Origin of the sequence: Levilactobacillus hammesii DSM 16381 (genome assembly GCF_001434395.1) — a bacterium.
GTDB classification, from domain to species: Bacteria; Bacillota; Bacilli; order Lactobacillales; family Lactobacillaceae; genus Levilactobacillus; species Levilactobacillus hammesii.
Genome location: NZ_AZFS01000050.1, coordinates 865 through 43383 on the forward strand (window position 1 = coordinate 865; position 42519 = coordinate 43383).

General features: G+C 49.7%; 33 protein-coding genes and 1 tRNA gene. 9 read left to right on the forward strand and 25 right to left on the reverse strand.

What is annotated here, in order from left to right:
• The 9 genes from FD28_RS05655 to yjbM form a co-directional block, all read right to left on the reverse strand.
• Positions 1-5952, reverse strand: a 5952-nt coding sequence (locus tag FD28_RS05655) for a KxYKxGKxW signal peptide domain-containing protein (protein WP_275452877.1), incomplete at its 3' end; no start/stop codon positions are given.
• A gap of 905 nt (positions 5953-6857) precedes the next feature.
• Positions 6858-7736 (reverse strand): hypothetical protein, encoded by an 879-nt coding sequence (locus FD28_RS05660; RefSeq protein ID WP_057733475.1) that lies wholly within the window; start codon positions 7734-7736, stop codon positions 6858-6860.
• A gap of 13 nt (positions 7737-7749) precedes the next feature.
• Entirely contained in the window at positions 7750-8619 is an 870-nt protein-coding gene (locus FD28_RS05665; RefSeq protein WP_057733477.1) for a zinc metalloprotease, read from the reverse strand.
• A 74-nt stretch (positions 8620-8693) separates the two neighbouring features.
• On the reverse strand, positions 8694-10226 hold the full coding sequence (locus FD28_RS05670) for a glycosyltransferase family 4 protein (protein ID WP_057733479.1): 1533 nt from the start codon (positions 10224-10226) through the stop codon (positions 8694-8696).
• A gap of 17 nt (positions 10227-10243) precedes the next feature.
• Positions 10244-11770 (reverse strand): accessory Sec system glycosyltransferase Asp1, encoded by a 1527-nt coding sequence (gene asp1 / locus FD28_RS05675; protein WP_057733482.1) that lies wholly within the window; start codon positions 11768-11770, stop codon positions 10244-10246.
• Positions 11771-11917: 147 nt separating this feature from the next.
• Positions 11918-13429: a glycosyltransferase gene (locus tag FD28_RS05680; RefSeq protein WP_057733484.1), complete on the reverse strand. Its 1512-nt coding sequence runs from the start codon at positions 13427-13429 to the stop codon at positions 11918-11920.
• Between the two features lie 293 nt (positions 13430-13722).
• On the reverse strand, positions 13723-14640 hold the full coding sequence (locus FD28_RS05685) for an RluA family pseudouridine synthase (RefSeq protein ID WP_057733487.1): 918 nt from the start codon (positions 14638-14640) through the stop codon (positions 13723-13725).
• Complete coding sequence (locus FD28_RS05690; protein WP_057733489.1) at positions 14637-15440, reverse strand: NAD kinase; 804 nt, start codon at positions 15438-15440, stop codon at positions 14637-14639. The genes FD28_RS05685 and FD28_RS05690 overlap by 4 nt, the downstream gene beginning before the upstream one ends.
• Positions 15441-15444: 4 nt before the next feature.
• Entirely contained in the window at positions 15445-16104 is a 660-nt protein-coding gene (gene yjbM / locus FD28_RS05695; protein ID WP_057733491.1) for a GTP diphosphokinase, read from the reverse strand.
• A gap of 314 nt (positions 16105-16418) precedes the next feature.
• Here yjbM and FD28_RS05700 point away from each other — a divergent pair, with 314 nt between their 5' ends.
• Positions 16419-17069 (forward strand): DsbA family protein, encoded by a 651-nt coding sequence (locus FD28_RS05700; RefSeq protein WP_057733493.1) that lies wholly within the window; start codon positions 16419-16421, stop codon positions 17067-17069.
• Positions 17070-17227: 158 nt separating this feature from the next.
• Positions 17228-18094: a DegV family protein gene (locus FD28_RS05705; RefSeq protein ID WP_057733495.1), complete on the forward strand. Its 867-nt coding sequence runs from the start codon at positions 17228-17230 to the stop codon at positions 18092-18094.
• A gap of 77 nt (positions 18095-18171) precedes the next feature.
• Here FD28_RS05705 and pepF read toward each other — a convergent pair whose 3' ends face one another.
• The 6 genes from pepF to FD28_RS05735 form a co-directional block, all read right to left on the reverse strand.
• On the reverse strand, positions 18172-19980 hold the full coding sequence (gene pepF / locus FD28_RS05710) for an oligoendopeptidase F (protein ID WP_157059857.1): 1809 nt from the start codon (positions 19978-19980) through the stop codon (positions 18172-18174).
• A 97-nt stretch (positions 19981-20077) separates the two neighbouring features.
• Positions 20078-21148, reverse strand: a complete 1071-nt coding sequence (locus tag FD28_RS05715) for a competence protein CoiA (protein WP_057733539.1) — start codon at positions 21146-21148, stop codon at positions 20078-20080.
• 199 nt (positions 21149-21347) lie between these two features.
• Positions 21348-22007: a tRNA (guanosine(46)-N7)-methyltransferase TrmB gene (trmB, locus tag FD28_RS05720; RefSeq protein ID WP_057733499.1), complete on the reverse strand. Its 660-nt coding sequence runs from the start codon at positions 22005-22007 to the stop codon at positions 21348-21350.
• 62 nt (positions 22008-22069) lie between these two features.
• Entirely contained in the window at positions 22070-22861 is a 792-nt protein-coding gene (locus tag FD28_RS05725; protein ID WP_057733501.1) for a phosphotransferase family protein, read from the reverse strand.
• A gap of 58 nt (positions 22862-22919) precedes the next feature.
• Positions 22920-24146, reverse strand: coding sequence for an ABC transporter permease (locus tag FD28_RS05730; RefSeq protein ID WP_057733503.1), 1227 nt, complete (start codon positions 24144-24146; stop codon positions 22920-22922).
• Entirely contained in the window at positions 24143-24877 is a 735-nt protein-coding gene (locus tag FD28_RS05735) for an ABC transporter ATP-binding protein (protein WP_057733505.1), read from the reverse strand. The genes FD28_RS05730 and FD28_RS05735 overlap by 4 nt, the downstream gene beginning before the upstream one ends.
• Before the next feature lie 208 nt (positions 24878-25085).
• Here FD28_RS05735 and FD28_RS05740 point away from each other — a divergent pair, with 208 nt between their 5' ends.
• The 3 genes from FD28_RS05740 (at position 25086) to FD28_RS05750 (ending at position 26900) form a co-directional block, all read left to right on the forward strand.
• A complete protein-coding gene (locus FD28_RS05740; protein WP_420806196.1) occupies positions 25086-25544 on the forward strand; it encodes an HIT family protein in 459 nt (152 codons plus the stop codon).
• A 2-nt stretch (positions 25545-25546) separates the two neighbouring features.
• Positions 25547-25867, forward strand: coding sequence for a hypothetical protein (locus FD28_RS05745; RefSeq protein ID WP_057733508.1), 321 nt, complete (start codon positions 25547-25549; stop codon positions 25865-25867).
• Between the two features lie 112 nt (positions 25868-25979).
• The gene (locus FD28_RS05750) at positions 25980-26900 is read left to right on the forward strand and encodes a peptidylprolyl isomerase PrsA (protein WP_057733510.1); all 921 of its coding nucleotides are present in this window, start codon (positions 25980-25982) and stop codon (positions 26898-26900) included.
• Positions 26901-27557: 657 nt separating this feature from the next.
• Here the strand turns inward: FD28_RS05750 and FD28_RS05755 are convergent.
• The 7 genes from FD28_RS05755 to FD28_RS05785 all read right to left on the reverse strand — a co-directional run bounded on the left by FD28_RS05755 (position 27558) and on the right by FD28_RS05785 (position 36743).
• Entirely contained in the window at positions 27558-28538 is a 981-nt protein-coding gene (locus FD28_RS05755; protein ID WP_057733512.1) for a 3'-5' exoribonuclease YhaM family protein, read from the reverse strand.
• Positions 28539-28549: 11 nt separating this feature from the next.
• Entirely contained in the window at positions 28550-31174 is a 2625-nt protein-coding gene (locus tag FD28_RS05760) for an ATP-binding protein (protein WP_057733514.1), read from the reverse strand.
• A complete protein-coding gene (locus FD28_RS05765) occupies positions 31164-32381 on the reverse strand; it encodes a DNA repair exonuclease (RefSeq protein WP_057733517.1) in 1218 nt (405 codons plus the stop codon). Before FD28_RS05765 ends, FD28_RS05760 begins: the two co-directional genes overlap by 11 nt.
• A gap of 122 nt (positions 32382-32503) precedes the next feature.
• Positions 32504-32845: a YlbF family regulator gene (locus tag FD28_RS05770; RefSeq protein WP_057733519.1), complete on the reverse strand. Its 342-nt coding sequence runs from the start codon at positions 32843-32845 to the stop codon at positions 32504-32506.
• Between the two features lie 92 nt (positions 32846-32937).
• Positions 32938-35037, reverse strand: a complete 2100-nt coding sequence (locus FD28_RS05775; protein ID WP_057733521.1) for a PBP1A family penicillin-binding protein — start codon at positions 35035-35037, stop codon at positions 32938-32940.
• A gap of 312 nt (positions 35038-35349) precedes the next feature.
• Positions 35350-35817 carry an arginine repressor gene (locus tag FD28_RS05780; RefSeq protein ID WP_057733523.1) on the reverse strand — a complete coding sequence of 156 codons (468 nt, stop codon included), beginning with the start codon at positions 35815-35817 and terminating at the stop codon, positions 35350-35352.
• A gap of 188 nt (positions 35818-36005) precedes the next feature.
• Entirely contained in the window at positions 36006-36743 is a 738-nt protein-coding gene (locus tag FD28_RS05785) for an SDR family oxidoreductase (RefSeq protein WP_057733524.1), read from the reverse strand.
• 107 nt (positions 36744-36850) lie between these two features.
• Here FD28_RS05785 and FD28_RS05790 point away from each other — a divergent pair, with 107 nt between their 5' ends.
• Positions 36851-37330, forward strand: a complete 480-nt coding sequence (locus FD28_RS05790; protein ID WP_057733526.1) for a MerR family transcriptional regulator — start codon at positions 36851-36853, stop codon at positions 37328-37330.
• Positions 37331-37439: 109 nt separating this feature from the next.
• Here the strand turns inward: FD28_RS05790 and argS are convergent, their stop codons facing one another.
• The 3 genes from argS to FD28_RS05805 all read right to left on the reverse strand — a co-directional run bounded on the left by argS (position 37440) and on the right by FD28_RS05805 (position 39823).
• Positions 37440-39131, reverse strand: coding sequence for an arginine--tRNA ligase (argS, locus tag FD28_RS05795; protein WP_057733528.1), 1692 nt, complete (start codon positions 39129-39131; stop codon positions 37440-37442).
• Positions 39132-39442: 311 nt separating this feature from the next.
• Positions 39443-39513, reverse strand: a tRNA-Gly gene (locus FD28_RS05800).
• Between the two features lie 79 nt (positions 39514-39592).
• A complete protein-coding gene (locus tag FD28_RS05805; RefSeq protein WP_057733531.1) occupies positions 39593-39823 on the reverse strand; it encodes a DUF2187 domain-containing protein in 231 nt (76 codons plus the stop codon).
• Positions 39824-40161: 338 nt separating this feature from the next.
• Here FD28_RS05805 and FD28_RS05810 point away from each other — a divergent pair, with 338 nt between their 5' ends.
• From FD28_RS05810 to FD28_RS05820, 3 genes are all read left to right on the forward strand, one after another.
• On the forward strand, positions 40162-41406 hold the full coding sequence (locus tag FD28_RS05810) for a peptidoglycan recognition protein family protein (protein WP_057733532.1): 1245 nt from the start codon (positions 40162-40164) through the stop codon (positions 41404-41406).
• A 65-nt stretch (positions 41407-41471) separates the two neighbouring features.
• A complete protein-coding gene (locus FD28_RS05815) occupies positions 41472-41999 on the forward strand; it encodes a dihydrofolate reductase family protein (protein ID WP_057733534.1) in 528 nt (175 codons plus the stop codon).
• 62 nt (positions 42000-42061) lie between these two features.
• Entirely contained in the window at positions 42062-42403 is a 342-nt protein-coding gene (locus FD28_RS05820; RefSeq protein ID WP_057733536.1) for a YisL family protein, read from the forward strand.
• Positions 42404-42519 lie beyond the last annotated feature (116 nt).

The window sequence follows — 42519 nt, forward strand, 5'->3', positions numbered from 1 at the left end:
GGAGTCGCTATCTGAGTCTGAGTCGCTGTCGGAATCTGAGTCACTATCTGAGTCTGAATCACTATCCGAATCGGAATCACTATCTGAGTCGGAGTCACTATCGGAATCGGAGTCGCTGTCTGAATCAGAATCACTATCTGAGTCTGAATCACTATCTGAGTCTGAATCACTATCTGAATCGGAATCGCTATCAGAATCGGAATCGCTGTCTGAATCAGAATCACTGTCAGAGTCGGAATCACTATCTGAGTCCGAGTCACTGTCTGAATCGGAGTCGCTATCAGAATCAGAATCGCTATCAGAATCAGAATCGCTATCTGAGTCCGAGTCACTATCGGAATCGCTATCGGAATCTGAGTCACTGTCTGAATCCGAGTCACTGTCGGAGTCCGAGTCGCTGTCTGAGTCGGAATCACTGTCGGAGTCTGAGTCACTGTCTGAATCGGAATCACTGTCTGAGTCGGAATCGCTGTCCGAGTCTGAATCACTGTCGGAATCCGAGTCACTATCTGAGTCGGAATCGCTGTCTGAATCACTGTCTGAGTCTGAGTCACTGTCGGAATCCGAGTCACTGTCGGAGTCGGAATCACTATCTGAGTCGGAATCGCTATCTGAGTCTGAGTCACTGTCTGAGTCAGAGTCACTATCGGAATCGGAATCACTGTCTGAATCTGAGTCACTATCGGAATCCGAGTCGCTATCTGAGTCGGAGTCGCTGTCGGAATCTGAGTCACTATCTGAGTCTGAATCACTATCTGAGTCTGAATCACTATCTGAATCGGAATCGCTATCAGAATCGGAATCGCTGTCTGAATCAGAATCACTGTCAGAGTCGGAATCACTGTCTGAGTCGGAATCACTGTCTGAGTCGGAATCACTGTCTGAGTCGGAATCGCTATCCGAGTCCGAATCGCTGTCTGAATCAGAATCACTGTCAGAGTCGGAATCACTGTCTGAGTCGGAATCACTGTCTGAGTCGGAATCACTGTCTGAGTCGGAATCACTGTCTGAGTCGGAATCTGAGTCACTATCTGAGTCCGAATCGCTGTCTGAATCCGAGTCACTATCTGAGTCTGAATCACTGTCTGAATCAGAATCACTGTCTGAATCCGAGTCACTGTCGGAGTCGGAATCACTGTCTGAGTCGGAATCGCTATCAGAATCGGAATCACTGTCAGAGTCTGAATCACTATCTGAGTCCGAATCGCTGTCGGAGTCTGAATCACTGTCGGAATCGGAGTCACTGTCGGAGTCCGAATCACTGTCGGAGTCTGAATCACTATCTGAATCAGAGTCGCTATCTGAATCTGAATCGGAGTCACTATCGGAATCAGAGTTGTCTTCCGCAGCAATTGCCAGTTCGGCATAACTCAATGCATCATTGGCAGCGTTTGAAGCCTTATCTTTAGCGTCCTTAGCAGCCGATGCCGCTGATTGTGCTTGTGAAGCATATTCCTTAGCCGCTGCGTTATCACCAGCCGCTTCGGCTGATTTGGCATTATTGTAATTTTCTGCTGCAGTTGACGCTGCTGCAGATGCTTCAGTAGCCGCAGATGAAGCTGCTGTTGCTGCTGATTGTGCCAGATTTGCGTATGATGCAGCATCAGAATTATTTCCTGCATATTGATCGGCAACGTTGGCATACGAACTGGCAACCGTCGCATAGTGATCCGCTTCAGCTGCTGCAGATGCTGCTTCGGAAGCTGCTGATTCTGCATCCTCAGACGTTGTGCCATTCACCGTCAATAGACCGGCACCCAAAGTAGTTGTCGTTCCACCAGAAGTAATCTTCAGGAAATAGTATCCGGCTTGATTGGTCTTAACGTCTGATAATGACAGCGTTGCACTTGTTGCGCCCGCAATAGCCGTTTGTGTGCCATTTTCGGTGCTAGCAAAGTACCACTGATACGTTGCTGAGTCAGAGCCAGTCCCGGCATCCGTTGCAGGTGTCCATTCCAAATCATCACCGGCGTTAACCTTCTGATCATTCAAACCACTACCAACCGTAATTAACTTACTTGCAGTGTAAGTTGTTCCATCCGCATTGGTAATTGTTGCGGTAATCGTCGTTGTTCCTTTAGCACCAGATACCGTCGTTAGCACACCTGAATCGTTAATTGTCGCCACGGAAGTATTACTACTCGTCCAGGTGACATTTCCAGTCGCATTACCCGGATTCGTGTTGGCGACGTAGTTGGTCACATCATTAGTAAAGACATAACTATCACCAATAATGTCGATCCCTGTAGCTGGAATTTCACTGTCATAGATGTCAACTTCGGCCACATTACTGTAAAGCGTATCACCGATAATACCATAGGAAGATTTAACTTGGAAAAGTAACGTTCCTGTATAAGTTGCACTTGTCTTAACCGTCAGTGTTGAACTCAACGTTGACGTTGTAATAAATCCACCCGTCTTATCATCAGGATCTTGTGCTGATTCCAAATATCCAGCCGAAACAGCTTTATCAATGGTCATCCACTTGCCGTTAGCTTGAACATACCAAGTTCCTGATGCACCAAAAATATTTCCAAGTCCAGAAACCTTTGATGTCGCCGTTAAGGAAATTGTGCTTCCGGCAACCGTAGTCGTTAATGCTGCTGGCTGTTGTGTATAGCCAGAACTCATGGTAATTCCCCAAAGTGTTGAGGCATTTCCACTCGGCTTACCTTGATACGTACTCTTGTTGTTTGAGTAGTTAACGGCGTAACTGGCCGCAACCGTCGCGTTGGATGCCGCTGCCGTCGCAGTCACCGCATATGAACTTGCATCAGCCATGGCTGAATCAGCTGAGGCCGCAAATTGACTTGCCTCCACAAAGTTGCCGGCGCTAACTGCTGAGGATGCTAACGTCATGTAACTCGTTGCGGTAGAAGCTGCATCAGCGCCATAAGCCACATCCAATAATGCAGATTGCGCATAGTAGGCAGCCTGAGCGACATATGAAGCGCCCAAACTCGTGTTGTTTGGCATTGCTGATGCCAATGAATTGGCAACGGATGATGCCGCACTTGCTGAAGTTGCTGCCTGAGAAATAACAGCCTCCGCCGAAGTTGCCAATGTCGTTGTATTGTCTAATTGCGCGTCAACAATGGCTTTTGTCGCTGAACTGGCTGCCACTGAAGCTGCGCGCAATTCATCATTAGCATAGGCTAAATAGGTCACGGCATTTTCATACATCATCTTAGCCGTATTGGCATCGCCCGTAGCCGCTGCTGAGGCTGCGTTTGCCGCTTCACTTGAAGCCGCATTAGCATTGCTCAATGCCGCTGAGGCTGCTGAATTAGCATCTTCGTAGAACTGAGTGGCTCCAGAGTTGAAGTCGGCTGCTGAGGAATACGCATTGGTTGCATCGTTAGCGTGAGACCCCGCGATCGTTGCCAAACCAGCGGCTTCGCTAGCCACACTCGACGCCATTTCAGCGTAACTTGAAGCTAAATAGTCATTGGCTTGAACCCGTTCCAAAGCCGTATTAACGTAGTCTAATGCCGCACTTGCTGCAGAACTGGCATTAACATTGTAAGAACTGGCCGTAGAAGCTGATGCGGCCGCTTCTAATGCATAAGAACTGGCAGCTGAATAATTCTTTGCTGCTTCAAAAGCTTCTGCATTACTGTATGCTAAGCTAGCTGCCGTTGCGGCACTTGCTGCGCTCGAAGCCATTTTGGCAGCATTATCAGCTTGAGATTGCGCCAACTTCGCGTAGGACTGTGCTGAAACATTGCTGTTGATGTCGGCAACTTCATACGCATTTGCGATAGCACTATTGGCTGTCGATGTGGATGCGCTAGCCGCATTGGCATAACCAGCCGCTAGACTCGCCGAACTTGAAGCTTGTTCCGTGTAGTCACCATTGGCATCCGTAACGACCAACGTTAAGACGTTAGATGCTGCCTTAAACGAGGTGCTCCCAATCTGACCGAGGTAACTTTTCTTCCCACTGACAACGGCTTGGAAATAATACGTTCCAGCTGTTGGTAGTGTGAAGGTATTCGTCGTTGTATTATTCTTGCCAGTCGTTTGCTTTAGGACATCCCAATTCTGACCATCAGTGGAGTAGTACCAAGTGTACGTTTGCGTTCCAGTTAATGTGTACAAAAAGATCCCACTGACCAAGTTTGAGATATTGGTCGTGACCGTAATGGCATCCCCTACCGCAACCGTATCCGTATTCATAGAGGTTGTCAGCGTGGCACCATCTGCAGATGTATCGGCATTTGAAACATGCGTATCAAATTCCTTAGCCAACGTTGCCGCAACTTCTGCCTCACTGGCAGCTGTCGATGCAACTACGGCTGAACTGGCGGCTGCTTTAGCATATGACGTTGCGTCCTTAGCCGTTGACGCCTGGGCCGCATTGATTGCTGCGGTTGAAGCGGCTGCGGCGGCTGCGGCGGCAGTTGCCGCTGCACTTGAAGCCGTGGCTGCATATTGAACGGATTGATCCCCTTCATACTGGCTGGCTTCGCTGGCAAAACTACTTGCATCGGTGGCATCGCTAGCAGCGTTGCTGGCATTGACAGCTGCGGCACTGGCAATGTTAGCAATTGCCAAAGTTGACGCTTGTGTTGCCATGTCTTCTGCCGTGCTCTTAGCATCAGAAGCTGCGGCTAATGTCGTCACAGCCTCACTTGCTAAACTATTAGCCGTCGACAATGCGCCCATTGCTGCGGTGTATTCCGTGTCATCCGTGGCAGTGGCAGCCGCGGCTGCGGCACTGCTAGCAACCGTCCAAGCTTGAGCGGCCTTAGTCGCGGCCTCATTCAATGCTGCGGCTGCGCTTGAAGCTTCAGCAGCGGCACTATTTGCAGAAGAATATGCCGCTAATGCAGCCGAGTTATTTTTATCATATTGTGTTGCCGTGTAAGCACTGCTTGCAGCTGTGGCGGCAGCAGAAGCCAAGTCAGTGGCGACACTGGCAGCAGAGTTCACGTTAACATTTGCACTGCTAACCAAATTAACAATTTGTGCCGTGGCTGCATTTCGCGTGGCCGTTGCGGCTGACGTGGCCAATGAAGCGTAAGAGCTCACGTCACCAGAGTAGGAACTTGCCATTGATAAGGCATTCACATAAGCCATGGTGTTGTTTCCAACATCCCCTGCGGCACTCCCTGCGGCGATATCGATCGACGCCTGAGAATACATGGCGGCCAGACTATTGTAGTGTTTGACAAAGTCATATGCCTTTTCAGCCTGTTGGTACGCACTTTGAGCAGCGCTATTAGCGGCCTGAACGTCCAACGCATTTTGCGTTTCCACAACAGCGGCATAACTGCTGGCTGCACTGGCAGCAGATGCGGCCGTCGCAACGTCAGCAGCAGCTGATGCATTTTCAGCTGAGGTGCTCCCGTTGCTAGCTGCACTTGATCCAACCGTAGCGCTTTCATAAACAGGCATTGCGACGGCTTTTTTAGTCGTTGCGACCTTAGTGACGACTTTATTAACATTAGCAGTTAACGTCACGTCCACGTTGGCAGATGATGCCAGACTAGCAGCGGCTGTGGCCGTATCCGCAGCACTGGTCGCGCTGGTGGCTTCAGCCGATGTCGTTGTTGCGCTAGTAGAACTAGCCGCACTTGATGGTGTTGTTTCTGAATAACTACTGGTAGAAACCTTTTCGTCCTCTTGTACTGCCGTTGCAGCAGAAGATGCTGCGCTAGAAGTCGCTGTAGATTCTGCGTGGCTAGCTGACGTACTGCCCGCACTCGATGCAGCTTCTGATGGACCTGATTCTAACTCATCCGCGGCCGAACTTACCGAACTTGCTGCCGATGAAACGACTTTCACATTACTACTGGTATCAGCTTGACTGGATGTATCAGCACTCGCAGTCAGTGATCCCGCCCCCAAAAGCGAAAATGATGCTAACGCAGCGAAGACCCAGGTCTTCCCTACCTTATACATCTTGTAACGTAGCTTGGGGTCGCCATTAAAAGCTTTATTCCGCATGAATTTCACTTTTAATCGTCCTCCTTAAGTTGTCTGTGATTCATTTCGTTGTGGGCAAGCCTCCCAATTACACCATGCCCACAATTTAAGATCGCGTATAAAATCGGTCTATACACTTTTCTACAATGAAGAGTCGCTCGTATAAATGTATTCCCCTATAAACGAACCCTTCAACACTGATTATTCTATCATAACTTTAGTATACATACTATTTTAAAGATAAAATTATTATTGGTCTATCTAAGAAAACGGTGAAAAACCGATATTTTTTAATTTATTATCAGGACATTTTAATTTTAAGCTCAACTGATTAACTAATGAGCCTTAATTTCCTAGAAAGCTTTTAAACTACGTCAATCAGTTTAAGATTGCCTTTATAGCAGAGTTTGTAGTTGCTTTATGTATTGTTAATTTTATATTTAATTTTTGTTCAGGGCCATTACCATTAACTACTCGTGATCCGTTAGTTTGCTTTTTTACGATTATTTATTACATTTTGATTAAAAAATATGTATGGTTGCCGTTTTTCTTCTCCTCATTGCCCTTCATAGCACCTGTAAAAAAGCAAGAATATCGTCTTCAACTTGGCCGATTATCTAAACCTTTTTCGGTTAAGTTCGAACACTTTACTCACATATACGTATAAGTGTAACACTAGTTTTTTTCGCAATTAATTTCAAATTTGGGCCTACCAAAATAATTCATGTCCTATAAACGCCGATTTGACCTGTTTTCTTCGAAAATGTTTCATTTTCTATTTTTTGTAACCATTAATTAGTCACTGCCAAAAAAATTATCGCCCTTTGCCACATTGCCCGCCACCTAATCGGTTAAGTCGTCGAGCAAACAAAAAAGGCCTATTGATCGCCATTAATTGATCAATAGACCTTACCTTAATTTGCGTTTTACCTTTGTGACCTGACCGTTAACCGACCCGCATTATAGGTGACGATCGATTGCTTATTCGTCAGTACCTTCGTTGCTAATCGTCGGGGGCGTTGCCAACTGATCCCCGCCAGAGCCACAGCGGCGGCATCCATCTGGGAACTGCGAATTCCCTTTTGATTTGCTGGCAAGCGATTGGGCCCACTTTCCCAGACCCCCATCACTTCTGTGGTGATGTACCCCACTGCGCTGGCATTTTCGCCCAGACGACCACCGCCCAAGGTAGGAATCCCCAGGGCGTGACCAATCTCACGGATTAACACCGCTTCTTGGTTATTCAGATTCTCTCGTGCCGTAAACCCTTTGGTCTGCCAGTTTGCTGGAAAGAATTGAATCCCCGTGCCATCATACTGCTGACCACCCACGGACTTACCCTTCGTTTGCCCATCGTGAATAACCTCATCACTAGCTTTGGCCGAGTCCACGACCTGTACAATTCGATAACCCGCGACCTGATTCCAGAACGTGGCCGCATCTTTAACCATGGCTGGCCGCATCATCTTCGATTCACTATAGAGTTGCAGCACCCCGTCACTGCCCATAAAGTTACGAATACTTTTCCCAGATTGGCGATACACGTAGCGTGTTGCAACGTCATCTAGTCCCGTATTGCCCGTGTACGTCGTGCCATGTGTCAGAGTCGTCAATTGCAGCAACTGTGACCGAGAAAATAGTTTACGGTTCACTAAGCCATCGGTGGTGCTATCCGGCTTCGTCCGCTGATAGTACTGCCGATTTCCATACATTAAAATGTGCAGTCGATTCATGCCACCAAAGACACCCGCAATCACTAACGCCAGGCCCGCTAACCAGCCAAGACGTCGCCAAAATTTTGTCATAAACGTCCCCCCCCTAAGGAATGGTTGACGTAATCCGTCCATTATTGTAGGTAACGCCGCGTGTTGGGGACGTCAGCACCCAACTGGCAAGTCGCTGTGGTTTCTGCCAGCTTGCCCCAGCCAATGCCAGGGCTGCCGCATCCACTGCGGTGCTACGCACACCATATTCATTTTGAATCGGCGTATGTGTCCCGCCAACCGCCCAGGGTCCCATGAAGTCTGTGATAGAAACGCCCGCATTAGCCGCGTTGCTTCCCAATAGACCACCGCCCAAATGCGGAATGCCCAAAGCATGCCCAATTTCGTGGATTAAAGCAGCTTCCTTCCAATTTTTCTGATTCTTAGCCGAAAGCGCCGAAATCTGCCAGTTATCCGGATAGAACTTGATCCCCTGACCATTGTAGGTCTGTCCACCTAAAACGTGCCGATCATGCTGCCCATCATGAATCACTTCGTCACTTTGATACTGCTGATTAACCACCACGACAATCCGTTTACCCGCCAATTTATTCCAATACGTGGCCGCATCTTGCACCATTTCCGGTGTCATAAATGTTGATTTAGTATATAGCTTTAACACCCCATCTGGTCCTACAATATTGGGCAGGTTATGTCCATTCAGCTGGTAAACGTGTTGGGTTGCCGCCGTATCCAGACTGGTATTCCCCCCATAACGACCGCCGTGGGTGATCATCGTCAATTTCTCTAACTGTGACTGCGTGTAAATTCCACGGTCGATCCGTCCGCGACGATCCGTCTTCGTTCGTTGGTAATACTGCTGATTAGGCCCCTTAACCACATGGTGGGTCACACGATACCCCAGAAAGCCCATTAAAATGACCGCTAGGATAGCTGCCAGCCAGATTCCCCCTGTTCGATGCATCTTTCGTCCCCCCTAAAGAAAAGCCGCCCAAACTAAATAGTCTTTGGCGGCTTCGATTCATCCTTCATCTACTTTTATTCAGCAACCCTAGCTGCAATTAAACTTTCAAAATAATCCAATAATTTTTGCCATTGTTCAAAAACAGCGTCTTCAGAATAGCGCTTGGCATTCTCATAAGCGGCTTCACTGTATCCCTGCAGCGTTTGGCGATCGCCTAGCAGCTTAATCAAGGCATCCGCCAATTGTTGAGGCCGTCCGTTTTCGGTCAAAATCCCCGTTTGGCCATCTTGGATAATATCACTGGGACCATACTTCACATCGTTAGCCACCATGGGCACGCCATGTGATTGAGCCTCCAATAGAGTCAGTGAGAAACCTTCCGCCCGACTCGGCAGTACGCCCACCTGGGCCCGATCATAAACCGCACCAATGTCGTGGGTATACCCCTTAAAGCTCACCACATCCGTCAAACCGGCATCGACGACTTGCTGTTTGAATTTTTTCTCAATATCCCCGTTTGCATAGCCCCACAGTTCCAGGCGTGCATCCGGAAACTTCTGATGAACCTGAGCGAAGGCTTCAATCGAATGATTCTGTTGTTTTTCCGGTGCCAACCGCGCAACGTGAACAATAAGATTCTTTTGCCGTTGATCGAAGGCCTGGTGCTGGGCCGCGATCCGCTCGTCGGTGACATAGCCCACTGGAATCGTGAATGCTGGAATGGCCGTACCAAAGCGATCAATGATGTCCTGTGATTGGTCTGGCGTAGCGGAAATGACCGCATCCCACTTGTTCCAATTGTTTAGCGCATTCGTATAGTTATTGTTAAGCGGCGAATGTAACATATCACTCGGGTCACTGACATGGTCGTTATGCAAGTGTAACACCTTAAAAGCAGGCGTTTCCATGTGGAACAGACCCCAGTCACATTCTACCGTCCGATCACAGATAAAGACGTTTCCGATCGTTTGGCGGTTTAACTCATCGTAAAAGAAACGCGTCAGCTCATTCATTCCCGTGAAGACCCATTCACTCTGCTTATAATTAAAGACGCGCCATGACAGGCACTCCTTACCCGCGCGATTCAGGTAATGATTTTTCTCAATGTGTGCCTGACCATCCGGTCCAAAGTACTGTTCTTGGGTAATCTTCCCTTCCCAATCAAAGAACTGCTCCAGACTCTTGAACCCCCGGACATCCCACCAAACCATCTTAATCGTGCGGCCATTCACATCGAAGTACTGCACGTTGCTAATCTCATCGCTATCCTTGCGGAAATAAATGATCATCATCATTTTGCCTTGCGCAAAGACCTGTAGCTGATTATCTTTACGCGTTGACGTGGTATTGGCTGGTAACGAAAATTCATTGAGCGTAAATGGTTGCCCGACAACGTCACCACTGTCACAGAAGAATTCAAACAAGTTCACAAAATTCTGGCGGGGAATTCCAGCCTGCTTCAAAATGTTAGTCAATTCCATTGAGAAGACCCGGGTCACAATTTTAGCCGGGACCTGGTGCTTATTGAACAGCCGCAGCCGATTAATCTCAGCTTGTTCAATCCCTGATTTCGAATATTGCATATTGTCATTTAAGAAATAATACATACTGCCACCATCCCTCTCTAAACAGTCACGTTAGTTTCAAGTTCTTTTTGCCACCGATTCCAGACTTTCCGTCGCGTCCATTGCGTGTGAGCAGCAACGTAAGCCGCATCACTAAATGCCGCCAGCTGAGACTCATCGGTAAACAAAGCCACGATCTTTTCCGCCATAGCCAGTGTCTGGCCTGGATCAATCAAGTAGCCGTCCTTACCGTCCGCAATCAACTCTGCTGGACCATAGTTGAACTTGTAGCTGACGACTGGCAGGCCGTGCATCAAAGCTTCCATCATGGCTAACGGACTGCCGTCTGCCAGTGACGTATTAATGAGGACTTGATACTGATCATACGCATCTTGTAAATTCGGCACATAGTCCTTAAAGGTCACGCTATCAGCTAATTTTAGACTATCCGCCAGCTGCTTCATTTCAGTAACGTACTTAGGATCACCATAACCGTATAGTGTGAAGGTCGCATCTGGAACCCGATCCTTAACTAGCGCGAACAGCCGTAATTGCTGATCAATCTGCTTATCCTGACCAACACGACCAACGTAAAGGAGACTATGTGGCCGTCGTTGACTAGGCGCCACCTTTTCCGTTTGTTCTTTAGTCAAGGGAATCGTCGTCACTGCTGGCATCGCAAAAATTCTAGCTTTAGGGAAGCGCGTTGCCAGATGATCTGCCTGTTGCTGGGTAGCCGTAATAAACCCATCGAAGTGGCTAAAATGCGCAAAGGCTGGTTCCAAGAAACCGTCGAGATTTGCATGAACCGGATCATTCGGGTTAACGGCATGGTTAATCGGAATGTAGAGATACTTGCGGGACGCATCGTTCAAGGCTAGCAACGGTTTAACCCCAGTACCCGGCCGATCCACAATAAACGTGGTCGTCTCCGTATCGCGATTGCTCAACTCATTCAAGAAGAATGTGAAGAGATCATCCGTGTTCTGGAAGAAACGGTCGCCTTCGCCCCGATAATCCTTCAAAATAATCCGCGACAGCAATGGGTTGCCTGCCGTGTCTTGGGCGTAATATTCTTCCAAGACGGTTCGTCCAGTTGGCGTGTAGTAGCGCTGTGCAATCAGCTTGCCATTCTGACCAAAGTATTGGGTAGCGGATCTAAAACCACGCCAATCCCAAAGATCAGTCCCAATCCGATTCCCCTGTTGATCAAAGAATTCTTGATAGAAGACGCGTCCGATCGTTCCCGGAATAAATCCCACATTTTCAATCAGCCGGTCACCATTCGCCACGCCGCTAAAGTTCGCGCCCACCGTAATTTCGTATTCAATCGGAATGTTTAGATCCTCCGTCTTTACCGTAACGGCTGGCAGATCCGTGGCTTCTTGAAAATAATCAAACATATTGATAACCTGACCGTCCGTCACGCCAAAGTCCGTGATGGTTCGATGTAACAATCTATCATAAATCTTGGTTACAATTTTGGCAGGTGTCTTATAATGGTTGAACAATTTTACCCGGTTCATCGCTGTATGCTCAACACTCGAGTTCTTCTGTAGAATATATTCGTTAATAAAATAATACACAGCGCAGCACTCCCATTCCTCTGGTTGAATTCATTATTCTTTCTATATAAATGTGATCACCTGTTAAAAAGTGATCACATATCAGCATTCTTTAATTATACCCATTTTCTTTTATAATTAAAACTACTTGCTCCCATAAATAAAAAATTACTCCACCGGATTATTTAGACTTTGAACCAAACTCTCCCATTTTTGCATGGTTTTGACCGGTGAATAGGCCTGAACTAATCGCTGGGCGTTTCCCATGAACGTGTACTGTAAGTTCACGTCTGACAAGTATTCCCGGATTTTTTGATAGAGCTGTTCCTGGTCATTCACGGGTACCAAAAAGCCATTCTCTCCATCATGAATCATTTCGTTTGGTCCGTACCGAATGTCATACCCAATAACTGGAACACCATAACTCAATTCCTCGACCGTCGACAGTGAGAAGCCTTCTTCCACACTCGTCATCAGTGCCAATGAGGCCCGTTGGTACTCATGCGTCAGATCTTTTTGGAACCCGCGTAAGAAAACATGATCCTTTAGTTGGTGCGCATCAATATACGTTTGCAGCTCGTTTTGAATCTTTTGCCCAAATCCCAGCATGTGTAACTGAATCTTAGGAAATTCCGGAACTAAGCGTTCAATTGCCTTAACCTGATGGAGCAGTTGTTTTTCTGGAGAATAGCGTGCCACGCTAATAATGCGATATGGGTCGCGGTTCATCACGTCTACCGGATGCGGTGTCGCAAACCCCACGGGAATCGTGCTGATTGGCGGCAAGTTTTGATAGCGGGCCAACAGGTCAACGCGTTGTTGCTCCGTGGAAACGACAATCCCGTTAAACCGCTCAGGGTGCGCCAAAATAAAATCATAGATTCCATGTTTCAGCTCCCCCGTCACAATATCCTGACCCGCGCGGACGTGCGTACTGTGAAAGACGGGACAGATCTTGATATCGGGCCTCGTCTGAACCAATGAGGGCGCCATCTGACCGTTACGATCCGTAAAGAAGATGTCGCCTGGCCGTGCCAACTCATTAAAGAAGAAGGTTCGCAGCTCCGCCTCATCATTGAAGAAATAATCACGTTGCTGATACTGTTTCAACGTCACCTCACGCAAAACGGTCTTGCCGTTAACCTGCTCAAACTGCTTGATCAGCTTAACTTGCTGAGCCGGATTGTAATAGAGTTCAGTGTTCGTGTTCTCCTTATCGACCAACAGGCTCGTTCGACTGAGAAAGCCGCGACTATCGTATACGTCACGCCGAATCTTATGGTGATGCCGGTCAAAGTAATTGATGTAATCAACGTGCTGACAGTCTTTATCCAAAAAATGAGCATACATCAAAAACAGCCCGTCCGCATTATCTACCCGGACGTCCCACGTGTCTGGCACATCTCGCAACCGGTAATGACAGGTTGCTTGCCAATAGTGACGCCAATCAAAGCGCCCCTGTTCCGCATACTGTTGGCTCTCCTGAAAATAATCGTACATTGAAAAGCCAACCCCTTGGTACCCAAACTTCTTCAGGTGCTCATGCAGGCGCGAACCGTAAGACAGGTAAAGTAACGTGGCAGGCATGCCCGCCGTTTGAAACAATTGCATCCGATTAAACTGGGCCTTTTCAATCCCCGTAACCGATGCCCCCAAACTGGTATCCACAAAATAATTCACGACATCCTCACCTCTTTACGCAAGGTCACGCTTCCCCCAATTTCACTTTGATGAAAGCACTTGCATTTTTCTATACTTTTAATTTAAGACAAATCGGGTGAGCAAGCAACTAATCCACCTTCAAAATTGACATCCCACGGGCCCGGTAAGGTCGCCTTACAAACCGGCATGCTCACTTCTTTGCAGGATACGTTGGCTACTATCAGGTGCTACCAAAAGTGTGGGTCCGAGTGACGGGACACCAAAAAAGGCCCGGATAAGTCATCCAGACCTTTAGTCATTAACGATTTCTTTCACAACTCGTTCGTTGGCACCGGTAAGACCTCATGGGCAATCACCGTGGCCATATCCGTAGGCAGTGGCGCATAGCACGTCACCCACCGCTGTTCAAATGGCTGATAAAACGACAACCGCGCACAGTGCAACGCTTGCCGATGAATCCACGGGTTGGTCTGCGTGCCGTAGAGCCAGTCCCCCAGCAGTGGGTGACCAATAGCCTCACAGTGCACGCGAATCTGATGCGTTCGACCGGTATGTAGTTTTACGGCTAACAGACTGGCCGTTTGGGACTGTGCCACCACCCGTAGCGTCGTTTGCGCCTGTCTTCCATCCGGCCGCACCATCCGTTTGATAAAGGAATCGGGCGCACGTCCAATGGGCGCATCAACGGTCTGCAACCGTGGTCGCACGCGACCAGTTGCCACCGCAACGTAGCGCTTATCCAGCTGACCCAACTTCAACTGCTTATCCAGAATAGAATGTGCAAAGTGGTGCTTGGCAAACAGCACGGCACCACTCGTCTCTCGATCCAGCCGTGTGACAATGTGGGTCACCGTGCTGGGCGCCTGAATGGCTGTCAGATGCCCCTTAACCCGGTTAGCTAAGGTGTCATCCGCGTACAGGTGCGAGGGCACAGACGCCATCCCAGCGGGCTTATTGACCACTAAGAAGTGCGCATCTTCATACAGAATATCTAAAGGCGCAAATGAGGTGCTGACATTTGGATTGGCCGGTTCTGGCGGCAACTGTAAGCCAACCGTCTGTCCGGGTTGGGCCATAGCAATGACCCGAACCTCAACCCCATCCAGGGTCACCACGCCCCCGTGAAACTTCACTTGTTTCAGAAAGGTACGTGTGACGCCATGGTCCATCAGCACCGTACGAACGTGGATGGGGCTGTTTCCCCCCACCCGCCAGGCAAACGCCGTCATTCGTTCTCCCTCCCGATGAAGGATGACTCGACCCGTTGCCAAAAATGCGTATGCCGGTATTCCGCAAAGGAAATCCGTTGCTGGGCAATCTGGTACGTAATGGCCTTAATTGGCCGTCCCTCAATGCTTAATTGGTCGCACATCAAGACGTTATTGGCAGAACTTGCCGGTTCGACACGAATCCACTCGTCAGCCGGGATGATCAGGGGGGATCCCAAGGTTCTAAAGACCAAGTTGTTGATTGAGGCAATTTCAGCCATTTGAATGGCATTGAATTGGGGGTTCAACACAGCGCCCCCCACCGCCTTGTTATAGGCCGTTGAACCGGTTGGTGTCGAAATACACAGACCGTCTCCCCGAAAACTTTCGAAGAATTCGCCCTTAATATACACATCGGCCACCATGGTCCCCGAGACCTTCTTAATCGTCGATTCGTTCAGTGCCAGTGCCCGGTCCGGATGCGTCCCATCGGCATACTCCACTTTAATCGTTAACAAGGGGTAGCTGACACTTTGACCGTTGTCTTCAACCAGGCTGTCAATCAGCTCCTGGACCTCATAATCCCGCCAATCGGTGTAGAACCCTAGATGCCCCGTATGAATGCCCACGAACCGAACCCGATCCAAGCGATCATTGTAATGGTGGAATGCGGACAGCAACGTCCCATCCCCGCCCACCGTAATCACGATGTCCGGGTCCAAACTATCAAGCTCAATCCCTGCCGCCGTTAAGCCTTTTTTTAAAGCCGTCGCGACCTTCACTGAGGCCTGGCCGTTATTGCCATAAATGGAAACCTTCATTGCGTCAATCTTCCTTACTTTGAGGTGAGTTCGGAGCATCCCCACCAGCACCATTTTGTGGCGTGTAGTGTTGGGCCTCCTGAATTTCTTCTCGAATTTCGGACATTTCCGTGTCCAACTTGAAAGCGGCCTCCGCCGCTCGCTGAAGTCGTGCACTCAGCTCCGTCGGGAAGTCACCTTGGTACTTGTAATTCAATGAATGCTCAATCGTTGCCCAAAAATTCATGGCCAAAGTCCGCACCTGAATTTCGGCTAAAATCTTTTTTTCACCTGTGACCAGTTGTACCGGGTACTCAATGACAATATGGTACGACCGGTAGCCACTTGGTTTTTCGTTATGAATGTAATCGCGTTCCTCAAGAATCGTGAGGTCGGTTCGTTGCCGTAAGAGGTCTACCACTTGGTAAATATCCTCAACAAATTGGCACATAATCCGTAAGCCAGCGATGTCTTGCATATCTTGTTCCAAACGTTCCTCTGCCACGTGCCGTCGCGTCATCTTTTCCACGATGCTAGGCACTGGCTTGACTCGTCCCGTAACAAATTCAATGGGCGGTCGTTGGTTGCGATTCTCAAATTGTTTTCGAATACCGCGGAGCTTAACCTTCAGCTCACTGACGGCCTGTTGATAGGGCAATAAAAATTGATCCCAGTTTGCTATCATGACGACTATCCCCCAACCTTAAATACACAGCTTACCTATGAATTTTACCATAACTCTAGCGTAATCGAGACTAATTACCTTCTATCCCCCGGTTAAATTTGAAAGTTGCTGCGAGTTTTGATTTCACGAGGCGTTTAGCTTTACCTCTTCGCTAAAATGTTGCATGATTAGGTTGCGTTTTAAACGAACGGGCCTACCAACAAACAAACGTTTGGATTGCTATTTTTTGAATTTTTGCTAAAGTAGTGCTATTGTTACTTTTTGTTTGGTGACCCTTGCTGATTACCAACAGGATAGATATAGGAGGAAGCAATGTGTTAGAAGTCTATTTGTTCGTCAACCCACTGGGGGCACGTTGTATGCGCTCAGAACAGAATATTATGCGGTTGGCTGACCATTTAAATAGCAAGGTGTCGTTTCAATTCGTCCCGCTGCTAAATCAACAAATTATCGAACAGGCTCTGCCAGAACGGCATAGTTTGGCGCAACGTAACGCCTACTTCAACGTTTACTACCAGGCTATTTTAGCCTATAAGGCAGCACTCTTTCAGGGTAAGCGTAAGGGACGTAAATTCCTACTCGACATGCAAACGGCCGTTGTCAACGACCACCAAGTGTTCTCTCAAGAACTGGCGGTTGAAGTTGCCAAGGACTGCCGCTTAGACCTCGACATGTTTACCGAAGACTGTGACTCTGACTTGGCGAAAAAGGCCTTTCAGACCGACCAGAAGATGGCTGCCGAGATGAAGATTCAGCAGTCATCATCAGCCGTGATCTTTAATTGCGATGTTTCGCAATGTGGCTTACTGCTTAACGACGTGACCTATGAAGCACTCTGCGACGTATGTGAAAGCCAGGGCGTTGCGACACGCGAAATGTTAATGGGTGAACCTAATTACGCACAAAATGACCAACACAATTCAGCAGCTGCAGGTGCGTTTCCACCTCACTTGCGGGTATTATAAATCGTTTTACGAAGAAGTCTGCGTCTTGTACCCAGGCTTTTTTGTTTGGCCTCATTACTTTACGGTAGCCCTAAAAAACGCGTCCTAATTACTCCCCTAAACACCTAGAGGTATGGTATGATTGACCCAACTATTTTTAGCCCAGAAGGGGAACGCTTATGACAACTGCCATCGTTACCGATACTGCCGCCTACCTCACCCCTGATCAGATTGCGCAATATTCCATTACGGTATTGCCCATCACGGTCATCCTTGGCGGTCAGCAGTATCCCGAATCCGAACTAAGCTCACAAACTTTTTTTGATTATTTAAAAACGGATCACGAATTACCGACCACTGCCCAGGTTTCCTTAGGCCAGATCGAGGAGGCTTACGATCGCTTAGCCAGCCAAGGGGTCGATGAAATCATCTCGATTCATCTCTCCAGTGGGATTACGTCTTTTATGAGTAATCTGCGGATGTTCTGTGAAACCTACACCAAAGCTAAAATCTTCCCGGTTGATTCCCTGGTCGCCAGTGCCGGTGAGGCCAACCTGTGTATGCTGGCCGGCAAATTGATTGCGGCGGGTCAGTCCGGTGCCGAGATTGTGCCACAGTTATTAGCGCTCCGTGACACACAACACGTTTATTTCGCTGTCGACAACCTCAGCCACCTCGCGCGGACGGGACGATTGACCAACCGCTCCGCCATGATTGGTAACTTGTTAAATATCAAGCCATTGCTCACCTTTAATGACGCCGGTCAAATCATTGCCATTGACAAAGAGCGTACCATGCGGCGGGCCTTTGGCTTTATCACGGCTCATCTGAAGACCGATCTCGAACGGGTTGACTACCCCGTTCACGCAACGATCATCGACGCCAACAATGAAGAGACGGCCCTGCATTGGCAGCAAGCCCTCCACGAACAGTTTCCCACCGTACGCGTCTCACGCAGCGCACTGGGACCTGCCATCAGCGTACACACCGGTGAGAAGACCATGGGTGTCTTCTGGCAACGCGACTGGCAATCGATTTCAGACTAACTTAAATGCCCGTATCACAGCAGCTTGCCGTGATACGGGCATTTTTAATTGATCGGCAGATCGTATCGGTGATCAGCCTATTTCTTTAGTTCATGGGCCAATTGGCTAAACTCAGCCAACCGTTCGTCAAACGTCGCAAAGGCCGTCTTGAGGTAGTCCGGCTTGGTCATGTCGACCCCTGCTTTTTGCATCACTTCAATTGGTAAGGCTGAACTCCCCGACTTCAGGTAATTGAGGTAGGCATCGCGTTTCGTCGCATCCCCACTGAGAATGCGTTGGGCCAGCGTGGTGGCTGCCGCAAATCCCGTCGAATACTGGTAAACGTAGTAGTTGTAATAGAAATGCGGAATACGCGTCCATTCATCCGCAATTTGGGGATCGGAAATGACCCCGTCACCATAGTAGCGCTGGTTTAGATCACCATAGAACTTGCTCATGAAGTCGGCGGTCAACGTCTCACCGGCAGCCGCCTGTTGGTGAATGTAGTCTTCGAACTCAGCGAATTGCGTTTGGCGGTAGACCGTCCCCTTGAAGCCATCCAGATAATGGTTCAAGACGTAGGCCCGAACTTGCGGATCGGTTTGCGTCTTCAACAAGTAATCCGTTAAGAGATTTTCGTTAGTGGTTGAGGCAATTTCCGCCACAAAGATCGAGTAATCCCCGTACTGATAAGGTTGATTGGTCCGCGTGTAATGGCTGTGCATGCTGTGTCCCATCTCGTGAACCAGCGTAAAGAGACTTTCGAGGCTATCCTGCCAGTTCAGTAAGATATAGGGCTTGGTGTCATACATCCCACCGGAGTAGGCCCCAGTCCGTTTCCCCTTATTTTCCACGACATCAATGGCCCGGCCATCAAACATCTTCTGGACATTGGCCACGTAATCGGGACCCAGGACGCTTAACGCCTTCAGGGCTTCTTGTTGGGCCTCGGGATAGGTATACTTCAAGCTCGGCTCACCCGTAATTGGCGTATACAAATCATACATGTGCAGTTCAGGCAATCCCAGAATTTCTTTGCGCAGGTTAACGTACTGATGTAAAGAATCCAGGTGATCATTAACGGTCTTCACCAAGGTGTCATAAACAACGGCTGGAACATTGTTGCCACTCATTGCGGCGTCACGCGCACTCTGATAGTGACGCACCTGAGCACTGAAATTATGCGTTTTAACCTCGCTGGACAGCGTGCTGGCAAAAGTATGCCGGAACTGTTGGTAAACGCTGTAGAGGGCCTTAAACGCCTGTTCACGAACCTTAGGCTGGGTGGATTGTAGCAGCACACCGTAGAGTCCCTCGGATAGCCGGACATCGTTGCCCGCCTCGTCTTGAACCACGGGGAATTGAAGGTCGGCATCACTCAAGACACTGTAGGTCTTAGCAGAGGCGCCAAAGATATCACTGGCACCGGCCAAGAGCTTTTCTTCGGGGGCAGACAGAGTATGATCGCGCTGTTCCCCCAACACATCGAAGAAGTGCTGGTACTCGGTCAACCGCGGTTCGGCGTCAATTAAGGCCTGTAAGACGACCTGCGGCAAGTTCAAGACTTCTGGTTCGTACCAAGACGTTGCTGCCGCCACCGTGGCCACGAGACTTTCGGCTTGGCCAGACAGGGCTTGCGCATTGGCATCTCCCGTATCCTGATCATTCTTAAGGGAGGCGTAAACGTACACCCGTTCCAGTTGCCGGTTGAGATCAAAGATAGCCGCCGTCACTTCATAGAGATCAGCTGCACTCTCTGCTAACTGATTCTGATGAGTCGCCACTTCTTTGGCCTGTTTTTTAACCGCGTCAACGGCCTGCTTAAAAGCCGCATCGTCGGCATAAATTGGGGTCAGGTCCCAGGTCAAAGCCTCAGGAACTGCCGCGCGTTCGGGAATTTGTTTCATTTTCCTAATCCTCCTTTAATTTTTACATATCATCAGTTTACCACTTTTATCCCGAGCATTGGCGGCCAGGCCCCGTTTTTTTCTCATCAATATCTAATCAAATGGATTCTCCCACCCATCGCAGCTGCTTCACGACTTGCCATCCGTCATCGGCCACCCTTAAATACCCCGAGGCGACTAAATCCCGCGCTAATCGTCGTTTTGCCATCTCCAAGGCGTGCTCCGCGGTGAACCAGACCGCGCGGCGGTGTCCACCCACGATTTGAAAGCTTTTATCCGCGACTTCTTTAAAATTGGCTAACGAGATGGTCGTCGCCGGTTGCTTCAGTAGCTGCGATGCCACTAATGCTCGCCACAACAACAGGCCCTGGCCGAAGACGGGCGGCGTCACGGCTGACGTTGTTAGGGCAGTCGGTACATCCAATACGTGATGGCCCGCTGGATAGAGGCGCTCTTGGATGGCTAACACCGCCGCATTTTTCAGATGGAGATCTCGGGCCAAACGCGAGCGCCAAGCCGGATAGTCCAACTCCAGCTTAGGCAGCCTCTGCCAGTTTCCCGCCGCTAGATCAGCAACATTGGCTAACCAAACCGTCCGCCCATGATACCCCCCTAGCGCATCCTGATAGAGATGGTGGTCAATCCGCATCCGCTGGCGCTGAACGTCCCAAAACAAGAGGCACAGCCCCCATCCCCGAAGCCGGGTCGCAAACCGTTCAATCAAAGACCAGCCTAGCTTTTGCTTGCTATAACGCTGCCCTAAGATCCAAAAGGGATACACCCCCAACTTCTGATAGCCCCGAGTTCGGTGCAAGACTTGCTTAGTGGTGATAGGACTACACTGAAACTCAATGGCAATGGCCTTTCCCGTTGGGCGCGCAATCCAACCATCTGCCCGTTGCTGAATCGTCGGCAGCACGTGTTCCAAACTCACCCTGCCCCACGGTGCGAAAAAGGCCAGGAGTTGCCGTTTGCCCGCCAAATGTTGGGCGGTCTCGCCCTCGCTAAAAATCGTGCAGGTAGCCTTCGCTCGATGCGCAAAATACGGCTGAACCTGCGTCCCGTGCCGTAAGCTGACGTGCTGCCGACAAGCCGGGCAACAATAGTCTCCCCGCCTTTCAGCAAACGCCGCATCAATTAATTTACCTTGCCGCAACGCTATCAGCACGATCATCGCCCCCTCTTACCTACTAACTCCGTAAAAAAGGGCAAAATAAATGTCAAATCTCAATTTAAATGAAAAAAAGCCCTTGGAAGTGCCCGCCGACGTCGCCGTCACCACACACCCCAAGGGCTCTATACTTTAAATTTTAACGATTATCCAGCCGAATTGTGACGAACAGGTCAATCACAACTCTTATGCAGGATTACTTATCCGAGCTGTCATCAACGGGAAAATGGGCAATCACTTGATAGATAGGCCCCTTTGCCGAGAATTTTTGTTCGTACTCTGTCTGAATATCTTCCACGCCATCGGTTGCGGCATGCAGATCCAACCAAACCCCGTCAAAGACTAAGCCGAAATTGTTCAAACTGCCCAGGGAATATTCAAATAAGCCCCGATTATCGGTCTTGAATTGAATCTCACCCTTGGGTTGCAACACGTCTGCGTAGTGAGCCAAAAAGACTGGTGACGTCAACCGCCGCTTGGCATGCCGCGACTTAGGCCACGGGTCGGAGAAGTTGAGGTACAAGCCCGTGATCTCGCCGGCCGCAAAGAACGTGTTGACCGCCTCGCCATCCGTGTGAACCAATTGAATGTTGGTCAGTTCACTGGCAACCACTTTCTTCAAGGCCGCCGCAATCACGGAAAACTGAATCTCGATGCCGATAAAGTTCCGGTCGGGATGGGCCTTCGCCATCTCAACAATGAACTGACCCTTTCCCGTCCCAATTTCAACATATAAGGGTTGTTCCTTGGGAAAACGACTCTGCCAATTGCCCTTCAATGGTTCTGGTTCTTCAACCAATCGTTCAGTATGTTCGGCCACATAATCCTTGGCCCATGGTTTATTACGCACACGCAATGTCCAATTCCTCCTTCAAGCACAACGGCGGGCGCAAGGTCCTTCCTCGCTCCCGCCGACGCTTAGTCCGTCACTGATTCTCTCGTCAGTTTTTCTAGTAAGATTAAATGTTGATTCATAATTTGAAAACGCTGTTGGTGGTAGCTGTCGGCAATCACGCTTAAGCAGTGAATCCGGGCGTACCAATTGACCCGGGCGGTTAAGTCCGCCGTAATCGTTTCGCCGTAGTCCTGCAGCCAACGTTGCCATTCTTCCAGCGGCACGTACTCACAGAGCAACGCCCCCAGATCGTAGGCGGGATCGGCAAAGGTCGCCGCATCCCAATCCACTAAATACAGGCGTCGCCGATCCGACAACAGCCAATTTTTATGGTTCAAATCACCATGACAAACTTCGTAATGCGTCTTGGGCAGTTGGGGTTGCTCGCCTTGCAACGTCGCAAACGCTGACTGAATCAGCGGATGCCGCCGCAAGTCAGCGGCCAAGGCCGGCTGTAAGCGAGTCAACAACTGGGCGGGCGTGGTAAATCGTCCGCCGACTTTTAATAACATATCATGAAGTAGGTGAGAATGATGGACGCGGTGGAGTAGTCGGGCAACCCGTTGTTCGCGCATTTCTTCGCGATGCAGCGTCCGACCGTTTAACCACTCCTGCGCCGTCATAACATCCCCACTGGCAAGCCGCTTCGTCCACACCAACCGGGGTGTGATGCCCTCCATCGAGAGCGCGGCAAGAAACGGTGACGCATTCTGTTTTAAGAACACTTTTTGTGACGCTTTCGTCCCCATATACGCCGTGCCGGTATTCCCGCCCAGCGGATATAGACTCCAGCCGTCACTGATATCCAGTGCCATGGTCACCCCTCCTCGATTTGTCAGCTATTATTAATTCTATTGGCAAACGGGAGCCACGTCAACCCCTATTTTCTGTCGAGCGGGCTAACCGTTGGGGGGTATAGATTCTAGCGAGATACCAAACTTCTACAACCTCAACCAACAGGGTAATTCCCGCCGTCAAGACGTGGGGATTGGCAATCACCACGACTACCCACAGCAATAAAGCTGCCACACTAAGGATCAGCGTGATCAGCGTCACAAAGCTCTTCAACCGCTGGGCTGGCAGTACCGGATAGACGTGAGTAAAGACCACATCATCGTACTGCTGGAAGAACGGTAACAGTTGAAAGCCTATCAGGTAAATAAACAGTGCCACCAAAACGACCGGCAACCATTCACCCCGAACAAAATACAAGAGTAACATGCCAATCACCGTCAGCCGAACGACCAGGCCACTGAATTCGCTGCCCCGGACCATCCCCCGACTGAAGAGATACAGATACAAATGATCGTGCTGCGGTTTAATGGTCTTGAACAGCCAGTCCAAGTAACGCCGCCGCTTGATGGTTCCCGCTAACATGGGAACTTCCGTAAACATGTTGAAGAACCGATAGATGCCTAACATCCGGTTGTCCTCCAGCTTAATCTGCTCACGCCACCGGATTTGCTGTTTCTGCCAGTGCTGTGCGGTCCACAGTGCCACGGCGAGATCCAATATCAGGGCCAAAACAACCGCCACTAATGGCAAGGTCCACAACCCAGCAGCCAGGATAATCAGACTCAGCAACCACTTGAATTCCCAGCGGTTCATCCGCGTTTGCCCCGTGACTTGATAGACACTGGCGAGATCCAAGCGCAGTAACGCATCCTTTAAAATGATCTGGGCCAAGCCCAATTCGACCAAGCTCAGGACCGTCCAGCCCATGGTGACGCTCATAAATGGCGCCAACAGAAAGACGGCAATCACTTGCGTCGCCTGTGCCAAGCCCTGGCTATACCGCCGCGCGGCCACCAGGTAGGCGTGCATGGCCCGTTCCCTTGGCAGCAAGAAGACCCGGTCGGCATCCTCAATCAACGTGGCGAAACGCCCAATCTGAGCCACAATCACCAGTACCAGTAGCGCCACAACGGGGGCCCACCAGTAACCGGACTTTAGCGTCTTTAACATGTTTGAGTAACCGTAACCCAAGCCCCCTAATAGGAAGAGCAAGGCAAAGACGAAGAAATCATTGAACACCAGCCGCAAATACTTGGCCATTTCCCGGAGATGGCGCTGCAGCCGTGTTTTAAATAAAGCGGTCATGCGCGATCAACCTTCGTCATCGAAAGGTAGATGTCGTTCAGCGATTCCCCCGCTTCCGGAAGAGCGGCTTGTAACTCGCTGAGCGTTCCCTCAGTCTTAACTTGCCCATCGTGTAGCAGGACGAACCGATCACAGTACCGTTGTGCCGTGTCCAACACGTGAGTTGACATCAGGATGCTGGCACCCTTTTGTTTCCGATCCTCAATTAAATTCAGCAGATCGTTAACGGCCAAGGGGTCCAATCCCAAGAAGGGTTCATCAATGATAAATAACTTGGCTTGGGTCAAAAAGGCACAGACGATCATGACTTTCTGCTTCATCCCCTTGGAAAAGTTCGCGGGGAACCAATCCAGCTTGTTATCTAAACGAAACGTCTTCAATAGTTCATGTGCCGTGGCCCAGGCCTGGTCGTGATCCAAGTCATAGGCCATCATAGTCACTTCCAAGTGCTCTCGCAGGGTTAATTCCTGATAGAGCACGGGTGTTTCTGGAATATACGCAATCTGTTGCTTGTAGGCCTGACTATCCTGTTGAATCGTGACCCCATTCAGCGTGATGGTCCCCTTATGGGGCGTTAATAGCCCAATAACATGATTAATCGTCGTTGATTTACCGGCACCATTAAGCCCGATCAAACCAACCAATTCACCGTCCTTAACGTCAAAACTAATGTCCTTCAAGACGGGAATCTGGGAATAGCCCCCCACAACGTGGCTAACTTCTAAAGCCATAAACATTCCCTCATTTCTTTTTAAATTTGGTTTTCAGCATTGCGGTCGCCGCTCCCCCCTGGGAAACGGCGTACCACCTAAGTGACCGGCTACCCGGTCATAACTCAGCTATTATACCATAGCTCACCGAGTGAACGAACGATGGAGGTGAATCCGCCCCTAGTGATGGTGTATAATGAACGAAATCGAAGCGAAAGAAGGAGATTTCATGGCTAAAATGACACTCGAACCGCACTATGATGACGACTGTGTCTTTTGTAAAATCTTAAAGGGGGATATCCCCAGCTACACCGTCTACGAGGACAACATTGTAAAGGCCTTCTTAGACATCTCACAAGGAACCCCAGGACACACGCTGGTGATTCCCAAGACCCACGTCAAGGATATCTTTGCCTATGACAGCGATCTCGCAGCGGCCGTCTTCTCCCGCATTCCGCGGATTGCGCGAGCCGTCCAAGCCTCTAATCCGGACATTACCGGTATGAACATCGTCAACAACAATGGTAAAGTGGCCTACCAGTCCGTTTTCCACTCCCACTTCCACTTGGTTCCCCGTTACACGGACGACGATGATTTCCAAATGATCTTTAAAGATAACGCTGACCATTACACGCCAGACGATTACGCGGCCATTCAAGCGAAAATCGCCGCACAATTGGAGGACTAATCATGGGTATTGGTAAATTTCTAACCGGCGTCACCCTGGCGACCGGTGTTGGTTTGGCAGCCTACTTTACGTTGACCAAGCAGGACCCCCGCGTCTGGGCCAAGCGGGTCGGTGATCAGGTCAAAGAGACCGCCGATCAGGTCGACGACATCAAGGTAGCCAAGGATAATCTCACGGATAAGGTCCAAGCCCTCAACACTGCCGTGGATGCCGCAACCCCCGTCATCACAGACATTCAAAACCAAGTGGATAAGTTCGCCTTCAAGGTGGCCCCCCACGTAGCCGTCATTGAAGACAAGGTTTCACGCTGGGATAACCTGTAAATTTGAACTTTTTGTAAAGCTTCTCGTACCTTTTTGGGTTTGCGAAATTTTGTGTTATGATATCCAAGTATGGTGTTTACACCAATTTTGATGAATGGATGTGTTGAGTAATATGAAGAAATGGTTTATCGCCCTTGCTGGCTTGTTACTGACTGTAACGCTTGCTGGTTGTGGGAACCAAACCGTTGCAACCACTAGCGGTGGTAAAATCACCGAAAGTGCTTACTACAGCAGTTTGAAGGGAACTTCATCTGGTAAGCAAGTTCTGCAACAAATGATTCTGAACAAGGTCTTGGAAAAGCAATACGGTAGCAAGGTTTCAAAATCCGCTGTTACCAAGCAATTTAACACTTACAAGGCCCAATACGGTTCATCATTTAAGAGTGTCCTTTCTCAAAGTGGGATGACGGAATCCAGCTTAAAGACTGAAATTCGTTCTAACTTACTTTTGAAGGAAGCCGTTAAGGATAACGTTACGGTTACTGACGCGCAATACAAGAAGCAATTCAAGAGCTACGAACCAGAAGTTTCCGTTGCCCACATCTTAGTTTCCAAGAAGTCCACTGCTGACAAGATCATCAGCGACTTGAAGGATACTAAGAAGAGCGACATGACGTCTGAATTCACGAAGTTAGCTAAGAAGTACTCTACTGATACGGCTACCAAGAACAAGGGTGGTAAGTTGAGTGCCTTCGATAGCACTGATACTTCCTTGGACTCAACCTTTAAGAAGGCTGCCTTCAAGCTGAAGACTGGTGAATACACCGCTACGCCTGTTAAGACGCAATACGGTTACCACGTCATCTTGATGTTGAAGAACCCTGGTAAGGGCACGATCAACCAACACAAGGCTGAACTCAAGAAGCAAATCATTGACAACGACATGAACGATTCTACTGTTCTGCACAACGTGGTTGCCAAGGTCTTGAAGAAGGGTGACGTTTCCATCAAGGATAGTGATTTGAAGAACATCTTGTCTGATTACTTATCATCAAGCAAGTCTTCTACCACGACCTCATCATCTTCAAAGTAATTTCTGAATAATCTAAAATCCCCGAATCATCATTGACGATGATTCGGGGATTTTTTATTGACCAACTTGTCTAAATCAGGCGCACTACGGCTGCCAGGGATTCCGCCTGCTGTGGGGACGCTTCAGACCGGAAAAGCACCGGTCTTCTCGCTCGATTTGGAGCCACGGAAACCACGTGTCTCCAAAGTCGCCCGTGCTGTAAACTGGCTAAAGAACGCCAGTTAACACCACTTTCACGGCCAGCTCCATCCCTGGCCTCCTCCGGCGCTGAGTGTGTTTTATCACGAAAAATAGCTGTAAGTGACGACTACCTGACACTTCGGGGTTCAACTAATCACGACTGTTACAATCATGATCATAGTCAACTCAGAATACTTTGTAAGCCGTGAGGTCGGCAGATATGGGCTCAGGCGCGTCGTTCTACTTAGTCAGTAAGTGAACTCCTTACTAGCTTAGTAGAAAACCAAGCTTGTAGACTCGTGATTTTCGAGGCTTCAAGTCGCGTTCCCCCCCCCCGTTCCAGTCCATATCTGCCGACCGGTAAGACGGTGGGCCCACTAGATTTCCCAGTTCTTAGATCACTATTGTTGCTAGAACAGGCTTGGTTGGTACTTTGGAACTTTCAGCCTCTAGCACCCATGTTTACGTTTGATCGTCTCAATCCCTAGTCTGTGTATCCTTAGGAGCATCCGTCGTTGGTCGGTAGAAGCGCCGGCCATCTAAGGCGAAGACCCGTTCCGAAAATTCACCCGGTTCGGTGTGTTCCACCACCGTGTCTAACATCATAATCGATGCATCGAGTTCATCCAACTGATGCAACACGTCGGCTTCGCGCAACGCTGGCCGGACCGGTGAACCGTATTCGAGCAACCCGTGGTGACTCAGAATCATGTGCCGTAACAACAGCACATCTTCTGCCTGTGGGTCCAGCTTCAACGGATCACAGGCCCGCACCAATTCACCATCGATCAACACAATATGCCCGACTAAATTGCCGGCTAAGGTGTAGGTTGTGGACTGTGGTCCGGACAGTTCAATCGTCTTTCCCAGATCATGCAGGATCGCCCCCGCAAAAAGTAAAGGCGCATTCAGATCCGGATACTGCTTGACCACCGAATGGGCCAACTTCAAAATGGAGATCGTGTGAAAAGCCAGTCCCCCCTTGAAGGCGTGATGGTTACTCTTCGCCGCTGGATACGTAAAGAATTGATCCTGATATTCGCTCAACAGCTTACGAACTAGTCGATTCCAGGTTGGCTGGGTAATCTCGAAAATGGTTTGGTTAATGTAGTCTTCCATCGCTGCCCGATCCATGGGTGCCTGTTCGATAAACAGTTCTGGATCAGCAGGTTCCCCCGGTTTGGCCAGGCGTAAGTGGAAAATCTTGATCTGGGGATGGGTCTGATAGTTCTCCCGCTTCCCCTGTAAGTGAACAATCCGTCCAGCCACGTAATTGGTCACATCCTCCTCAGAGGCATCCCAATACTTTCCGGAAATTTCGCCGGAGCGATCCTCAAAGACCAGGGCAATGTATTGTTTACCATTCTTCGCCATCCGCACGTCAGCAGACTTAAGAAGCACGAACAAGTCAACCGCTTCGTCTACCGCATAGTCCATTAATTGTTTCGTTGCCGCCATGTTAGACCCTCCTAATCAGTTAATCGAATTAAATTTTCCGTAGTTAATCCATCCGCAACCGTGGTATCCGCCGTGAACAAGATGACCTGAATGTCAGCGCTAATGCTAGCCAAGAGTCGGTAAGCCGCTTCTCGTCGCTGGGCGTCAAAGTTGACAAAGCCATCATCAATCACGACGGGCATGGCCACTTGCTGGGCCATCACCACGGCGAAAGCTAATTTAACCGCTAAATCCAGCTGTTCGGCCGTCCCGCGTGACAATTGACTGACCGAACGCCAGTCACCATCCATACGGCGCACACGTAAGGTTGCTGGTGTGAGTTCAATCTCAGTATACCGGTTTTCAGTTAATTTGCCATAGAATTGGCTAGCCATTTTAACAATCTGGGGCAGTCGATCACCCGAAGCAGCAGCTAATGTCGCTGCGATCCACTGGCTAACTAATCGATCCACCAGCCACGCCTGCGTCACGTCCTGCATCTGAGTCTCTAGGTTGGCTAATCGTTGCCGTAACGTGGCCTGCGTCCCACTAGCCGTTAAGTGGGCCAGCTGCCCCGCCGTGGTCGCCAGTTGTGCGGTTGCCGTATCCAGTTGATGCTGCAACGTGACGACTTGTCCGGCTGCGGTCGTCGTCTGTTGGGCCAGTGCCTCATGGCTGGTAACCTGTTGTAACGCCGCCAACGGTTGCTTGCCAATTTGCTGCGCTAATGCGGTGCGCTGACTGGCGCGATTTCCCTGCTCACGGATCTGCTGATACTGCTGATAGAAGGCATCCGTGCTGCGGAGATTCCGCGTCTGCAGGAACGTCGTCACAGCGTGTTGGGCCTGATCAACCGCAACCTGATCGCGCTTGAGCCGGACGGCACTTGCCGTCACATCGCTCTCTTGGGCTTGCAATCGTTGCCGGGTTGCCTGAAGTTCTTGGAGCTGTGCCGTCAATGCGGGGAAATCCGTCGTCACGGCTGGCAGCGCCCGTTGAACGGCTGTCTTAAAGTCAGTGAGTGCCGTCGTCGCCGTCGTTAGTTGTGCGTCGGCTGCCTCGATCCGCTGCGTCAAACGGTCCCATTCAACGATGGCCTCCTGAGCCGCCGCCCACTGCACAACCGGAATTTCGCCCAACCCATGGGCATCCCCGATATCGTCGAGTTGACTGGTCAATTGATTTATCTCATGGCTTCCCTCACGCAGTTGCGCCTGAACATCGCGAATATCCTCCGCAAGAGATTGCTGCTGCCGACTGGCTGGCGTACTGCTGTCGACGATAAAGACACCATAGTACCCCACGGCCACCCCCAGCATTGCCCCCGCCAATTTAAAGATCGTGGCGGGTAAAAACATGGACCCCACCAGAACAACGAGCCCTGCCGCAAGCCAGCCAATTTGTTTATCGGCTAGCGGATTTTGCCGTTGTTGGCGGGTCGGCTGTTGCTGGCGATATTGCTCATTGAGCTGATTAAGTTGCTGCTGCAACCGACGACGTTTCTGCGTAGCGAGTGTCAGATTAGATGTTAATTCGTGGACCCGTTGTGTGGTCGCTAATGAGAAGACCCGTGGCATCTGGCCACCTTGGGCATACTGTTGTTCAATACTGCTAGCTCGCCGCTGGAAGTCGGCCTGTTCCGTCTGCAGGCGGTATTGCTCCCTTGCCGCAATCGTCATCTCCGGCAGTTGGGCAATTAGGGGATCGACCTGTGCTGTGACCAGGAGATAATCCTGAAAGAGCGGCGGTAATTGCGCCTGTTCTTGCAGCGTCGCCAGTTGATCCTGATCATCTTTCAAGGTTGCCACAGTGGCCGTCACTTGATTGGTCAGCCGTTCCAAGGCAGCCGCGTCGTTCTGCTGGAACCCACTAACGGGCCGGTCCGTGGCGTCGCCGAGGGTTACCCATTGCTGATAAACCGGCCACAACGCCAGCTGTTGGTCATATTGATTGGCAATCTGGCGATGGACGGCCAACTGACGCTGCAAATCCGTCTGCTGCGCTTGTAAGTGTTGCTGTCGCTGTCGTAGCTCCCAGTAGGTGGTATAGCTGGTATTGGCCTTGTTTAGTTTGTCGGTGAGCACCTGATGTTCCTGTAGGAGTTGATTCAGGGTGGGCTTACGTCCCTGTGGTTTATACAGGTCTTCCGCTGAATTTTCCAACAGTTGCGCTTGCCGAAGCCAAAAGTCACTGCCGACGGCCCCCACGTGACGTAGGCGATCAATCAATTCCTGTTTGGAGGCCGCAAAGACCGTCCCCAATTGGGGTTCATTGATGGCGTAAACGTGGGCAAAGAGTTGCGCGTCGACTGGCGCTAACAATTGGGCTAATGTGGCCGCCGGTAAGGTCAGGTCTAACGTGGTATTCCGCAAGGTCACCTTGCCCCCGCGTGGGCCATCCACCCGGCTAACCAGGTAATCCGTCCCGGATAGTGTGAAGGCAATCTCGCCGCCGAACCGACTCCCGTCGAGCGGTTCATAACGTAACGCGGGATGTTTTTTGGTTGGAAATCCAAAGAGGATGGCGCTGATAAACTGCGTCAACGTGGACTTTCCAGCCTCGTTGGGCCCCAACAAGGCATTGAACCCTTTGGTTAAGTGAAACGTGCGGTCATGAAATTTACCAAAACCGTAAATCGTTAACCGGTTAAGACGCATGGTCATCCTCCTTTCCCATCAGATCTGCTAATTGCTGCCGGGCTGCTGTCTCTAAGTCACTCGCGGTTTGTTCCCGGGTAAACCACGCTGCCAAGGCTGGCTCCTGCGCGAGCTTCCCGAAAAGGTCTTGTAGATTGACCGGGTTAAAGACGTCGGTCGCTCCCTGATCCCAGTACTGCTGATCTAACTGTGGCGCACTGATTGCCACGGGTTTTGCTTCAAACTTGATGGCAGTCACGTAACGGTTAGCCGCTCGCATCACCCGTGCCTGGGTTCGCTGCCACAGCGACAACCAATCGCCAGTCGCTACTTGCGCACGATCTTCATCATCTAAGGCCTGTGAAAGTTTGACGGTGAACGCCGTCAAGGTCGGACGTTCTGCCGGATGAGCAACCAACCAGTCGCTGAGTTGCCGGCTTAAATCCTGTAACGTTGTCCCCGTCATTTTCAGGGAAGGTGTTTCCCAGAGAATCGCGGCCGTGCTAAAGAACTGCGGAACCAATTCCCCCTGCTCACTCGTGACCAGGTAGGCCCCGCGATCGCCGGCTTCCGTCACCGACCGGCCCTGCGTATTGCCGGCGTAAATAATGGGCGGCTGTTCCTGGAGTCGCTGTCGTTGGTGTATGTGACCCAACGCCCAGTAATCGTAGCGTTTGGCCAAAAGTTCTGCCACCGTAAAGGGCGCATAGTGGTCATCTGGCCCCGCACTAACGGCGCCATGCAGCATGCCAATATGCCAGTCGGTCGCAGCGTGGGTGGGAAAAGCCACCGTTTGATCCGTTGGCACCCACCGCTGCGGGTAACTGAAGCCACTGATGGCAACGGTCTCGCCACTCGCTAAGGTCAGGGTTTTCGTCTCAACCTTAGCGCCAAACACCGTCACATTTTCGGGATACGCTACGGTCTGATGCTGGTCGGCCAGGTAATCGTGATTCCCAAAACTGACGAGTACCGGAATTTTGGCTGTGTTTAAACGCTCAAACTGTTGAAACAGGTACGCTTGTGCGGCCACGCTCTGTTCAGCGCGATCGAACAGATCACCTGCCAATAGAACAAAGTCGACGTGTTCGGCCAACGCCCGGTCAAAGACGACCGTAGCCGCATCGAAGGTGGCGTTACGAACCTGCGTCAAAAGACTGTTAGGTAACTGCCGCAGCCCCAAAAACGGACTATCTAAATGTAAATCAGCCGCATGAATAAATTTCATGATTCGGGCCTGCCTTTCTTTGATATCATTCGAGATTAAACCTCAAGTCACAAAGTCAGCCTAAAAAAAACGTCGGCACCGACCTCCCGAATGGAATGGTTGCGCCGACGATTCTTTTCACTCTAACCCTGGTAAATTGCTTGGATGGGTTGGGTAATCATCTTGTTTAAATCGGTTAACAGGTCGTTAACGCCCCGTTCCTTGTCCATCAAAGCCTTGATGGCGTCTTTTTCGGAAACGCGACCGGCAACTTCTTGGACGTGCTTCATTTCGTCATCCGTTGGTTGTTGACCCGTCATTTGTTTTTGTTGTAAGTCCATTTGAATTTGTTCAAATTCCTTAAACAACTTGTATGTTTCATCATCAGCCTTCATCGTGTCAAAAGCTGCTTGAAGATCTTTAAATTCTTGTGTTTCTTGTAAAGTCTGAGCGACTTGTTCGCCCAATGCGTGCATGTCTGCCATTAGTCGTGTTCCTCCTCGGTGGGCATCCGCCCGAATAGGTTAATCAAGAACTATTGTACCATGCTTTAACCGGCAACCCCAGCGTGATTCAGCTATTCGACGTAGGATTTTGCCTTTTCCCACCAGGACTTCACCGTATCAGCCGCATTGTTAAACGTCTTGCCCGCATTATCAATGCCGTTCTGCACCTGATCCCAGATATCACTGGAAGATGAACTGGTCCCAGAATTTTCAGCCTTGGCTAACGTGGACGCATCCTTTGTGGTAAAGGACGTACCCTTTGTGTTCGGCAGGATGCCTTGCATTTCAGCCTGGAATAACGGGCCTTCACCGGTACCACTGACGTTCTCCAAATGGTGCTTGCTACTTGTGCTGTCAAAGCCTTCCCAGGTCGTGACAACCACGTCCGGGGTGTACCCGACAATCCATTTGTCCCGGGTCGCATCGGCATCCCCATCGGCTTCCGTACTCCCGGTCTTACCGGCAATCGTGTAGCCATAAGGCTTGGCCGTGGCCCCCGTCCCGTAGTTAAAGACACCCATCATCATACTGGTCATCTGCTTAGCCGTCTTCTGAGACATCACCTTCGTGGTCTTGGGCTTGCTGTCATCCGTGCTGACCACCACGTTCCCCGAAGCATCCACAATCTTGCGAATGTAGTGGGCCGAGGACATGGTCCCGTTGTTGGCAAACGAGGTGTACGCTTGAGCCAATTGCTGCGGTGAAACCCCCGTCTTCAGTCCCCCTAGCGATAAGGCCAGGTTCTTATCGGACTTGGTCACGGGCAGACCAAACTTCTTAACGGACTCGTAACCCTTGTCCACGCCAATCTTATTCAGTAACCAAACGGCCGGCGCGTTGGTACTCTGCGCCAGGGCCTGGTACATCGGAATCTTACCACTATACTGATTGCCATAATTTTCTGGCGTATAGTTGTTCGAGCCATAGGACTTCTTCTTGTCGGTTAACTCGGAGTCATAATAGTAGCCATTTTCCAGTGCTGGCGTGTAGACCGCCAGTGGCTTAATGGTCGATCCCGGTTGCCGTTGCATTTGCGTCGCCCGATTGTATCCCCGGAAGACGTGTTTACCACGGCCACCGACCACCGCCTCGACCCCACCGGTATCGGGATCAATGGCAATGCTGGCCGCCTGAACCTTGGTGCCATCACTGGCATTGGCTGGGAAGTAGCTGTCATTCTTGAAGAGCGTCTGCATCTGTTGTTGGTTCGATTGATCCAACGTCGTGTAGATCTTATACCCCTTGTTCATGATCTCCGACTCGGTCAGATTGTACTTGCTGACCGCCTCATTGATCACGGCGTCAAAGAAATAGGGATACTTATACGTGTTCTTATAGGAGTAGTTGTCGTTGGTGGTTAACGCCGTGGCTTGATATTGCTTGGCCTGGGCGCTCGTGATGGCGCCGGTCTCCGCCATTAAACCAATCACCACGTTGCGCCGGGCCTTGGATGCTGCCGGATGGTCAATGGGGTTATAAGCACTGGGCGACGTTAACATTCCCGCCAACACGGCCGATTCCGGAACGGTCAGGTTCTCCGCTGACGTGCCAAAATAACGCTCGGCCGCGTCCTGGACCCCCCAGACCCCATTTCCAAAATAGGCGTTGTTGAGATACATCGATAAAATATCCTTTTTGCTGTAGACATTTTCAATCTCGATCGACAGAAAGAGTTCCTTAAACTTCCGCGTGAAGGTCTGTTCCTGCGTCAGATAGGCATTCTTCGCCAGCTGTTGGGTCAACGTACTCCCCCCACCACTAATGTAGTTGTGACGAAGAACCTTATTCTTCGCATACAGCAAGAACGCCCGCGCATAGCCCTTGAAAGAAAAGCCATACTCATGGTAGAAGTTGCGATCTTCCGTTGAGATCACGGCACTCTGCACGTTGGTCGAAATACTTTTCAGCGGGACGTAGGTTCCCTTCTGAGAATACAGCGTTCCCGCTTTTTTATTACTCCGGTCATAGATCTGCGTTGGATTTTCCAGCGCAGCCTTCAGGTCACCGACATTGGCGGTCTTCGCCATAAATGTCATGTAGCCACTTAACACCAAGAACCCACCCATCACAATCACAATCAGCCACCGGGTTAACTGGAATCGGTGCCAGATGTACTTGAAGCGAGCCTTGAAGCCTGACCAAAAGTTCTGATTAGGTTGTTGGTTATTCATAAATAGCCTCTTCTTATCTCAAATGTAAGATTGAATGCGGTATTGACAGTCGTTGCCCTTAACCGCGCATTCAGCGACAACACTTGCCGTTACCATAATTAGTGGGCAGCCGCCAAGCGTGTAATATAGCTATTTTAGCATAGTCCAGACGCCCACTCACCTTTTCACCGAAACTTTACGAAGCTTTAAAATAGCTTAACACTGGGATAGAGCGCCATATGTCTGGCCGCTCTCTTCTAGACTAGCGCCCCACTAAAAAAACGTAAAGCGAACGGCTATTCGCTTTACGCCCTCTTTAGATTCCTGGTAAATTTAATGCACAATGTCCGGATTCATTTCATCCGCAATCATATCATGCAACTTTTCCGCGACCTCGGCACTGGGACTGATAATAAAAATCGTATCATGACCCGCTAACGTGCCCGCCACCTCGGGTAAATTCAAATCATCGAAGATCGCCGCCAACAGGTTCCCGTTGCTCGGCAGCGTTTTCAAAATATTGACGAATTCAACGCGCGTTAAGCCGGTCACAACCTCGTTAATCGTCTCCCGCAGGCGTTCCTCTTCACTGCGATTACCCGCTTTAAAAATGGTATAACGCAAATGACCATGGCCATCCTGGGCCTTGACGATCTGCATTTCCCGGATATCCCGCGAGATGGTGGCCTGCGTAGCTTGGATGCCAACCTCCTCGAGGTGTTCCATTAATTCTTCCTGAGTGCCGATTGGGTACTGATTAATCAGCTGCTCGATACGTGATTGACGCATGCTTTTCTTCATTGCGACCACCCTCCCGCATAAAATTGCATTAAGTATAACAAAGGATGCGGAATTTAGCCACACGTCTCTGCATATTTATAAAGCAAGTGTACCAAATATTCGTTTTCAACGCAAAAAGAAGCTTCCCAATGAATGGGAAACTTCTTAACAGACCCAGTCGTTTTCAGGCCTTTTTCACGTGATCCAGCTTAGCTATCCTGACGAGTCGCTGCCAAATCAATTTCACGGACATTCACTTCCTGTGGCATGTCGTAAATAAATTTCACGGTTTGGGCAACGTACTTCGGATCTAACGTCAATCCCCCCATGGTGTCCTTCCAGGCCTCGTAGTCCTTCAGGGCCCCGGCATCCGTGACGTGCGTTAGCAATTCCGTCTCGCCGGCACCTGGCGCCACCAGCGAGATCCGGACATTATCGTTGGCCACTTCTTGACGAATTGTTTCCGACAAGCCGTGAACGCCAAATTTGCTAGCAACGTAGGCCGCGTGGTTGGCAAATGCCTTGAAGCCCGCGATCGAAGACATATTGATAATCGTCCCGTGGTGTCGTTCAACCATGGCTGGTAGAACAATTTGCGTCCCATTCAAGACGCCCATCACGTTGGTATCCAACATCGTTTGCCATTCCTTAGGGTCCTGACGTTGCACGTTGCCTAACAGCATGACACCGGCATTATTGATCAAAAGATCTGTCGGACCGTATTGTTTTTCGGCATCCCGAATAGCGGCCTCAAAAGCGGCTTGATCGGTGACATCGACGGCGGCAGTCAACACGTTGTCAAAGTTCAGGGGTAACGCCTTGATCTTATCCACGCGGCGGCCCAATAACAACAAGGGAAAACCCGCGGCGTTGAATAATTTTGCATCTTCCGCGCCAAAGCCCGAGCTCGCACCGGAAATCACAACTAATGGTTTCTTTTCTGACATTTTAAAAATCCTCCTCATTGGTTCTGTAAGTGATTGATTAATGGTAGTATATAATCTAGAGTTAACTCTAAGTCAAGCACTTCATGACCAAAAAGGAGAATCTTTTGATGAGCTATTCAATTGGCGAGGTTGCCGACAAATTGGCAATCAGCCCCTACACGTTACGCTACTACGATAAGGAAGGCCTACTCCCCTTCGTCGATCGCAATGCCGCTGGTCGGCGACGTTTCAAAGACAACGATTTTAACTTCTTAGAGGTGATCATTTGCCTCAAAGAAGCCGGTGTGCCGGTTAAACAGATCGGCCACTTTATCGATTTGTGCATGACCGGCGATGCCACCTTACAGGATCGCTATGATTTCCTAGCCGATCATGAAACCAAATTGGAAGCTAACATGGCACGCCTGCAACACACCCTGGACTTCTTGCGTTGGAAGAAATGGTACTACAAGACCGCTCTGCAAGCCGGCACGGAACGTATCCACTACTTGCCCGGAACCAACCAGGTTGATCCCGCCGTTCACGCCACCTTTAATCAACTGGTTGCGGACGGGGCCAGTCCCAAAACGTTGGGCAATCTGGATTAGTCTCCCGTAAAAAACCATTTTAGAACTAAAAAGGCTGTTGCCCCTGATCAAATTACTCTGATCGGAGACGACAGCCCTTTGCTATATCAAGATTAAGTGTAAATCGGAATTACATTTCGTCTGGTGCCTGAACACCCAACAGACGTAAGGATTCCTTCAGAACCGTTGACACGGCCTTAACCAATGCCAAGCGTGCTGGTAATTCGGCATCTTCCGTCAGGATCTTGGAGTGCGCGTAGTACTTGTTGAACGTCTTAGCTAAACGAATGGCGTATTTGGCAATGACGGATGGTTCCAATTCCTTGCAAGCCATCTTCACCATGGCTGGGAAATCAGCCAACGTCTTGATCGTATCCCAAGCTTCTGGGTCCGTGATCTGATTACCGGCTGGCTGAACGTCAACGTTGGCTGCCTTGCGCAGCATACTTTCTGCACGGGCATGGGCGTACTGGACGTAAGGCCCCGTTTCCCCTTCAAACTTCAGTTGATCGGCCAAGACAAAGTCAATGTTGTTGGTCCGTTCATTCTTCAAGTCACCAAAGACAATGGCCCCAACACCCACTTGTTGGGCAACGGCTTGCTTGTTCGCCAAGCCAGGGTTTTTCTCGTTGATTTCTTCAGCGGCTAATTTTACGGATTCTTCCAAAACCTTGGCCAACAGAATGATCCGGCCAGAACGCGTTGACAATTTCTTACCATCGACGGTGATTAGACCAAATGGCACGTGTTGCAGGTTGTCAGCGGATTTCACGCCCATTTCCTTAAGCACTGCCTTCAATTGCTTGAAGTAGTAGGTCTGTTCGGAACCCACGACGTACAAGTTCTTGGCTGGTGCGTAAGTCCGGTCACGGTAGAGGGCCGTCGCAATATCACGCGTGATGTACAGGGAAGCCCCATCACTCTTCAAAATCAACGCTGGGTTTAGGTCGTACTTGCTCAGATCGACCACTTGGGCGCCTTGCGATTCAACCAGTAAGTGCTTGTCCTTTAAGATCTGAACAACTTCTTCCAGCTTATCGTTGTAGAAGGCTTCACCGTTGTAGGTATCAAATTTCACGCCTAATTCATCGTAAACGTCGTTGAATTCTTGTAGAGAAGCTTCACGGAACCATTTCCACAGGCGGTGGGCTTCTTCGTCACCGTCTTCCAGCTTCTTGAACCATTCCCGGGCCACATCGTCCAGTTCAGGCTTATCGACGTCTTCCTTGTGGAAACGAACGTAGTATTCCACCAGTTTGTTGATGGGATCGGCCTTCACATCGGCTTCGTTCCCCCACAACTTGTAGGCGGTGATGAGCTTCCCAAATTGGGTTCCCCAGTCACCTAAATGATTGTCCTTGATGGGATGGTAACCGTTCTTGGTCAGAATTTCCGCAATGGAATTTCCAATCACCGTTGAACGCAGATGACCCATGGACATGGGCTTGGCAATGTTTGGTGAAGACATATCGATTGGCACGTTACCACCGTTACCATCTTCGTTCTTCCCATAGCTGTCACCAGCCGTCAGAACCGTCTTCAACGTGGCTTCACTGTAGACACCCTTGTCAAAGAAGAAGTTCAGGTAAGGGCCCACGACCTCAACCTTTTCAAAATCAGTCGTATCGAGTTGATCGGCTAAATCTTGGGCAATCTGTTGTGGTGCACGGTGCAGCACTTTAGCCAGCGTAAACGTTGGGAACGCCATGTCCCCCTTGTCAGACGTCTTGGGCCGTTCCAACTTAGCGGCAATCTCATCCGCAGTCAATTGGCCGTCCAGTGCTTTGGCCAACGCAGCAGTCACTGTTTGTTTGTAATCCATGCTAATTTTCCTCCCTATAGGTCACTTCATCGATGACGTTGTGCTCTTAGTTTACATCATTTTACCGGTGGGATAAAAAAACGTCCCCTACAAAAATATTTGTAAGAGACGAGAATTCCCGCGGTACCACTCTGTTTGACTTAAAAGTCCACTTAAATGATCAATTTAATTATCCCAGCCGCTCCGTTCCGCTACTCTGATTACCCGGCTCACAGCCTCCCGGATTCGCTGAAAATCATCACTAACGTACTATTTCGTCTGAGGTGCTTTCGAACAATAAGAAAGACGACCCTAAGGCCGCCCCATTCGAAAGCGGGTGACGGGAATCGGACCCGCGACACAAGCTTGGGAAGCTTGAATTTTACCACTAAACTACACCCGCACAACACAGAAAAGTATAGCATACCATCTGTGAGTTGTCATTATCTTTTTGCAAATAAATTCAAAAAAATTATCAGAAACTAGTTTTTATCCGCTTTGTTGCCCGTAATCTTAGCAGCTGACTTACGCACAACAGCGCGGTTGTTCATGTCCCCGACCGCCGTCTTATCAGCTGGATCGTAGTCCCGAATCTCAACTAAAACTGAATTATCATACACTTTGGTCACTTCACCCGTGAAATCGTGTTCCAGGGGACCAAATTTCTTTGCCGCAACGTAATCGCCAATCTTAATCTCAGTAGTCTCAGCCATTGTTCGTCGCTCCTTTCGTATGCAAATAATAATTATAGCTAAATTCCAGTTTAAGCGCAAGCATCTGCTTCCACCATTTCTGCCACATAAATGTAAGATGTTTGAAATAAACCGTGAATTGCGAACCTTAACGTCGCATTAATCGACTTATCAACGAGAATCCGATTGTTCTTCTAAATATCTACCGACTTCATGTCAAAATTAAGTATTTTCCGAACAACGCCGATAGATTACCCCCTTACTTGTTCAATATTCAATCTTTCGAAAATACGTTATAATCGAGGCGTTGCGTTACATCTTTTTTTAATAAGAGATATTCAGTAGGAGGAGAAGTTATTATGAAGAAATGGCAACGTTGGGCAGTTCGGGGAATTGCCCTCACGGCAGGATGCCTCGGTCTATTCTGGTCAGCCACGACCGCTAGTGCCAATGCGATCAATACCTACATTGGTAATCAGGACTATGGGACACCCAAGATCACCAAATCTTACAAGAAAGTCTTACCACAATATAGTTACCGCTATAATAAGCCGGAGGGGGTCGTGGTTCACGAAACGGCCAACCCCAATTCCAACATTTACGGTGAAATCACCTACATGACCAATAATTATAATAATGCCTTTGTCCACACCTTCGTGGACGCCAGCAACATTATTAACATTGCCAACACGAAATACCTGTGCTGGGGTGCTGGCCCCATAGCCAACCAACGGTACGTTCAATTTGAACAAGTTGAAGTCCACTCCAAAGCGGCCTTCGCTTCCGAACTGAATAACGCTGCTTACTACACGGCATACATTTTAAAGCAATACGGGTTAACCCCTAAGCGTTACACGACGGTTCTCTCCCATCACGATGTCTCTAATCAATTGGGTGGGACGAACCATACCGATCCCGATGGCTACTGGTCAGCCAACGCCAGAAAATACTTTGGCACGACCTACACCATGACGGACTTCGTCAACCTGGTCAAGACCCAATACGCTAACCTCGGTGGTGTTGCCACGGATGATGCCAATACGACGGACGACTCCACACAACACACCGTTGCCAAGCCTAAGACCGTCAGTTACTACCATGGTGGTAACAACGAAACGGCCACCCTCGCCAACAATTACACCAACTGGACCGTTTATAACCACGTTAAGGGCACTAGTGGTGCTAAGAAGATCGGTTGGGGCAAGATCAGTGCCGATTACCGCGGCGCTAAGGTCTACGTTGACAGCCGTGGCGTTAAAAAAGGCGGCTGGAGCGGCACTTGGTACCGGATTCGCTTCAACAAGAACTCTGGTCCCAAATACTGGGTCTACAGTAAGGTCTTGAACTTCCCTAAGGTCACCTATAGTGATGCTAGTGGGACTTCAACCCTGAACACCAGCCAGAATTCAGCGCTCTACAATCACGTTTTAAACTCAAACTACCTGTCCAAAGCGACCGCCAATACACAAGACTTCAAGGCGGGCACGACGGCTAAGATTAACAAAAAAGGCTACAAGGCTACCGACAAGTCAACTTGGTACCGTGTTACCATCGCTGGTAACACGTACTGGGCAAAATCAACGAGCCTTACCGGATTAAACTAATTCAAATTTACGGGAGACGAAACACATTTGGTGGATCGTCTCCCGTTTCTTTAGGAGGATTTGTGATGGGTAAAATTCAATTCTATGGGGCAATGTCCCTCGACGGCTATCTGGCAACATTAGATGACCATATCGATTGGTTAACCACCCTGCCTGACATTCCAGCCGATGTGGGCGCTAACACACTGGCAGCGATGCACACGGCCATTTTGGGACGTGTCACTTACGACGCCGTTCAGGACATGGCCCCGAACGCCCCACTAAACCCACAGAATTCAGCGATGACCAGCTACGTCGTCACCCGGCGGTCACATCATGCGCAACCGGGGTACGTCTTTACCAGCGAGGTGGTCACCACGCTCGCACAACGTTTAAAAGCCGACGGTAATGTCTGGATTGTCGGTGGTAGCGGTATCCTGACACCCCTCCTAGCGGCTAATCTGGTCGATGACCTTTATATTCAAGTTGCGCCCATCTTACTGGGTAGCGGGAAACGCTTGTTTGGTGAGCTCGCACAACCCCACCACTTTCAGTTAACGGCGACGCATCAATATGGACCACTAGCTGAAGTCGTCTATCATCGGAGAAATTAGTTCACTTTCGGCCATTCAATATGGTACGCTTAACTCAAATAGTGCTTAAGGGAGCGGTTACGATGTGGTTAGCCTTACATTTCTGGACCTGGATCATCTTAACGATTCTGGTGATCGTTGGTCTGACCCGTCACTCGGAAAAACGGGTGACGCAATTTTTATTATTAGCAAGACTGGCCTACCTGGTCATGATTATCAGTGGTGTGGTTCTCAGCATCCGCACCTTTGGTCATGCCCCACTGCTGATTAGTCTCAAGTTTGCGCTGGGAATTGCCACCATCGCGCTGATTGAAATCAGCTTTGGCCGCAAGATGGAACGCGATACGCCACACCTGATTTATTGGATTCTGGGGATTGTGGCCTTGATCACGGTTGGTTTGGGATTGACGTTAGCCTTTAGATAATGATGGCGACGATCAAAAATGGATTCGGAGCAGAACTCAAAAATCGGTTATTTCAGAAATGGGTTCTAAAATATCTGTTGTTGGTAATCAATCTATTTGATTACTGGCAGCAGATA

Excerpts from the sequence above, each read along its gene's own strand:
- FD28_RS05660 (WP_057733475.1), bottom strand. The coding sequence starts at position 7,736 with ATGACAAAATTTTGGCGACGTCTTGGCTGGTTAGCGGGCCTGGCGTTA.
- FD28_RS05665 (WP_057733477.1), bottom strand. The coding sequence starts at position 8,619 with ATGCATCGAACAGGGGGAATCTGGCTGGCAGCTATCCTAGCGGTCATT.
- FD28_RS05670 (WP_057733479.1), bottom strand. The coding sequence starts at position 10,226 with ATGTATTATTTCTTAAATGACAATATGCAATATTCGAAATCAGGGATT.
- FD28_RS05685 (WP_057733487.1), bottom strand. The coding sequence starts at position 14,640 with ATGACGGCGTTTGCCTGGCGGGTGGGGGGAAACAGCCCCATCCACGTT.
- FD28_RS05690 (WP_057733489.1), bottom strand. The coding sequence starts at position 15,440 with ATGAAGGTTTCCATTTATGGCAATAACGGCCAGGCCTCAGTGAAGGTC.
- yjbM (WP_057733491.1), bottom strand. The coding sequence starts at position 16,104 with ATGATAGCAAACTGGGATCAATTTTTATTGCCCTATCAACAGGCCGTC.
- FD28_RS05705 (WP_057733495.1), top strand. The coding sequence starts at position 17,228 with ATGACAACTGCCATCGTTACCGATACTGCCGCCTACCTCACCCCTGAT.
- pepF (WP_157059857.1), bottom strand. The coding sequence starts at position 19,980 with ATGAAACAAATTCCCGAACGCGCGGCAGTTCCTGAGGCTTTGACCTGG.
- FD28_RS05725 (WP_057733501.1), bottom strand. The coding sequence starts at position 22,861 with ATGGCACTGGATATCAGTGACGGCTGGAGTCTATATCCGCTGGGCGGG.
- FD28_RS05730 (WP_057733503.1), bottom strand. The coding sequence starts at position 24,146 with ATGACCGCTTTATTTAAAACACGGCTGCAGCGCCATCTCCGGGAAATG.
- FD28_RS05735 (WP_057733505.1), bottom strand. The coding sequence starts at position 24,877 with ATGGCTTTAGAAGTTAGCCACGTTGTGGGGGGCTATTCCCAGATTCCC.
- FD28_RS05740 (WP_420806196.1), top strand. The coding sequence starts at position 25,086 with ATGGCTAAAATGACACTCGAACCGCACTATGATGACGACTGTGTCTTT.
- FD28_RS05745 (WP_057733508.1), top strand. The coding sequence starts at position 25,547 with ATGGGTATTGGTAAATTTCTAACCGGCGTCACCCTGGCGACCGGTGTT.
- FD28_RS05750 (WP_057733510.1), top strand. The coding sequence starts at position 25,980 with ATGAAGAAATGGTTTATCGCCCTTGCTGGCTTGTTACTGACTGTAACG.
- FD28_RS05755 (WP_057733512.1), bottom strand. The coding sequence starts at position 28,538 with ATGGCGGCAACGAAACAATTAATGGACTATGCGGTAGACGAAGCGGTT.
- FD28_RS05760 (WP_057733514.1), bottom strand. The coding sequence starts at position 31,174 with ATGCGTCTTAACCGGTTAACGATTTACGGTTTTGGTAAATTTCATGAC.
- FD28_RS05765 (WP_057733517.1), bottom strand. The coding sequence starts at position 32,381 with ATGAAATTTATTCATGCGGCTGATTTACATTTAGATAGTCCGTTTTTG.
- FD28_RS05770 (WP_057733519.1), bottom strand. The coding sequence starts at position 32,845 with ATGGCAGACATGCACGCATTGGGCGAACAAGTCGCTCAGACTTTACAA.
- FD28_RS05775 (WP_057733521.1), bottom strand. The coding sequence starts at position 35,037 with ATGAATAACCAACAACCTAATCAGAACTTTTGGTCAGGCTTCAAGGCT.
- FD28_RS05780 (WP_057733523.1), bottom strand. The coding sequence starts at position 35,817 with ATGAAGAAAAGCATGCGTCAATCACGTATCGAGCAGCTGATTAATCAG.
- FD28_RS05785 (WP_057733524.1), bottom strand. The coding sequence starts at position 36,743 with ATGTCAGAAAAGAAACCATTAGTTGTGATTTCCGGTGCGAGCTCGGGC.
- FD28_RS05790 (WP_057733526.1), top strand. The coding sequence starts at position 36,851 with ATGAGCTATTCAATTGGCGAGGTTGCCGACAAATTGGCAATCAGCCCC.
- argS (WP_057733528.1), bottom strand. The coding sequence starts at position 39,131 with ATGGATTACAAACAAACAGTGACTGCTGCGTTGGCCAAAGCACTGGAC.
- FD28_RS05805 (WP_057733531.1), bottom strand. The coding sequence starts at position 39,823 with ATGGCTGAGACTACTGAGATTAAGATTGGCGATTACGTTGCGGCAAAG.
- FD28_RS05810 (WP_057733532.1), top strand. The coding sequence starts at position 40,162 with ATGAAGAAATGGCAACGTTGGGCAGTTCGGGGAATTGCCCTCACGGCA.
- FD28_RS05815 (WP_057733534.1), top strand. The coding sequence starts at position 41,472 with ATGGGTAAAATTCAATTCTATGGGGCAATGTCCCTCGACGGCTATCTG.
- FD28_RS05820 (WP_057733536.1), top strand. The coding sequence starts at position 42,062 with ATGTGGTTAGCCTTACATTTCTGGACCTGGATCATCTTAACGATTCTG.